Annotated in this window: 56 protein-coding genes, 4 tRNA genes and 1 riboswitch (2 of these 61 running past the window's edge); of the genes, 38 read left to right on the top strand and 22 right to left on the bottom strand. The window is 57.7% G+C overall.

The features are described 5' to 3' along the window. Positions 1–279 carry the end of a DNA repair protein gene (locus G5229_RS11680; protein ID WP_216953387.1) on the top strand. It extends 486 nt beyond the left edge of the window, so only the last 279 of its 765 coding nucleotides appear in the window; the start codon falls outside the window, past its left edge; it ends in the stop codon at positions 277–279. Continuing rightward, positions 273–827, top strand: coding sequence for a VOC family protein (locus G5229_RS11685; RefSeq protein WP_031227877.1), 555 nt, complete (start codon positions 273–275; stop codon positions 825–827). Before G5229_RS11680 ends, G5229_RS11685 begins: the two co-directional genes overlap by 7 nt. Positions 828–972: 145 nt before the next feature. On the opposite strand, the gene G5229_RS11690 is transcribed toward G5229_RS11685, so the two are convergent. Then, complete coding sequence (locus G5229_RS11690) at positions 973–2,196, bottom strand: MFS transporter (RefSeq protein WP_421209161.1); 1,224 nt, start codon at positions 2,194–2,196, stop codon at positions 973–975. Between the two features lie 95 nt (positions 2,197–2,291). On the opposite strand from G5229_RS11690, the gene G5229_RS11695 reads away from it, so the two are divergent. Continuing rightward, positions 2,292–3,167: a LysR family transcriptional regulator gene (locus G5229_RS11695; RefSeq protein ID WP_421209162.1), complete on the top strand. Its 876-nt coding sequence runs from the start codon at positions 2,292–2,294 to the stop codon at positions 3,165–3,167. 63 nt (positions 3,168–3,230) lie between these two features. Further along, a complete protein-coding gene (locus G5229_RS11700; RefSeq protein ID WP_421206544.1) occupies positions 3,231–4,187 on the top strand; it encodes a LysR substrate-binding domain-containing protein in 957 nt (318 codons plus the stop codon). 70 nt (positions 4,188–4,257) lie between these two features. Here G5229_RS11700 and ribA read toward each other — a convergent pair whose 3' ends face one another. Continuing rightward, the gene (gene ribA / locus G5229_RS11705) at positions 4,258–4,851 is read right to left on the bottom strand and encodes a GTP cyclohydrolase II (protein ID WP_421209163.1); all 594 of its coding nucleotides are present in this window, start codon (positions 4,849–4,851) and stop codon (positions 4,258–4,260) included. Positions 4,852–5,100: 249 nt separating this feature from the next. On the opposite strand from ribA, the gene cmk reads away from it, so the two are divergent. The 6 genes from cmk to pyrF all read left to right on the top strand — a co-directional run bounded on the left by cmk (position 5,101) and on the right by pyrF (position 10,274). After that, positions 5,101–5,793, top strand: a complete 693-nt coding sequence (cmk, locus tag G5229_RS11710) for a (d)CMP kinase (RefSeq protein WP_019444698.1) — start codon at positions 5,101–5,103, stop codon at positions 5,791–5,793. A 94-nt stretch (positions 5,794–5,887) separates the two neighbouring features. Beyond that, a complete protein-coding gene (gene rpsA, locus G5229_RS11715) occupies positions 5,888–7,558 on the top strand; it encodes a 30S ribosomal protein S1 (RefSeq protein WP_005337148.1) in 1,671 nt (556 codons plus the stop codon). 92 nt (positions 7,559–7,650) lie between these two features. Beyond that, complete coding sequence (gene ihfB, locus G5229_RS11720; RefSeq protein ID WP_005299934.1) at positions 7,651–7,935, top strand: integration host factor subunit beta; 285 nt, start codon at positions 7,651–7,653, stop codon at positions 7,933–7,935. Between the two features lie 158 nt (positions 7,936–8,093). Further along, the gene (locus tag G5229_RS11725) at positions 8,094–8,378 is read left to right on the top strand and encodes a LapA family protein (RefSeq protein WP_005337143.1); all 285 of its coding nucleotides are present in this window, start codon (positions 8,094–8,096) and stop codon (positions 8,376–8,378) included. Positions 8,379–8,387: 9 nt separating this feature from the next. Continuing rightward, a complete protein-coding gene (gene lapB / locus G5229_RS11730; protein WP_005346478.1) occupies positions 8,388–9,554 on the top strand; it encodes a lipopolysaccharide assembly protein LapB in 1,167 nt (388 codons plus the stop codon). Between the two features lie 18 nt (positions 9,555–9,572). Further along, positions 9,573–10,274, top strand: coding sequence for an orotidine-5'-phosphate decarboxylase (gene pyrF / locus G5229_RS11735; RefSeq protein ID WP_042083286.1), 702 nt, complete (start codon positions 9,573–9,575; stop codon positions 10,272–10,274). On the opposite strand, the gene rrtA is transcribed toward pyrF, so the two are convergent. Further along, a complete protein-coding gene (rrtA, locus tag G5229_RS11740; protein WP_270657478.1) occupies positions 10,249–10,842 on the bottom strand; it encodes a rhombosortase in 594 nt (197 codons plus the stop codon). The two genes, pyrF and rrtA, sit on opposite strands and share 26 nt — an antisense overlap. Between rrtA and G5229_RS11745 the strand changes: the two genes are divergently transcribed. The 5 genes from G5229_RS11745 to G5229_RS11765 all read left to right on the top strand — a co-directional run bounded on the left by G5229_RS11745 (position 10,841) and on the right by G5229_RS11765 (position 13,729). After that, positions 10,841–11,464, top strand: coding sequence for a tRNA-uridine aminocarboxypropyltransferase (locus tag G5229_RS11745; protein WP_421206541.1), 624 nt, complete (start codon positions 10,841–10,843; stop codon positions 11,462–11,464). The two genes, rrtA and G5229_RS11745, sit on opposite strands and share 2 nt — an antisense overlap. A gap of 20 nt (positions 11,465–11,484) precedes the next feature. Beyond that, the gene (gene queC / locus G5229_RS11750) at positions 11,485–12,192 is read left to right on the top strand and encodes a 7-cyano-7-deazaguanine synthase QueC (protein ID WP_421209164.1); all 708 of its coding nucleotides are present in this window, start codon (positions 11,485–11,487) and stop codon (positions 12,190–12,192) included. Between the two features lie 61 nt (positions 12,193–12,253). Continuing rightward, a complete protein-coding gene (gene queE / locus G5229_RS11755; protein WP_421206539.1) occupies positions 12,254–12,925 on the top strand; it encodes a 7-carboxy-7-deazaguanine synthase QueE in 672 nt (223 codons plus the stop codon). A 1-nt stretch (position 12,926) separates the two neighbouring features. Continuing rightward, positions 12,927–13,157, top strand: coding sequence for a DUF3820 family protein (locus G5229_RS11760; RefSeq protein WP_005337126.1), 231 nt, complete (start codon positions 12,927–12,929; stop codon positions 13,155–13,157). Beyond that, positions 13,154–13,729: a cob(I)yrinic acid a,c-diamide adenosyltransferase gene (locus G5229_RS11765; protein WP_106844486.1), complete on the top strand. Its 576-nt coding sequence runs from the start codon at positions 13,154–13,156 to the stop codon at positions 13,727–13,729. The genes G5229_RS11760 and G5229_RS11765 overlap by 4 nt, the downstream gene beginning before the upstream one ends. A 69-nt stretch (positions 13,730–13,798) precedes the next feature. Here G5229_RS11765 and G5229_RS11770 read toward each other — a convergent pair whose 3' ends face one another. Then, on the bottom strand, positions 13,799–14,203 hold the full coding sequence (locus tag G5229_RS11770) for an H-NS family nucleoid-associated regulatory protein (protein ID WP_279490670.1): 405 nt from the start codon (positions 14,201–14,203) through the stop codon (positions 13,799–13,801). 302 nt (positions 14,204–14,505) lie between these two features. Continuing rightward, positions 14,506–14,677, top strand: a riboswitch (Lysine riboswitch). A gap of 88 nt (positions 14,678–14,765) precedes the next feature. On the opposite strand from G5229_RS11770, the gene G5229_RS11775 reads away from it, so the two are divergent. Both G5229_RS11775 and G5229_RS11780 read left to right on the top strand, forming a co-directional pair. Then, positions 14,766–16,346, top strand: a complete 1,581-nt coding sequence (locus tag G5229_RS11775) for a Na+/H+ antiporter NhaC family protein (RefSeq protein ID WP_421206536.1) — start codon at positions 14,766–14,768, stop codon at positions 16,344–16,346. Between the two features lie 91 nt (positions 16,347–16,437). Beyond that, the gene (locus tag G5229_RS11780) at positions 16,438–17,019 is read left to right on the top strand and encodes a thymidine kinase (protein WP_005337121.1); all 582 of its coding nucleotides are present in this window, start codon (positions 16,438–16,440) and stop codon (positions 17,017–17,019) included. 80 nt (positions 17,020–17,099) lie between these two features. Here the strand turns inward: G5229_RS11780 and G5229_RS11785 are convergent, their stop codons facing one another. Continuing rightward, the gene (locus G5229_RS11785) at positions 17,100–18,437 is read right to left on the bottom strand and encodes a flavohemoglobin expression-modulating QEGLA motif protein (protein WP_216953395.1); all 1,338 of its coding nucleotides are present in this window, start codon (positions 18,435–18,437) and stop codon (positions 17,100–17,102) included. 158 nt (positions 18,438–18,595) lie between these two features. Here G5229_RS11785 and G5229_RS11790 point away from each other — a divergent pair, with 158 nt between their 5' ends. Then, positions 18,596–19,051 (top strand): YbjN domain-containing protein, encoded by a 456-nt coding sequence (locus tag G5229_RS11790; protein WP_005337119.1) that lies wholly within the window; start codon positions 18,596–18,598, stop codon positions 19,049–19,051. Positions 19,052–19,185: 134 nt separating this feature from the next. Continuing rightward, positions 19,186–19,273, top strand: a tRNA-Ser gene (locus G5229_RS11795). Between the two features lie 294 nt (positions 19,274–19,567). Here G5229_RS11795 and G5229_RS11800 read toward each other — a convergent pair. The 8 genes from G5229_RS11800 to G5229_RS11835 form a co-directional block, all read right to left on the bottom strand. Further along, a complete protein-coding gene (locus G5229_RS11800) occupies positions 19,568–20,290 on the bottom strand; it encodes an AcvB/VirJ family lysyl-phosphatidylglycerol hydrolase (RefSeq protein ID WP_421209165.1) in 723 nt (240 codons plus the stop codon). 11 nt (positions 20,291–20,301) lie between these two features. Further along, positions 20,302–22,851, bottom strand: a complete 2,550-nt coding sequence (gene mprF, locus G5229_RS11805) for a bifunctional lysylphosphatidylglycerol flippase/synthetase MprF (protein ID WP_421209166.1) — start codon at positions 22,849–22,851, stop codon at positions 20,302–20,304. A 153-nt stretch (positions 22,852–23,004) separates the two neighbouring features. Next, entirely contained in the window at positions 23,005–23,187 is a 183-nt protein-coding gene (locus G5229_RS11810; protein WP_076494658.1) for a hypothetical protein, read from the bottom strand. Positions 23,188–23,241: 54 nt separating this feature from the next. Beyond that, positions 23,242–24,567 carry a two-component system sensor histidine kinase RstB gene (rstB, locus tag G5229_RS11815; protein ID WP_421172596.1) on the bottom strand — a complete coding sequence of 442 codons (1,326 nt, stop codon included), beginning with the start codon at positions 24,565–24,567 and terminating at the stop codon, positions 23,242–23,244. Between the two features lie 21 nt (positions 24,568–24,588). After that, positions 24,589–25,299 (bottom strand): two-component system response regulator RstA, encoded by a 711-nt coding sequence (gene rstA / locus G5229_RS11820; RefSeq protein WP_421209167.1) that lies wholly within the window; start codon positions 25,297–25,299, stop codon positions 24,589–24,591. A 308-nt stretch (positions 25,300–25,607) separates the two neighbouring features. Beyond that, a tRNA-His gene (locus G5229_RS11825) sits at positions 25,608–25,683 on the bottom strand. 52 nt (positions 25,684–25,735) lie between these two features. Then, positions 25,736–25,812 (bottom strand) — tRNA-Arg (locus G5229_RS11830). A gap of 37 nt (positions 25,813–25,849) precedes the next feature. Further along, positions 25,850–25,926: transfer RNA gene (locus G5229_RS11835), tRNA-Pro, on the bottom strand. A gap of 213 nt (positions 25,927–26,139) precedes the next feature. Between G5229_RS11835 and folD the strand changes: the two genes are divergently transcribed. Next, entirely contained in the window at positions 26,140–26,994 is an 855-nt protein-coding gene (gene folD, locus G5229_RS11840; RefSeq protein WP_108613922.1) for a bifunctional methylenetetrahydrofolate dehydrogenase/methenyltetrahydrofolate cyclohydrolase FolD, read from the top strand. Positions 26,995–27,111: 117 nt separating this feature from the next. On the opposite strand, the gene cspD is transcribed toward folD, so the two are convergent. Beyond that, on the bottom strand, positions 27,112–27,330 hold the full coding sequence (gene cspD / locus G5229_RS11845) for a cold shock-like protein CspD (protein WP_005300025.1): 219 nt from the start codon (positions 27,328–27,330) through the stop codon (positions 27,112–27,114). A gap of 229 nt (positions 27,331–27,559) precedes the next feature. Between cspD and clpS the strand changes: the two genes are divergently transcribed. Together clpS and clpA are read left to right on the top strand one after the other, a co-directional pair. Continuing rightward, the gene (gene clpS / locus G5229_RS11850; protein WP_005337111.1) at positions 27,560–27,877 is read left to right on the top strand and encodes an ATP-dependent Clp protease adapter ClpS; all 318 of its coding nucleotides are present in this window, start codon (positions 27,560–27,562) and stop codon (positions 27,875–27,877) included. A gap of 59 nt (positions 27,878–27,936) precedes the next feature. Further along, complete coding sequence (clpA, locus tag G5229_RS11855) at positions 27,937–30,192, top strand: ATP-dependent Clp protease ATP-binding subunit ClpA (protein ID WP_005337110.1); 2,256 nt, start codon at positions 27,937–27,939, stop codon at positions 30,190–30,192. 68 nt (positions 30,193–30,260) lie between these two features. On the opposite strand, the gene infA is transcribed toward clpA, so the two are convergent. The 3 genes from infA to aat form a co-directional block, all read right to left on the bottom strand. Further along, the gene (gene infA, locus G5229_RS11860; RefSeq protein ID WP_005300033.1) at positions 30,261–30,479 is read right to left on the bottom strand and encodes a translation initiation factor IF-1; all 219 of its coding nucleotides are present in this window, start codon (positions 30,477–30,479) and stop codon (positions 30,261–30,263) included. 68 nt (positions 30,480–30,547) lie between these two features. Then, complete coding sequence (locus tag G5229_RS11865; protein WP_227342588.1) at positions 30,548–31,264, bottom strand: arginyltransferase; 717 nt, start codon at positions 31,262–31,264, stop codon at positions 30,548–30,550. Further along, entirely contained in the window at positions 31,261–31,968 is a 708-nt protein-coding gene (aat, locus tag G5229_RS11870) for a leucyl/phenylalanyl-tRNA--protein transferase (protein WP_042080501.1), read from the bottom strand. Before aat ends, G5229_RS11865 begins: the two co-directional genes overlap by 4 nt. A 19-nt stretch (positions 31,969–31,987) precedes the next feature. Here aat and G5229_RS11875 point away from each other — a divergent pair, with 19 nt between their 5' ends. Next, positions 31,988–32,458, top strand: coding sequence for a glycine zipper 2TM domain-containing protein (locus tag G5229_RS11875; protein WP_064338141.1), 471 nt, complete (start codon positions 31,988–31,990; stop codon positions 32,456–32,458). Positions 32,459–32,566: 108 nt separating this feature from the next. On the opposite strand, the gene G5229_RS11880 is transcribed toward G5229_RS11875, so the two are convergent. The 3 genes from G5229_RS11880 to ald all read right to left on the bottom strand — a co-directional run bounded on the left by G5229_RS11880 (position 32,567) and on the right by ald (position 36,139). After that, entirely contained in the window at positions 32,567–33,814 is a 1,248-nt protein-coding gene (locus tag G5229_RS11880; RefSeq protein WP_005351207.1) for a diguanylate cyclase, read from the bottom strand. Positions 33,815–33,876: 62 nt separating this feature from the next. Further along, entirely contained in the window at positions 33,877–34,827 is a 951-nt protein-coding gene (gene trxB, locus G5229_RS11885) for a thioredoxin-disulfide reductase (RefSeq protein WP_421209168.1), read from the bottom strand. 196 nt (positions 34,828–35,023) lie between these two features. Then, on the bottom strand, positions 35,024–36,139 hold the full coding sequence (gene ald / locus G5229_RS11890) for an alanine dehydrogenase (protein ID WP_005351212.1): 1,116 nt from the start codon (positions 36,137–36,139) through the stop codon (positions 35,024–35,026). 150 nt (positions 36,140–36,289) lie between these two features. On the opposite strand from ald, the gene lrp reads away from it, so the two are divergent. The 14 genes from lrp (at position 36,290) to G5229_RS11960 (ending at position 51,441) form a co-directional block, all read left to right on the top strand. Next, positions 36,290–36,781, top strand: coding sequence for a leucine-responsive transcriptional regulator Lrp (gene lrp / locus G5229_RS11895; protein ID WP_005300047.1), 492 nt, complete (start codon positions 36,290–36,292; stop codon positions 36,779–36,781). Positions 36,782–36,983: 202 nt separating this feature from the next. Further along, positions 36,984–39,500, top strand: a complete 2,517-nt coding sequence (locus G5229_RS11900) for a DNA translocase FtsK 4TM domain-containing protein (protein ID WP_421209169.1) — start codon at positions 36,984–36,986, stop codon at positions 39,498–39,500. A gap of 80 nt (positions 39,501–39,580) precedes the next feature. Beyond that, positions 39,581–40,189 carry an outer membrane lipoprotein chaperone LolA gene (lolA, locus tag G5229_RS11905; protein WP_421209180.1) on the top strand — a complete coding sequence of 203 codons (609 nt, stop codon included), beginning with the start codon at positions 39,581–39,583 and terminating at the stop codon, positions 40,187–40,189. Then, a complete protein-coding gene (locus tag G5229_RS11910) occupies positions 40,189–41,526 on the top strand; it encodes a replication-associated recombination protein A (RefSeq protein ID WP_421209170.1) in 1,338 nt (445 codons plus the stop codon). Before lolA ends, G5229_RS11910 begins: the two co-directional genes overlap by 1 nt. 287 nt (positions 41,527–41,813) lie before the next feature. Continuing rightward, positions 41,814–43,109 (top strand): serine--tRNA ligase, encoded by a 1,296-nt coding sequence (serS, locus tag G5229_RS11915; protein WP_421209171.1) that lies wholly within the window; start codon positions 41,814–41,816, stop codon positions 43,107–43,109. A 188-nt stretch (positions 43,110–43,297) separates the two neighbouring features. Then, positions 43,298–43,786, top strand: coding sequence for a CvpA family protein (locus G5229_RS11920; RefSeq protein WP_005337086.1), 489 nt, complete (start codon positions 43,298–43,300; stop codon positions 43,784–43,786). Between the two features lie 21 nt (positions 43,787–43,807). Then, positions 43,808–45,328 carry an amidophosphoribosyltransferase gene (gene purF / locus G5229_RS11925; protein WP_005351229.1) on the top strand — a complete coding sequence of 507 codons (1,521 nt, stop codon included), beginning with the start codon at positions 43,808–43,810 and terminating at the stop codon, positions 45,326–45,328. A gap of 205 nt (positions 45,329–45,533) precedes the next feature. Continuing rightward, a complete protein-coding gene (miaE, locus tag G5229_RS11930; RefSeq protein ID WP_005346385.1) occupies positions 45,534–46,292 on the top strand; it encodes a tRNA isopentenyl-2-thiomethyl-A-37 hydroxylase MiaE in 759 nt (252 codons plus the stop codon). Positions 46,293–46,595: 303 nt separating this feature from the next. Further along, positions 46,596–47,240 (top strand): adenylate kinase, encoded by a 645-nt coding sequence (gene adk / locus G5229_RS11935; RefSeq protein ID WP_005337083.1) that lies wholly within the window; start codon positions 46,596–46,598, stop codon positions 47,238–47,240. A 98-nt stretch (positions 47,241–47,338) separates the two neighbouring features. Continuing rightward, positions 47,339–48,313 carry a ferrochelatase gene (gene hemH / locus G5229_RS11940; protein ID WP_421209172.1) on the top strand — a complete coding sequence of 325 codons (975 nt, stop codon included), beginning with the start codon at positions 47,339–47,341 and terminating at the stop codon, positions 48,311–48,313. A 34-nt stretch (positions 48,314–48,347) separates the two neighbouring features. Beyond that, on the top strand, positions 48,348–48,740 hold the full coding sequence (locus tag G5229_RS11945; RefSeq protein WP_421209173.1) for an MAPEG family protein: 393 nt from the start codon (positions 48,348–48,350) through the stop codon (positions 48,738–48,740). Between the two features lie 184 nt (positions 48,741–48,924). Next, positions 48,925–50,229, top strand: coding sequence for an inosine/guanosine kinase (locus tag G5229_RS11950; protein ID WP_216953402.1), 1,305 nt, complete (start codon positions 48,925–48,927; stop codon positions 50,227–50,229). Between the two features lie 179 nt (positions 50,230–50,408). Further along, positions 50,409–50,771, top strand: a complete 363-nt coding sequence (locus tag G5229_RS11955) for a DUF2750 domain-containing protein (protein WP_005337077.1) — start codon at positions 50,409–50,411, stop codon at positions 50,769–50,771. 175 nt (positions 50,772–50,946) lie between these two features. Beyond that, complete coding sequence (locus tag G5229_RS11960; protein ID WP_069553886.1) at positions 50,947–51,441, top strand: hypothetical protein; 495 nt, start codon at positions 50,947–50,949, stop codon at positions 51,439–51,441. Here the strand turns inward: G5229_RS11960 and G5229_RS11965 are convergent. Then, entirely contained in the window at positions 51,404–53,044 is a 1,641-nt protein-coding gene (locus tag G5229_RS11965) for an EAL domain-containing protein (RefSeq protein WP_421209174.1), read from the bottom strand. The two genes, G5229_RS11960 and G5229_RS11965, sit on opposite strands and share 38 nt — an antisense overlap. 189 nt (positions 53,045–53,233) lie before the next feature. Here G5229_RS11965 and glgC point away from each other — a divergent pair, with 189 nt between their 5' ends. Next, positions 53,234–54,508, top strand: coding sequence for a glucose-1-phosphate adenylyltransferase (glgC, locus tag G5229_RS11970; protein ID WP_005337070.1), 1,275 nt, complete (start codon positions 53,234–53,236; stop codon positions 54,506–54,508). An 84-nt stretch (positions 54,509–54,592) separates the two neighbouring features. Here the strand turns inward: glgC and G5229_RS11975 are convergent, their stop codons facing one another. Next, positions 54,593–55,911, bottom strand: the 3' portion of a protein-coding gene (locus G5229_RS11975) for a hypothetical protein (RefSeq protein WP_421209175.1). The gene runs 679 nt beyond the window's last position; 1,319 of the gene's 1,998 nt are visible here — the last part of the coding sequence; its start codon lies beyond the right edge, outside the window — the gene reads right to left on this strand; its stop codon occupies positions 54,593–54,595.

The raw sequence follows: 55,911 nt of genomic DNA on the forward strand, positions 1-55,911 counted from the left end.
CTCAAAATCAACATCTCGAATCTGGTCAAGCGGGCGATGGATGCCCGCATTCAGGGCCAATATGGTACTTGCCGCCAGCTCTATACCAAGGGGTTGTCGGCAATGGCCAGCATTGGCGACAAGGATCCCTATCTGTTGGCTCGTGAAGAGGATATGCGTCAGGGGCTCAAGGAGCTTGAAGAGCTGCAGCAGCAAAACAGCGCGCAGGATCTGCAAAACATCAAGGACAAGGAAGCCGACGAGCTCGATGTCCTGTTTCAACCCAAGAAGAAATGGTAAGCATGTCCCACCCACTCGATTCCACACTGGGGCCAATGGCCCCATTTGTTTCTCAGCTGTTGACCGAACTGGCCGCTGCTGGCGTCACATTTTCCCAGCCAACGGTCGATCACCTCTGTTATCGGGCGGCGACCTTGCAGGAGTACCGCGCGCTGTGTGCTGTATTGGCTGAAGCGGGCTCCTTGCTGGTGGAGGGGATGATCGGCGGTCGCCCGATTGCCACTTATCAGTTGCATCAGCCACTGCTGGCTGGTGAGGTGCAGGTACCCTGTATCGAGCTGGCGGCGCCGAAACCGGGGCGCATCCATCAGGCAGGACTGGAACATATCGAGCTGGTGGTTACTTCACTGCAGGATCTGGTAGCGCGCTATCCCGAGCAGCCATTCAAAACCGGCAATATGCAGGATACCCGCAACCCCGATATCGGCCTGATGTTGCCCTCCGGTCAGATCAAGTTTCACTTACGCTCGCTGGCTGAGGTGATCGCCGAAGAGGTGGCGACCGGTGCTGTGGTCGCGGTGCCTGCGGATTATTTCGATCAGGAGTGATCCTGCGCTCAATGCGGTGCGAGCCTGACAGGCTCTTGAATAACGCAGCAAAAGGGGTCACCGGTGTGACCCCTTTTGCTATCTGGCGGTGCTGGGTTGCGAGAGCGCTATCTGCTCGTGGGTGACCCTGTTTGCGCTGAGCCCGTTACCCGTGTCGGTGGGGTTGCTGGGCGGGCAGTGGCGATTGGCTTCGCTGCTTGAGACGGCCGAGCCAGAGGCTCAAGCCTGCCGTCAGGATGAGGACCAGTTCAATTCCCATGACCAGACCGCCCAGCTCGCCTTGCTCCCAGAAGGGGTGCAGGTAAAGTCCCCCCAGACTCGCCCCCAGATAGTAGGCCACCAGATAGAGGGAGGAGGCGAGGGCCCGGTTGTGTTCGACATGATGACCCACCCAGGCACTGGCACAGGCGTGAGCCAGGAAAAAACCGAAGCTGGAGACCAGCAAGCCGCTCAGGATCCCGAGCAGGCTAGCCTGCAGCAGCCACAGACTGCCGATAGCCATCAGCGCGATCCCGACCAGCAGCATGCGTTGTGCCCCCCAGCGATTGGCAAATCGGCCGCTCAGAGAGGAGGCCACCGTCCCCGAGATATAGGTGAGAAACAGCATGCCGAGCCACTGGGTGGGCAAGGAGAAAGGGGGCTTGGCCAGCAGGAAGGTGAGATAACTGAACTGGTTCAGAAACACCATAAAGTTGAGCCCGCCGATAAGGTAAGCCCCTACCAGCAAGGGATTGGTCAGGTGTTGCTGCAAGGCGCGGGCAAATTGGCCGCGAACGGGGGCGCTCGCCACAAAGCGGGTCTGATGGGGCAGCAGCCAGAAGACCAGCGGCAGCAGTGACAGGCTGATCACTCCGATCCCCAGAAAGGTATGCTGCCAGTCGCCAAACCAGCCCGCCAACAGACCGCCGACCACCCGACCGGCAATGCCACCGAGGGAGTTGGCGGCAATATAAACCCCCACCGCCGAGAGCAGCGCCCGTTTACTGAACTCTTCCCCCATATAGGCAATCGCAGTGGCTGGTAACCCGGCCAGCAGCGCACCCTGCAGGATACGCAGCAGCAGCAGGGAGACAAACTGCTCAACCAGCGGGATTAACAGTGAGAGCAAGATCGCCAGGGTGAGGGTTCCCAGCATGACCTGCCGACGGCCATGGCGATCCGCCAGTCTGGCGCAGATCAGCAGGGAGGCGGCGAGGCCAGCAGTGCATCCTGCCAGGGTCCAGCTGGCCGAGAGGGAGTTGACCGAGAAGACCTCTGCGATCAGGGGTAACAGGGGATGGGTCTGGTAGAGGTTCAGAAACACCAGAAAAGAGCCCAGGCTGAGGGCCAGGGTTGCACGTATCCACTCGCGACTGCCAACTTCAATCATTGCGTATTGTCCTGACTGCTTTTGGTCAGGGTAGAGGCCTTGCGGTTATAAATATAATATATTTAAGTTATCTATCTCATAAGATGAATTGATACATGGATCTGAAACAGCTCACCTATCTGCTGGCGGTCAGGGATGCCGGCTCATTTACCAAGGCAGCCAACAGTCTGCATGTGGCACAGCCGGCCATCAGCATGGCCATCGCCAAGCTGGAGCAGCAGCTCGAATTGCGGCTGTTTGATCGACAGGACCGGGCGGTACGGCTCACACCGGAGGGAGAGGTGCTCTGTCGCCATGCAGAGCGTCTGTTGCTGCAGATGCATCAGGCCGAGGCCGAGATGGCCGAGCTCAAGGGGCTGGAGCGGGGGGAAGTGCGGATCGGGATCCCCTACATGATGGGCTCCTACTATTTCCCCCCTCGTCTGATGGCCTTCAAGCACCGCTACCCCGGCCTCAAGATCCGTGTTGAGGAGGCCGGTACCCGCGAGCTGCTCAGCCGGATGGTGGATGGCTCCCTCGATCTGGCCATTCTCATCACCAGTGATCTCCCCCCCGCCATCGAGGGGGCACATCTGCTGAGCGAAGAGATGTTGATGGTGGTGGGGGACGATCACCCCTTGCGTGGCGCATCGGCCGTCACCCTCTCGCAGTTTTTCGCTCAGGAGCTGGCGCTGTTTCGCCGTGGCTTTTATCACCGGGAGCATATGGAGGCGCTGGCCCAGAGCCTGGGCGTTGAACCCGATATCGCCTTCGAGAGCAATCTGATCCCTCTGCTCAAGGCGGTGGTGCGGCAAGGCTTTGCGGTGACCACCTTCTTGCGGATGGTGCTGGAAGAGGAGCCGGATCTGAGTGGCGTACCCTTCGACCCGCCCATCTACCTCGACCTCTGTGTGGCGTGGCGGTGTGGTGATCCGCTATCCATGGCCAACCGTGCCTTGCGTGATTTTCTACTCAAGGAGCGCCCGGCCTGATGGCGGCGGGCCATAGCTGAAAGTTTGTTACTATTAACGGTGGGTTCGCTTGAGGGCTACACCATGAAACTGCAGCAATTGCGCTATATCGTCGAGGTGGCCAACCACAGGCTGAATCTGTCGGCCACCGCCGAGAGCCTCTTTACCTCCCAGCCCGGGATCAGCAAACAGGTGCGGATGCTGGAGGATGAGCTGGGGATCCAGATCTTCGAGCGCAGCGGTAAACACCTGACCCAAATCACCCCCATAGGTCGGGATGTGATCAAAGTGGCCGCGGAGGTGCTGGACAAGGTCGCCACCATCAAGGTAATGGCCAGGCAGCATGTGCATCCGGAGCAGGGAACTCTCACCATTGCCGCCACTCATCTGCAAGCTCGCTATATTCTGCCCACCATCCTCAAGGGTTTTATGGCCCGCTTTCCCAAAGTTGCCGTAACTGTGATGCAAGGGAGTGCGGCGCAGTGCCGCGCAGCCGTGCATGATGGCGCTGCCGATCTGCTGCTGGCGGATGAACCGGAGGAGGGGAGCGATCTGCTCATGCTCCCCTCTTTTCAGTGGCAACGGGGCTTGGTGCTGCCCAAGGATCATCCGTTGGCCAAAGCAACATCGCTGACTCCGGCTGAGCTGGTGGAGTTTGCATTGGTGACCGATGGAAGGGCTTTCTCCACAGTTCATGGCACTGATTGCGCTCATGCCGAGAGCCGGATCTCCTGCTGTGCGAGCGACAGCGATGTGCTCAAGACCTATGTCAGACAAGGAATGGGCATCGGGGTGATGGCAACTTTTGCTTGGGAGCCCCAGCGCGATGGCGATCTGGTGCTCAAAACGGCGCCCTCGCTACCAGGCGGTGTGGCCGCTATCGGGTTGCGCAGAGGGGCATTTTTATGCGGCTATCTCTACGATCTGATTGAACGTCTCGCGCCGCAATTGACCCGCGAGCGGGTCGAACAATACTGTGCTGCCCGCACTGGCGAAGAGCTTGAAGCTCTGCTGGCCAATCTGACCGTACCACAGCGATAGCTAGGGTCGTCCCAAGAAAAACGCCTCCGTTCGGGAGGCGTTTGACTATCTGACATTCGTCAATGCAGGCTCACTTCTTCAGCATATGATCCAGCTTGTTGGCCTTGGTCGACAGATAGAACTCGTTGTGGGGATTGCGTCCTTCCTGCAACGGAACCCGTTCGGCCACCGGAATACCGAAGGATTCCATCGCTTTCATCTTGCGCGGGTTGTTGGTCATCAGTTTGAGAGACTTGACTTCAAGCTGCTTGAGCATGTCGGCGCAGATGGTGTAGTCGCGCATATCGGCGGCGAAACCAAGGGCCACGTTGGCTTCCACGGTATCGGCCCCCTGATCCTGCAGGTGATAGGCGCGGATCTTGTTGAGCAGACCGATGCCACGCCCCTCCTGACGTACATATAGCAATACGCCACGGCCAGCTTTGGCAATCTTCTCTAGGGCAGCCTGCAACTGAAACCCGCAGTCACAGCGCAGACTGAACAGGGCGTCACCGGTCAGGCACTCCGAGTGGATCCGGCCCAGCACCGGCTCTTCACCGGTTATGTCGCCCATCACCAGTGCTGCGTGATCCTTGCCTGTACCGGTTTCCTGAAAACCTACCAGCGTGAAGGTGCCCCAAGGGGTTGGCAATTTCGATTTCGCCACTAGGGTAACGCTGCTCATAGGTTGCTCCTTACTACTAACGGCTCAAAAAAGGGGGGCCAGTTTAGCGCGCCTTGTCAGGAACGACCATAAGAACAAGTCCCTGCATTGCTTAATGAAATCTCCAAATGAGATACAAGCACAGTCGCCTGCCGGGGTTTTGGCCCTTTGTGCGGATTGATGACTGCCAGGCTCACCACATTCGGGTATAATCGGCGCCCATTAACCCACCCCTTCGGGATGGGAGCAACACAGTGCAGGAGAGAAGTTATGCCTCAGATGGCCCCCGTAATGACAATTGATGGCCCCAGTGGTGCAGGTAAAGGCACCTTGTGTCAGCTGCTTGCTGAGAAGCTGGGTTGGCACTTGCTGGACTCGGGCGCCATCTATCGGGTGTTGTCCCTGGCCGCCCTGCATCACGATGTAGAGCTGGACAGTGAAGCCTCACTGGTGCCGCTGGCCGCCAATCTGGATGTGCAATTTCAGGTTGAGGGCGATCTGGTCAAGGTGATCCTGGAAGGGGAAGATGTCTCCCGCACCATCCGCACCGAAGAAGTGGGTAATGCTGCCAGTAAAATCGCCGCCTTCCCCCGTGTGCGCGAAGCCTTGCTGCGCCGTCAGCGTGCATTTCGTCAGGCCCCGGGTCTGATTGCCGATGGTCGTGACATGGGTACAGTTGTTTTCCCCGAGGCCGAGGTGAAGATTTTCCTCGACGCCAGTGCCGAAGAACGGGCCCAGCGTCGCTATAAGCAGTTGCAAGATAAGGGCTTTGATGTTAACTTTGAGCGTCTTTTAACCGAGATTCGGGAACGTGACGATCGCGACAGAAATCGCGCTACTGCACCCCTGAAACCGGCAGAAGATGCTCTGGTGGTAGACTCTACCGCCATGACCATAGATGAAGTGCTGGCAACAGTACTCGCCTATGCAGAGCAACAACTTGGTGATGCCAGCGCAAGCTGACATCCGGTCGTCTGCACCAAGGATGGCGCAGATTATTTAAAACAGCCCCGCTTGTGCAGGATTGCAAGTGGATGTTTCATTTGTGACATAAACAATGATCGAATCTTTTGCTCAACTCTTTGAAGAGTCCCTGAACGCCGTTGAAACCCGTCAAGGTTCCATCGTCAAGGGTACTGTCGTTGCTATCGAGAACGGTTTCGTACTGGTTGACGCCGGTCTGAAATCCGAGTCCGCTATCCCGGCTGAAGAATTCAAGAACGCCATGGGCGAGCTGGAAATCAACGTCGGCGACACCGTTGACGTGGCTCTGGACTCTATCGAAGATGGTTTCGGCGAAACCAAGCTGTCCCGCGAAAAAGCCAAGCGCCACGAAGCCTGGCTGCAGCTTGAGAAGGCTTACGAAGAGCAAGCTACCGTTATCGGTATCATCAACGGCAAGGTCAAGGGTGGTTTCACCGTTGAACTGAACGGCATCCGTGCCTTCCTGCCGGGTTCTCTGGTTGACGTGCGTCCGATCCGTGACACCGCTCACCTGGAAAACAAAGAACTCGAGTTCAAAGTCATCAAGCTGGACCAGAAGCGCAACAACGTTGTTGTTTCCCGTCGTGCCGTGATCGAGACCGAGAACACCTCCGAGCGCGAAAGCCTGCTGGCTAACCTGCAAGAAGGTCAAGAAGTTAAGGGTATCGTCAAGAACCTGACCGACTACGGTGCATTCGTAGATCTGGGCGGTGTTGACGGCCTGCTGCACATCACCGACATGGCGTGGAAGCGCGTTAAGCATCCTTCCGAAATCGTCAACGTTGGCGACGAGATCGCTGTCAAGGTTCTGAAGTTCGACCGCGAGCGTACCCGTGTATCCCTGGGTCTGAAGCAGCTGGGCGAAGATCCCTGGGTTGCTATCGCCAAGCGTTACCCGGAGACCACCCGTCTGTCTGGCCGCGTGACCAACCTGACCGACTACGGCTGCTTCGTTGAAATCGAAGAAGGCGTTGAAGGCTTGGTACACGTATCCGAGATGGATTGGACCAACAAGAACATCCACCCGTCCAAAGTTGTTAACGTTGGCGACGTGGTTGACGTGATGGTTCTGGACATCGACGAAGAGCGTCGTCGTATCTCCCTGGGTCTGAAGCAGTGCAAATCCAACCCGTGGCAGCTGTTTGCCGAAACTCACGCCAAAGGCGACCGTGTTTCCGGCAAGATCAAGTCCATCACTGACTTCGGTATCTTCATCGGTCTGGATGGCGGCATCGACGGCCTGGTTCACCTGTCTGACATCTCCTGGAACAACCAGGGCGAAGAAGCCGTGCGTGAATTCAAGAAAGGCGACGAGATCGAAGCCGTTGTTCTGCAAGTGGATCCGGAGCGTGAGCGCATCTCCCTGGGTGTCAAGCAGATCGAAGAAGACCCGTTCAACAAGTACCTGGCTGACAACAAGAAAGGTGCTATCGTGAAGGGTAAGGTTACCGAGGTTGATGCCAAAGGTGCCGTTATCGAACTGGCTGATGGCGTAGAAGGCTACCTGCGTGCCTCCGACGCTGCTCGTGACCGTGTAGAAGACGCCACTCTGGTGCTGTCTGTTGGTGACGAAGTTGAAGCTAAATTCATGGGCGTTGATCGTAAGAACCGCACCGTAAGCCTGTCTGTCCGTGCCAAGGACGAGGCTGATGAGCGTGTTGCTATCGATAACCTGAACCAGCAAGAAGAAGTTGTGTTCAGCAATGCTATGATGGAAGCGTTCAAAGCCGCCAAGGGTGAGTAATCCTTGATGCAAGAAAAGGGCGGCATTGCGCCGCCCTTTTTTATCCTGGCAAAATGAATATTGCATGTGATCGGGGAAGGAGATTTAACGTTATGACCAAATCAGATCTCATCGAACAACTGGCAGCCAGCCGCATGCATATGCCGGCCAAGGATGTCGAAGCCGCCATCAAGGAGATCCTTGAGCAGATGGCGTCGACCTTGCAAAACGGCGACCGGATTGAAATCCGCGGATTTGGCAGTTTTTCACTGCACTATCGTGCGCCCCGTGTGGGCCGCAACCCCAAGACTGGGGACAAGGTTGAACTGACCGGGAAATATGTCCCGCACTTCAAACCTGGTAAAGAGTTGCGCGAGCGCGTCAACATCATTGAATAATGCAGAAATGGGCATACCTCGGGTATGCCTTTTTTCTTTTTGGCACCGATTCCTGTGCCAATCATCTTGTTTCTTAAACTCTTTTCCCATTCACTCTAGAGTCTGCCTGCGATTTTAAGGATAATCAGCCTCTCATTAGATACTGACAGGGAGCTCTTATGAAGCGTATTTTGGCCCTCATTCCGCTGGTGTTGGTGTTTGTTCTGACCCTGGCGCTGGGCTCACAAAATGGCCAGCTGGTTCAGTTCAATTACCTGATCGCTCAGGGTGAGTTTTCGCTTGCCATGCTGTTGGGCTTCTTTTTCGCTGGCGGTTTTTTGCTGGGCTGGCTGGTATTCGGCCTGCTGTTCCTGCGCCTGAAAATGCAAAACCGCACTCTCAACCGTACCATGCGTCGTCAATCCCGCGAGTTGGAGCTGGCCCGGTCACCGGGTAAGGAATAATGTTCCTCAATGCTTGAACTGCTTTTCCTGCTGTTGCCCATCGCCGCCGGTTATGGCTGGTACATGGGTCGCAGGAGTGTTCGCCAGGACACCCAAAAACAGAGTAACCAGTTTTCCCGCCAGTATGTGGCGGGCCTCAACTATTTGCTGTCCGATGAATCCGACAAGGCGGTGGATCTCTTTATCCAGCTGCTTGAGGTGGACAGTGAAACCATCGAAACACACCTCTCCCTCGGCAACCTGTTTCGCCAGCGTGGGGAGGTAGATCGTGCCATCAAGATCCACCAGAACCTGGTAACCCGCCAGCTGACCCGGGAGCAGCGCCAGCTTGCTCTGCAGGAGCTTGCGCGCGACTTTTTGGCTGCTGGTCTGCTGGACCGGGCGGAAGCGCTCTGGAATGAGCTGTGTGATGACAGCGACTATGAAGAGACGGCGCTGGCACAGCTGTTGATCATCCATCAGCAGTTGCGGGATTGGGATAAGGCCATCGATGTGGCGGTTCGTCTGCAAAAATTCCAGGGCAAGAAGCTGGCCGACCCCATCTCCCATTTCTATTGCGAGCAAGCCGAGATCGCGCTGCGTGAGGGCAATAAAGGGGAGGGGCTAGCCAAGCTCAAACGGGCGCTCAGTATCAATCCGGCATGTGCCCGAGCCAGTTTGCGCCTCGCTGAGCTCGCCATGGCAGAGGGGGAGTATGAGCAGGCCAGCAAGGAGCTGCTGCGGGTGTTCGAGCAGGATATCGACTTTGCCTCCGAGGCAATGCCCAAATTGCTCGAGTGCTATCAGCAGTTGGGGCGCACGCCTGCGTTGATCCCGCTGCTTGAGAAGGCTGTGGAAGATCACGCCGGTGTCAGCGTGACCCTGGCCCTTGCCAAGCTGGTTGAAGAGCGTGATGGCCTGAGCCAGGCCCGTTCGCTGGTGTTGCGTCAGCTGCGTCGTCATCCGTCGATGAAAGGTTTTTACCAGCTGGTGGGTTTTCAGCTGGCCAGTGCGGAAGAGGGGCCTGCCAAGGAGAGCCTCGAACTGCTGCAACAGCTGGTCGGCGAGCAGATCAAAATCAAGTCAACCCACAAGTGTCGGCAGTGCGGCTTTGCCACTCACTCGCTGTTCTGGCAGTGCCCGTCTTGTCGCCAGTGGGGTTCCATCAAGCCGATCCGTGGTCTGGACGGTGAATAACAAGCAATAGGATGTGAGATGCAAGATCCCAAAGTACTGGTAGCGCTGGATTATCAGCACGAGGCAGATGCCTTAGCGTTCGTTGAACGTATCTCTCCGGCCCAGTGCCGTCTCAAGGTAGGCAAGGAGATGTTTACCCTGTTTGGCCCGCAATTTGTACGCCAGCTGGTGGCCAAGGGATTTGATGTCTTTCTGGATCTGAAGTTTCACGATATTCCCAATACCGTTGCCAAAGCCGTGGCAGCCAGTGCCGAGCTCGGTGTCTGGATGGTCAACGTGCATGCCAGTGGTGGTGAGCGGATGATGCGTGCCGCCAAAGAGGCGCTGCTGCCTTATGGCGACAAGGCGCCATTGTTGATCGGGGTGACCGTACTGACCAGCATGGAGCAGTCCGACATGATCCCTCTTGGTCTGGATGTGAGCCCTGCCGAGCAGGTGATCCGGCTGGCTACCTTGACCAAGACATCCGGCTTGGATGGAGTTGTCTGCTCTGCCAACGAGGCCCATGAGCTTAAAGCCTTGCTGGGCGAAGATTTCAAGCTGGTGACCCCGGGTATTCGCCCGACCGGTTCAGCGGCCGGGGATCAGCGCCGGGTGATGACACCGAAAGCGGCGGTCGAGGCGGGGTCCGATTATCTGGTTATCGGTCGCCCCATTACGCAGGCTGCCGATCCGGCCGCCATGCTGGCCAGCATCAATGCCGAGCTGGCTGGTGCGTAACAGGCTCACTCAGTGATACGCGGTGCAGGCCGAGCAACAGGCCTGCACCGGCCCCGATAAGATGAGAGCCGATGTGTACCCTGGCATTGATCAGGGTGGATATCGGGCTCTCTCCTGCGTTGTAGAAGTCCATCGCCAGCTTGAGTCCCATCCCTGCCAACAGTAGCCAGCCCGATGTGCGGCGTCCGTGGCGAATATCCTGCATTGCCCCCCAGACAAACAGGCCATGCAGCGAGCCGGATAGCCCCATGTACCATTGGGTCTGCGGGCACCACCACCAGATCCCCAAGCCCACTGCCAACCAGAGCAGCAACATCAGCAGCGGCAGGTGAGCCCCACCCAGATAGTCGCGAAACAGGCTATAGAGGATGGCGAGGCCGCCCAGATTGAGCAGCAGGTGCCACAGATTGGTATGAGCCAGATTGCCTGTTATGATCCGCCACCCTTCGCCCCCGGCGATCAAGGGCCGATCGAAGGAGAGCTGAAGATTGGGAACGGTAAAGAAGAGTAGCAAGCTGGTGAGAGAGAGCGTGATAACCCAGAGCAATCCAGATTTGTCTGACAACATGAAACAGTCCAACGACAAGAACAGTCGATACTGTACACGTTGCACCCGAGCCCTCAAAGCCTGCCTGTGCGATTATATTGTGCCGGTTGACAATCACACGCCCCTCTACATCTTGCAGCACCCCAACGAGGTGGCACATCCCAAGGGGACTGCCGCGCTGCTGGCGGCCTCTTTGCAACAGTGCGAGATCCATGTGGGGGAGGACTTTTCCCGCGATGAGTGGCTCAATGTGCTGCTGGCTGACCAATCCCGTCGTTATTATTTGCTCTGGCCGGATGAGGATGCCATTTCGCTGACCGATCTTCGCCAACAGTGGGAGAGTGAATCCTCTGGCTCCGCATCCGTCGCCTTTATCTTGCTTGACGGCACCTGGCGCAAAGCCTATCGCATGTTGCAGAGCAACCCGGCACTGGCCCGCTTGCCCCGCATCGGCATTGGTGCCATTGCCGGTCAATATGCCATTCGAAAGAAACCCTTTCCCGATGCCCTCTCTACCATAGAGGCGGGCTATCACCTCTTGTCCCGGTGGGAGGGGAGGCCGGAGCACTATGCGCCCTTGCTGACCCTGTTTAACCGGTTGAATACCCAGTGGCAGGACTTTGCCGAAGGCCGCCGCGCGTGACAATTCAAGGAGTTATCAAGATGAAAAAAGCAGTCGTGGTTTTCAGTGGCGGTCAGGACAGCACCACCTGTCTGGTACAGGCATTGGCCCGGTATGATGAAGTGCACGCCATCACCTTCGACTATGGCCAGCGCCATCGGGAAGAGATCGACACCGCGCGTCGTCTGGGCAGTGCTCTGGGGATCGCCGCCCACAAGGTGATGGATGTGACGCTGCTCAATGAGCTGGCGGTCTCTGCCCTGACCCGTGACGACATCTCGGTCAGCTGCGAGCTGCAGGATAATGGCCTACCCAACACCTTCGTGCCGGGTCGCAATATCCTGTTCCTGACCCTGGCTTCCATCTATGCCTATCAGGTGGGCGCCGAAGCGGTGATCACCGGTGTCTGCGAGACCGACTTCTCCGGCTATCCCGATTGCCGTGACGAGTTTGTCAAGGCCCTCAATCAGGCGGTGTCGCTGGGGCTGGATCGCGGCATCCGTTTTGAAACTCCCTTGATGTGGCTCGACAAGGCCGAAACCTGGGCACTGGCGGATCACTATGGTCACCTCGACACGGTGCGCCAGCAGACCCTGACCTGCTACAACGGCATTGCCGGTGACGGTTGCGGCACGTGTCCTGCGTGTGAACTGCGCAGTCGCGGTCTGAACAACTATCTGGCCGACAAGGCGGGTATCATGGCCAGACTGTTTGAGAAAACCGGGCTGGGCGAGAAAAGCGCAGAGTGAGCCTGCGTCTTGCCGTGGCTTGGGGTATAATCCGCGACTTTTGCAACAAGCCGTGATCGAGATGCACTACCCAATCAACGAGATTTTCCAGACCATCCAGGGGGAGGGCATCTTTACCGGCCTGCCCGCCATCTTTGTTCGCCTGCAGGGTTGCCCGGTGGGCTGCCCCTGGTGCGATACCCGTCATACCTGGGTTGTTGATCCGGCTCGTGAAGTGGGTAAGGCGGCGGTACTGGATGGTTCCAACGAATCCGATTGCTGGAGCCAACTCAGCACCGCGCAGATTATCAAGAGCTTTGGCGATCTGGGTTATCAGGCACGCCATGTGGTGATCACCGGTGGGGAACCCTGCCTCTACGATCTGCACGAACTCTCGTCAGCATTACTGGCGGCGGGTTATCAGGTGCAGATTGAAACCAGTGGCACCAGCGAGATCAAGACTCATGAGCAGACTTGGGTAACCGTCTCCCCCAAGATCGGTATGAAAGGGGGGCTGCCTGTGCTGGTCTCGGCGCTGGAGCGGGCCAACGAGATCAAGCATCCGGTGGCCACCGAGCACCATATTGAAGAGCTGGATGCGCTGCTCGCTACCGCTACCCTGCGCCCGGACGTGGTCATTGCCTTGCAGCCGATCAGCCAGAAACCACGGGCCACCCAATTGGCGATGGATACCTGTATCGCGCGTAACTGGCGACTCTCAATCCAGACTCATAAATATCTGGATATCGATTAATATGGATTGGCTATCCGACGAACAGGTACTGCTGACCCTGACCAACAAGATGCCTTACGGTAAATATCAGGGTCGACGTATCATCGATATTCCCGAGCCCTATCTGGTGTGGATGGCGCGCAGCGGTTTTCCGGCGGGTAAATTGGGCCAGACGCTAGCGTTGGCTTACGAAATCAAACTCAATGGACTCGAGTCCATGATTATTCCCATTATTAACAGGATGTCGGTATGAGAATATATACGAGGCAGGGCGACAAGGGCATGACCCGGCTGGCCGATGGTATCCCATTGCCCAAGGATCATTTGCGGGTCGAGACCTACGGTTATATCGATGAGCTCAACTCCCATATTGGTTTGTTGATTTGTGACGTCCCATCGCAAGAGGTCGGCTTATTGGCTGATTTACAGCTGTTGCAACAGGAGTTGTTTGATCTGGGGGGCGAGTTGGCATTCTCCAGCGACGCCCAGAATGAATCGATTTGGCAGGTTAATGCCGCTTGGACAACTCGCCTTGAACAGCAGATAGATCGTTATAGTGAGCCATTGCCACCGCTGCGCCAATTTATATTGCCCGGTGGTTCCCGTGCTGCGGCGCAAGCGCATGTGGTGCGCACTCTGGTGCGTCATTGCGAGCGCTTGCTGCTGACATTGAGCCGGGAAGAGCGGGTCAATCCCGAGGTGCTGCCCTATCTGAACCGGATGAGTGACTGGTTCTTTACCGTTGCCCGCTATCTCATCTGTGTGGCAGGGGAGCGTGAAGTGCTGTGGGTCAAGGCAGCAGATCGCCCGCAATCAGCTATCTGATATTTCACGTTTAAGCGGCAATAAAAAACCTCGCCTTGGCGAGGTTTTTTATTAGCAACGAGATTGAGATCAGATAGCAAAGTCTTCCAGTGATTTGCCTGCTGCCACTGCGCTGGCAATGACCGAAGGCATACGGCCCTGGCCGGTCCAGGTTTTCTCTACGCCATTATCCTGATAGCGATATTTGGCCGGACGTGGCGCCCGCTTGCCTTTTTCTGATTTGCCGGGGTTGGTAGCGACAGCGCTTACCAATTCTGCCGGGTCAATACCGGCGGCTTTCAGCATTTCGCTATATTCGTTAATTTTCCGCAGATGCTCTTCACGGGCCTGACGCTCGGCAGCTTCATCTTGCTGACGTTCAGCAACGATAGTAGAGAGTTTTTCCAGTGCCTCTTCCAGTTGTTCCAGAGAAAGCTCGCGGCAGGTCGCACGCAGACTGCGGATATTAAGCAGTACCTTTAAAAATTCATTCATAGGAGTTACCACGTCGAGTCAGAGAAAAATATTATGTTCCAGCTGATTCTTGCTTGGTGATTTAAATAAGTCAAGCCGGGTTAAATATTATATCCGTGGGGAACATCAATACAGATATTTAATATGGCCTGCAATAGGCTTGGTGATTGGATGCCAATGAAGCCGCAGTAGGTGAAAATAGCGTCAAAGTTGGCGTTGTTGCATCATTTGACTACCATTTTCCGACCTTGATTTGTTTATTATGATTATTTAATCAAAAAACTTGCTATAAGCTGCCATCTCGATAAAATGTGCGGCGAATACCTTTAAGTAGAGGCGCGCTGCCTATGAGTATTTGTGCGGAGGGTGATGCCTGTGATGCACAAGGAAAGGAGTCAGCGCCGAAGTGGCCAGGCCATCATACCGGGCTGCTGGTTCTGCATCTAATAGGTGCAGGACTGCCATAGTCATCCACTATGGAGCGCTACCTGAAGGGGCTGAGGAGTATAACCTCCCCATAGGTTTTGTTTCTTTAGATCCTCTCGGTAGATCTCCACCTGTAATCTTTAGGTGCAAAGAGATCATGGACATTAGTCATTTCGCCGACTCCGGTTGGTCCGTTCTTCCCCCCCTGTTGGCTGTCGCGCTGGCGATCATGACCCGCCGCGTGCTGCTGTCCCTTGGTGTGGGCATCGTCACCGGCAGTTTGCTGCTCAATCAGTTTTCACCCCTCGAATCCCTGCATTACATGTTGAATACCGTGCTCAAGATCTTCTGGGTCGATGGCGCGCTCAATCGTGACAATGTCAACATGATCCTGTTTATGCTGCTGCTGGGTGGCCTCATCAGCCTGATGAGCGTCTCCGGGGCGACCCGTGCCTTTGCCGAGTGGGCCGAGCGTCGTGCCAAGACCCGCAAGGGCGCCAAAGCCCTGACTGGCATGATGGTGTTTGCCTTCTTTATCGATGACTTCTTCCACAGCCTGTCGGTGGGGGCCATCTGCCGTCCGGTGACCGACCGCTTCCAGATCTCTCGTGCCAAACTGGCCTATCTGCTGGACTCCACCGCGGCGCCGGTCTGCGTGCTGATGCCCATCTCCTCCTGGGGGGCTTATATCATCGCCCTGGTTGGCGGCATCATGGCTGCACACGGTCTGACCGAACAGAGCCCCATCGCGGCGTTTGTCGAGATGATCCCGATGAACCTTTACGCCGTCTTCACCCTGATCATGGTGCTGGTGGTGATCGCCTGTCAGCTCGATATCGGCCCGATGCGTCAACACGAAGCGTGGGCGCTGGAAGGCAAGCTGTGGGATGAGTCCAAGGGCCGCCCCATCGGTCTGGATATGGAGAGCCCGGAAGAGAGCAACGGCGGCATGATCGACATGGTATTGCCGATCCTGACCCTGACTGCGGCCACCATCTATTTCATGATTGATTCCGGTGCTGCGGTGCTGAGCGAGAAAGGGCTGCCGTTCAGCGTGCTCGGCTCGTTCGAAAACACCAACGTCGGCTCTTCGCTGGTCTACGGTGCCCTGTGCAGTCTGGTGGTCTCCATCGGTCTGGCGATGCGTCTGAAGCTGGGTGCCAAGAACTGGATCAAGGCCGCGCCACAAGGCGTCATGGCCATGCTGCCGGCTATCAACATCCTGCTGTTCGCCTGGACCATAGGTGCCGTGGTGCGTGATGTGGAGACTGGCAAGTACCTGGCTTCGCTGGCTAACGGCAACCTGCCGATCGAAGTGCTGCCTGCCGTGGTCTTTATCCTCTCCTGTGCTATGGCGTTTGCCACCGGCACCAGCTGGGGAACCTTCGGCATCATGCTGCCACTGGCCGGCGACATGGCTGCCGCCAGCGACATCAGCCTGATGTTGCCGATGCTGGCCGCGGTACTGGCTGGCTCGGTGTTCGGGGATCATAGCTCGCCCATCTCCAGCACCAGCATCCTCTCTGCCACCGGTGCCGGTTGCCATCACATCGATCACGTGATGACCCAGCTGCCTTATGCACTGGCCATTGCCTTCGGTGCGGCCATCGGTTACCTGGCGATGGGCTTGATGCACTCCAGCCTGGCCGGTTTCAGTGTCAGTGCCCTCTGGTTTGTGCTCTTTACCAGCTATCACCTGAAAAAGGCCAAAGCGCGGCCAGCGCTGGCCACCGCGTAACATTTATAGAGCAAGGGGCCCGCGGGCCCCTTGGTTTTGTCAGGGGCTTTGGTTAGCATGCGCCCCATAAATTCAGTTTCGGAACAGTATCATGGCTTCACTGCACTACAAATTTGCCACCATGAATTCAGGCAAATCCACCCAGCTCATTCAGGCGCACTTCAACTATCTGGAGCGGGGCATGCATCCTCTGGCGATGACGCCAGCCATCGATGACCGTTTCGGGGTCGGGGTGATCAGTGCCCGGGTAGGTCTTGAACTGAAGGTGGACGTGTTCAGCGACAGCTGTGATCTGTTTGAAATGGTGAAAGAGCGTCATGCGAAGAAACATATCGATGTCTTTATCGTGGACGAGGCCCAGTTCCTGACCCGTGAGCAGGTCTACCAGCTGGCCCGCATCGTCGATGAGCAGGATATTCCGGTGATGGCCTATGGCCTCAAGACCGATTTTCGCGGCGAGCTGTTCCCGGGCTCATACCATCTGCTCTGTCTGGCCGACAAGTTTGAAGAGCTGAAGAGCATCTGCTGGTGCGGCAACAAGGCTCACATGAACTCCCGGGTCAACGAGGCGGGTCAGGTGATGCGTGATGGCGAGCAGGTGGAGATCGGTGGCAACGATCGCTATGTGTCACTGTGCCGCAAACACTATCTGGAAGGTCGGGCCTACAAGTAATTCGGCTGCGATATTTGAATCGTCGAGAAGGGCGTCCATCTGGCGCCCTTTTTATTTTCCCCAACTTGTATCGCTGTGGTTCAGTCTATCTCGATATCCACCGGCGCAATGATGGGGTCGGCCACCGGCAGGCGTTGAAATAGCTGGCGAAAATGGTGCTGTACCCGGCCGATATCCACCAGCGACATGCCGGAGGCAAAACCGAACCAGACATAGAGGCCGGTGAGATCGCGAAACATCGGCGGCAAATAGCGGGGGGCGGCAATCAGCCCCTCCAGATAGTGTTGATAGAGTACCGGAATATCATCAAGCGTCACCTTGCCGACAAACAGCATTGGCAGGATCTCGGGCACCCCTTCCAGCACGGCGCTGCGGATAAAGTTGACCGTCTCCACATAGCCACGCACGTAGGAGAGATCCTTGGTAAAACAGGCGCCGCCGCCCACCATGCCGCCACGAAAGACCCGCTGGGTGATCTTGTAGGCGTCGTGCTCGCTGGTGCCCTGCTGTACGAAGTGCTTAAACACCTCGATAAAATCGGCGCCGCGCTCGGCCATGTCGATGGCCATCACCCGATCGGAGATGCGCTTGGCCCGATCCGGAAAGGAGCTGAAGGTGAGGGTCTCTATCAGGACAGCCAGCCCCTCCTGACAGGCGGTGATCCGCGGTGAACCGGCGCTCAGCCAAGTGGCATAGGGCTGCTGGCGACCGTTGAGGGTGGTGCCGACATGGACCCACCCCTCGTGCACCTCCAGCACCTGCAAGTCCAGCTCGGAGAAACGGGCGTGGGAGTTGAGCTTGATGTAGTCGCCACCGGCAGCGGCATCGGAGACAATCCCATCGCTCAGCTTCACCTGCACAGTGCCGTCACTGAAGTAGCTCGACAGCTTGCCCTGCAGTTTGGCGACCGCGGCCTCTCCTTCGAACTCCTTGGGGTAGGGGCGCACCAGATGGCGGGCGCCGGGCAGGGAGAAGATATCGCACAGGCGGGCGCCCAGCTCCTTGAGAGTCTTGCGATCCCCGCGCAGGTGATCGCTGGCAGAGCCATAAAGCAGCTGGCTGTAACGCTGAAAATCGGGTTGGCCGCGCTGGCGCAGCATCTCGATCACCACCATGTACTGATCGACCGTCTCTTGCAGGATCCGGCCAAGATCGTCCTGTGGCCCCAGTTTTCTGCGGATCCTGTCCCGCAGCTCCTTGAGTTCCAGATACTTGTTGCGCGGATCGAAGCCGAGGGGGAGGGCATCATAGAAGTGCCTGTCGATAGCGGGCAGCTCCCTGCCACCGCTTGCCAGAAAGCGATCCTGCAGATGGCGTGGCCATTTGATGGCATCCAGAATGCGGATGGGTTTTTGCAGGGTGAGCAGCTCATCCGAGAGTGATTTCAGATGAAGGCGATACTTTTCTTGGATAGTCATGGGGCCCCCTGTGGGGCAAGCGTCGTCGTGGATTTGGCTGAGTATATGCATAGCGCTTGCCAAAAAGAAGCGAGCCGCAGGGTTATTGGGTTGGCGTGCTTTTTGTTGATAGCAAATTGGTTTAGACTGCGCCCCTTGATCCCAATCTTGTCGTGGAAATGATGAATATCCCCAGCTCCGAAATGATAATGCGTTGGTTGCAACAGGCTCGTATCGAGCACTATGTCTGCGACCAGTGTCACGGTATCCACATTGTCTCTTTGCAGTCGGTCGATGGTATTCAGGAGAGCCGGATCTTCGTGGAAGAGGAAGGCCTGCTGTTCTCCTCCGAGCTGGAAGTGCGCCCCTCCGCAATGCTGCCGCTGGTTGCCGAACTGGGCCGACTCAATATGCAGTACCCCTCCCTCAAGGTGTTCCTCGATATCATCGATGACAACCTGCCGCGGCTGGTGGTCGGGCACACCGTCTTTACCAAGGCCGGACTCAGCGTCGAGCAGTTCCTGCTGTTCGTGCAAAGCACCATCGCTGCCACCCACGAACTGGTTGCCGAATGCGAACGTTCCGGCTTCCTCAACCTGCCGGAAATCCAGGTTGCACCGGAATCTGTGCATTAAGTGTTCGAACGGTTCGCCAGGTGAAAAAAGCCGTTGACGCGGGCGGGGCTTTCCCCTAAATTACGCCCCGTTCCAGCGCAACAGCGCAGCGAACACCGTGTTGGCTGAACACGTTAAACCACAGACCAAAATTTGGTGAGGTGTCCGAGTGGCTGAAGGAGCACGCCTGGAAAGTGTGTATACGGCAACGTATCGAGGGTTCGAATCCCTCCCTCACCGCCACATTGCAAAGCCCCGATGGAAACATCAGGGCTTTTTGCTTTCTGGCGCAATCCCCGCGTGGTTGCTGGCATAGGAATGCAAATCTTCATTCTTAATAGCGCTGCATCTGGCTAAGCCGCTTGGGCAATCGCAGTGAAATGCCTCGGTGACCTTGACGCCACGGCCAACCCATTGGTCGATCCTTTTAAAGTTTCCGCCCAATTCAGTAAAAGGGCCTCTCGAAAGAGAGGCCCTTTTCATTGCTCGCTGATTTGCTCTGCTCGGCACTTGAAAGGCATACCGTGGTGATACCGGTTAATGCTCCACAGTCAGCGGATCCGGGGGCAGGTTCAGATGCTTGGTGATGGCCTGATAGAGCTGGGGGTAGTTATCGTCAAAATGGTGTCCTCCCGGCAGGGTGACGCTGGTGACGTTGGGTTGGTTGAGACGGGGGCAGAGGCGGTCGCCGTCATCATCATCGGCACCTTGCAGGCAGAGCATCGGCAGATCGCGGATGGTCTTCACCTGCGGTTCGGTCGGGTAGCTGCGGGCCTTGTGGGTCAGCATATCGCTGACGTGGATCTCGAAGTCCGAGCTGGTGGAGGGGGAGAGCATCACGGCCCCGACCAGCCCCTGACGATAGTGCTCCGGCAACCGGTTGATGACGAAGGGGACAATCTCGGCACCAAACGAGAAGCCTACCAGCAGCCAGTGAGGGCGCTGCCAGCGAGTCTGGTAATCATTGAGGATCCGCTCCAGATCGGCGGTCACCTGCTCCGGGGTTTTCTTCTTCCAGTAGTAGGTGAGGGAGCTCCAGCCCACGACCGGCATGCCGTTCAGCTGAAACTGGGCGCTCAGCCCCTTGTCGAGGGCCGCCCAGCCACCATCGCCGCTGAGAAAGATCACCATGGGGGTGTCGGATGACTGCTTGACCGGCAGCTCAATCAGGCTCAGGTCATCCTTGACCGGGGCGGCGTGCGCCGCAAAAGATGAAACGGGCAGTACGAGACTGAGTAACAGCAATATCAGGGCTCTCATTGGCCATCCTCCTATTTCTTGATCAGCCCTAGCGGGCCGCGGCTAATCAGGGTGATCAGGTGAGTCAGGGTTCTGGGCAGTACCAGCTTGCTGCTGCAGAGCAGGTAGCGGGGTTCCCAGCGGGGCGAAAATTTCTCCTTGTAGCGTCTGAGCCCCTGAAAGTTGTAAAAACGGCTGCCACGCACAAACAGGGTATTGCCAAGGCGGGCCCAGTAGCTGTTGAGCGGGTGATCGTTGAAGCCGGACATGGGGGCCATCCCCAGATTGAAGCTGGCGTACCCTTGCGCCTTGCCCCACAGCAGCAGTTCGACAAAGAGAAAATCCATGATGGGGGCGGTGCCGGTATCCAGGCTGTAGCGCATCAGATCGATGGAGAGCATCTCCTTGTTATCGCTCACCCAGAGGTTGGCAAAGCCGACGATCTGCCCCTCGTGCCACACCAGCGCAGCCGGGCTCAAGGTCAGGTAGTCAGGCTCGAAACGGCCGACCGAGAAACCCTTCTCCTTGCCCATTTTGCTCTGCAGCCAAGTATCGGAGACGGTCTGCAACCTAGGCAGCAGGGGGGCCACGGCGCTTGCCTCGACCACCTCGAAGGTCAACCCTTCCCGTTTGCCCTTGGCGTGGCTCTGGCGCAGGTTGCGCAGCCGGCTGCCAGCCAGATCGAAGGTGGCCAGATCGACCATCGCCTCTTCACCGAGCTTGAAGGGGATCAGCCCCAGCTCCAGATAGAGCGGAAGATAGCGGGCCGAGACCTGATAAAAGACCGGATTGGCGTCGTGCTCGTCGCATCGCTCGCGAAATTGCCAGAGCAGCTCTTCGATCTGCTCGGGGCGACCGACGGGATCCCCCATCACAATCCAGCTGTTGCCCTCGATGCCATACATCAGGAAGGCGTCGCCGGCGGGGTGGAATAGCAGGGACTTGTCCTGCAGCTGGGCCAGATAACCGTGGATCCCCCCTTCGCGAACCACCAGCTCGTGAGCGCGCGCCAGCGTCTCCTTGTCCGGTTTTTCACCGACCACGCGCAGCGGCGCAAGCAGCTGGGCAGCCCCGGCCACGGCCAGCACTGCCACCACGCTCCCCATGGCGCGCAGGCCGCGGGCAGCCCCGCCGTGGGGCGAGAAGTGGAACCAGAGGGCGTGGTCATACTCAACCTGACGATAGGAGAAGAGCAGCAGCCACAGTGCTCCCAGCAGCACGGCGCCGACCGAGATGAGCCAGCCCGGGGTGTACTGGGGATAGAGCAGCGATCCCTTGCGATAGAAGAGGGCGCTGCAGGGAGTCATGATGAGCAGGAAGCTGCCGAGCAGCAGGGCTGACTCCCAGTCTCCGCCCTTGAGCAGGGAGAAGGCGACACCCAGTGCCAGCAGCAGCTGGGTGATGCGAAACGCGGCGTCGTGACGGCGGTAGAGGCTGCGCGCCAGCAGGATCAGGAGGATACCGCTCACGCTGCCGAGCACGTGGGAGAGCTCCAGCAGATGGAGCGGCAGCACCTGCAACCACACTTCGATGTGGCTGCGCATGGTCGGGATCATCCCCGAGCAGAGCAGCAGGCTGCCGGCGGCAAAGGTGCCCATGCTGATAAGGGCAGGCAGAAATTCGCGCACCGCGCTCATCAGCCCCTGTAGCCGCTGCCAGCGCGCTTTTTGTTGCAGCATCGCCTGACTCGCAAAGAGCAGCAGGGCACAGAGAAAGGGAAGCAGATAATAGATGCAGCGGTAGAGTAGCAGCGAGGCGAGCAGCTTGTCGGCCGGCAGGTAGTGGGCCAGCAGCAGGCTCATACTTGCTTCGAACACGCCGATCCCGCCCGGCACGTGGGCCAGTACCCCGAGGAAGCTGGCCAGCACGAAGGCACTGAGCAGCACAGGGTAGGGGACGCTATCTGCAGGCAACAGCACAAACAGCACGGCGGCGGCGGCCATCCAGTCGGCCAGCGCGACTAGCAGTTGCAACAGACGTATCCGAAAGCCCGGCAGGGTCAGGGTGTGTTTCCGCAAAGAGAGATGTGGGGCGGGCCAGCAGAGGTAGCAGGCCACCAACAGCAGCGCCATAGCGCCAGCCAGATTGAGCAAGGTATCTGCCCATTGCGGCCAGTCAGGCAGCAACTGTGATGCATCGCAGGTCAGTAGGGCGCCACCTCCCCACGCTAGCAGGCCGAGGAAGAAGGTGATGGAGCAGAACAGCACCACGCGTGCCACTTCCCCGGTGGCGAGCCCCAGTGCGGAGTAAAGGCGATAGCGTACCGAGGTGCCGGTCAGCAGGGCAAATCCCAGGGTGTTGGAGAAGGTGTAGGCGATAAAGGAGGTAATGCTGACCTGTTGCCATGGAAGGCGCTTGCCCAGCGCATGGAGCGCCAGCATGTCATAGCTGCAGAGGCAACCATAACTGAGCAGGGTCAGCAGCAGGGCGCCCGCCAGTCGCGGCAGGGGTTGGGACCAGATGGCCACACGAATATCGTGCCAGTGCCATGCCTGAGTCAGGTGATACAGCACGGTCAGTGCGGTGCCGAGCAGCAGCAAGCTGCACAAGGGGCCGAGCCATTTAAGCAGATGACGCCACATGCCATGTTCCTGTGGTCATTGACCGTTTCCCGCAAAGGGGGAGCCGGGTCGTGGATCCGGTTTGGACGAGGGAGGCGCTCGTCAGGAAAATTTCGGGAAGAGATGGAAAGGGAGGCGTCAGCCTCCCTCTGTGATATCCAGTGACCGGTTGGATCACTTGGTTTTCGGCGCGACTTTGACGGCAGGAGTCTTGGCGTGAGTGGTTTTATGGTGTTTTTTCACCACCTTGGTCTGGGTCGCCTGCGGTGTGGCTGTCTTGGTCGGGGTGGCCGCCATGGTGAAACCGGAAGTGAGGGCGAAGACGGCTGCCAGGGTCAGAGGAATGATCTTTTTCATGTTCAATTTCCTTATTCGGGTTGATGTTATGGAGCGTTCTCCATGACAGTCATCCTATGACGGTAGCAGCGGCCCTTCAGTGAGCGGTTGGTGACGGTTTGTATCCAAATGTACAGGCAGGGTGAGGCAGAAGCGGGCTCCCTTGGCGGCGGGAAGCAATGCCACATCACCACCATGGTGGAGCGCTATGCTGCGCACAATGGCGAGCCCCAGCCCGGTGCCGCCGGTGCGGCGATCCCGACTCTGATCAAGACGCACGAACGGCTCGAAGATCTGGGGCGCCAGCGCCGGATCGATCCCCGGCCCATCGTCGCTCACCTCCAGCAAATAGTTCTCCTGCAGCCGCGAGATGGAGAGGGTAACCTCCCTCTCGGCGTAGCGCAGGGCATTGCCGATGAGGTTCTCCACCGCGCGCGTCAGCAGACGCTGATCGCCGCACCAGGGCATCTTGATGGGAGGCAGAGCGAGGGTCAGATGTTTCTCCGGCCGCAACGCTTGCCAGTCGCCGAGGTGATGCTCTGCCCAACTGCCGAGCTCCAGTTCATCCCGCTGCAGCGGAAGCTCCGGCCTGTCCAGCTTGGCGTAGGTCAGCATCTCTTCGATAAGCGAGTCCAGCGCGCCCAGATCCCGCTCCAGTGCTCGCTGCTCTTCTGCGGCAGGGGCAGGATCGAGCATGGCAAGCCGATAGCGCAATCTGACCAGCGGGGTACGCAGCTCATGGGCGATGGCATCGGTCAGCTGCTTGCGACTGGTGAGCATGGCTTGCAGCTGGGCGGTCATCTGATCGAAGGTAAGCCCCACCCGGGCCAGACTGCTGCCCGGTGGCAGATTGGTTCGGCAGGAGAGATCCCCATCGCCTACGCGACGTGCGGTTTGCTCCAACTGCTGCAAGCCGCGCCAGTGGGGACGCAACCACAGAAGGATGGGCAGGCCGAGGGATAGGCCGATCACCAGCAACAGCCCTACATCGACCCAGTGCAGCTCATGCAGGTAGGAGAGGTAGGGGACAGGGCCGACAATCAGCACCCGATCGGTATCGGGGATGCGCTGCAGGAAGGTGTCATCCTCCTCGACGATGACAATGTTGCCGGCGGCCAGAAAGGCCTGATCCTCGCTGGCCAAGGGCTGGCGTGTCAGCTCGCCGATCTTGAGGGGGAGGGTAAACTGACTGCTCTGCTCGGCCAGTCGATCGGGCCAGCGCTCGGGTGGAGTTCTTGCCAACTCGCCGGTCAACAGGCCAAGAGAGCCCTGCATCATGCGTTCGAGATAGCGATCACCCGCCCGTTCGGCGGTCACCTGATAGACCACGCCAACCAGCAGGATGGCCAGCGTGAAACAGCCGATCAACAACAGATAGAACTGGATAAAGAGGCGGCGCATGGCGGTGCTCCCGAAAGAGGGTTATGCCCAGGCGTGGGGGACGAAGAGGTAACCTTTCTGGCGCACCGTCTTGATCCGGGTCGGGTTGTCGGGGTTATCACCCAGTTTGCGGCGCAGGCGGGAGATGGCCACATCCATGCTGCGATCCTGGCCGTCGTACTCCCGGCCGCGCAAGCTGCGAAAGAGGGCTTCCCGACTCAAGATTTGGCCCGCGTGGCAGGCGAGCTCCCACAGCAGATCAAAGTCGGCGGTCGAGAGAGCAATGCTCTCGCCATCGAGGCGCACATCTCGCCCCGGGCCATCCACCCGCAGCAGACCAAATTGCAGTTGCTGGGGAACGCTGCTGGTGGCTGCCGGTTGGGTTGATGCTTGCTGGTGCTGGCGAAATTGCACCCTCAGTCTGGCCAGTAGCACGGGGGGCGGGGTGGTTTTAAGGATGTAGTCGTTGGCGCCCAGCTCCAGACTCAGGATCTGGTTCATGTCGCTATCCAGCGAGGTGAGCATTACGATGGGGCCGTCGAAGCGCGGCCGCAGATCCCGACAGAGGGACATGCCATCCTGCCCCGGCAACATGATATCGAGCAGCACCAGATCGGGCTGTTCGGCCTCGACCCGAGCCAGCGCCATATCCCCTCTGGGCTCGAGGATCACGTCCATATCGTGGCGACCGAGCCAACTGCTGATGAGCTGGCCAATCTCGGGATCATCTTCGACAAAAAGAATGCGTTGCATAGAAAAGCTCCAACGGAAAGCAGGAGAGAGGAAGAGCGATCAGCATATCAATGGCGCTTGGGAAATACAGAAAAAGAACCGAGCAGACTGATGTGCGGGGGAGTGTGGCTGTGTATCGACGGGGAGCGCGAATCGTGACAAATGGGCAGAGCCGCGTTTATCGAGCTGGAGGATGCCTTGCCGACAAGGCATGGCGCTGTCGAGTGCAAAACAAAAAACCGGCCTTGGCCGGTTTTTCGCGGAGCAGACCAGAAGGTCACTGCACCAAGTCGATGGACATCACCTTGCGGCGATTATCGACAGAATAATGGGGTGGCTGATGGGGCTCGAACCCACGACAACCGGAATCACAATCCGGGACTCTACCAACTGAGCTACAGCCACCACTAAAATCTTCATCAACACTCGCCAATCTAGAAGAAAAGGAGAGTATCAATGGCGCGCCCTGCAGGATTCGAACCTGCGACCCACGGCTTAGAAGGCCGTTGCTCTATCCAACTGAGCTAAGGGCGCTTTGTATCAACACGTCTTAAGGACGAATCGATGAACATGGTCGGTGATAAAGGATTCGAACCTTTGACCCTCTGGTCCCAAACCAGATGCGCTACCGGACTGCGCTAATCACCGAAAATCCCTGACCAGCATATCGACATGAGTCGTACTGGGCAACGGGCGGGCATCATAGCCAAGCGTAAGGGCCAGCGTCAACGACTTTTTCCCCCAGTAAATTCAAGTGCCTACTTATTGCCCGCTACAGGTATGGCGTGCGTCTGCCGCTAACATCCCGGCTAAAAAAATGCGACAATGCGCGGCAGTTGAACGCATGGTGAGTGGAGAACGATGTCTGCCAAAATCATAGATGGAAAACAGGTTGCGCAAACGATTCGCAGCCAGGTCGCGGCGCAAGTCCAACAGCGGTTGGCGGCAGGGAAACGGGCTCCAGGGCTGGCAGTCATTCTGGTGGGGGCGGATCCCGCCTCTCAGGTCTATGTCGGCAGCAAACGCCGGGCATGTGAGGAGGTGGGGTTTCTCTCCCGCTCCTATGACCTGAGTGCCACTGCCAGTCAGGAAGAGCTGCTGGCGCTGATCGACCAGCTGAATTCGGATAGCCACGTAGATGGCATTCTGGTTCAGCTGCCGTTGCCGGATCACTTTGATACAACTCAGGTGCTGGAGCGGATCCAGCCTGACAAGGATGTAGATGGATTTCACCCGTATAACGTCGGCCGTCTGGCCCAACGTATTCCGGCGCTGCGCCCCTGCACTCCGAAAGGGATCATGACACTGATCGAGACCACCGGCGTGAAGACACATGGTCTGCATGCGGTCGTGGTGGGAGCGTCCAACATCGTCGGGCGTCCCATGACCCTCGAATTGTTGCTGGCTGGCTGCACAACCACGACCTGTCACCGCTTTACCCGGGATCTGGAAGAGCAGGTTCGCCGTGCCGATCTGCTGGTTGTTGCAGTCGGCAAGCCCAATTTCATCCCTGGGGAGTGGATCAAACCGGGGGCACTGGTGATCGATGTGGGCATCAATCGCCTAGCTGATGGCTCGCTGGTCGGGGATGTAGAGTTTGAAACGGCGCGCAGCCATGCCTCCTTCATTACTCCGGTACCCGGTGGTGTGGGCCCGATGACGGTCGCCAGCCTGATGGAAAATACCCTGATCGCCTGCAGTGAATATCACGACTGATCATGGCTGGTGATAACCCTGTGATCCCGTGAGGAGGCAGGATTCGCCAGAAATCTGACAATAAAAAACCGGTTGCTCAGAGAGGAACCGGTTTTTTATTTATCCAACGGGTGTTATTTACATATTTTGTGCTTCGTTTGGCACAATCACAGAGGCGTGATTTCCTTTCGGCCCCTGTTGCAGTTCAAAATTGACAGCCTGACCCGCTTTCAGGGTCTTGTAGCCCTCCATTTGAATCGTGGAGTAGTGAGCGAAGATATCCTCACCGCCCCCTTCCGGACAGATAAACCCAAATCCTTTTGCGTTGTTAAACCACTTAACTGTGCCGGTTGCCATACTTCTACATCCTTTTATTGATTACCCAGAAGTCGTTGAGTAACCTGCGCCAGCCCTTTATAACTAGGGACATGGGCCCATAGCAGACGGGCACAGATTAGCAAGTAACCAATCTAGTCTAACTTTTGAGCGAGTCAAGAAGTTGTTAACAGCTGATGTGATCTGGTTAACAAGTCTATTGACAACCTTGTGTTAGACGGTAGTAATCTAGAGGTACCAAAGCGCGATTATGAGCAAGCAGAAAGAACTCTTTGCTAATGAAGAGATTGCAGAAGCAGAGAAAACAAAGCTGCAGCCGCCACCCATGTATAAGGTTGTGTTGAACAACGATGACTACACGCCCATGGAGTTTGTGGTGGAGGTGCTGCAAAAGTTCTTTGGTATGGATTTGGACAAGGCGACTCAGGTCATGCTGAGTGTGCATTATAGTGGTAAGGGTGTCTGCGGCATGTTTACCGCAGAGATCGCCGAAACCAAGGTTGTCCAGGTCAACACCTATGCACGTAACAACGAACATCCACTGCTCTGTACTATGGAAAAGGCTTGAATCTGATGACTTGATGGCGAGTGTGACACCACATTGTAGCTGTACTAGGGGAGGTGCCTATGTTGAATAAAGATCTAGAAAAGACGCTGAACGAGGCTTTCAAACTGGCCCGTGACGAGCGCCACGAATTCATGACCGTCGAGCACCTGTTGTTAGCCCTTCTGGATAACAGTTCAGCCCATGAGGCGCTGAGCTCCTGTGGTGCCGATGTCGAGCAGATGCGCAAGGAGATCCGCGCATTCATCACCCAAACTACTCCGCTCATACCGCGCGACGATGAAGATCGTGAAACCCAGCCGACACTGGGCTTCCAGCGCGTGTTGCAGCGTGCCGTCTTCCATGTGCAATCCTCCGGCAATACCGAAGTCAGCGGCGCCAACGTGCTGGTCGCTATCTTCAGTGAGCAGGAGTCACAAGCTGCCTATTTCCTGAAAAAAGCCGAGATCAGCCGTCTTGACGTCGTCAATTTCCTCTCCCACGGGGTGCGCAAGGACAGCAAGCCTGATCTCGGCAGCAATAATAATCCCGAGTCTGATGATGATGTCTCGGCCGCCCAGATTGAAAGCTTTGCCACCAACCTGAACCAGCTGGTGCTGGAAGGGCGCATCGATCCGCTGATTGGCCGTGATCAGGAGCTCAACCGTACCATTCAGGTGCTCTGCCGCCGTCGCAAGAACAACCCGCTGCTGGTGGGTGAAGCGGGTGTGGGCAAAACCGCTATTGCCGAAGGCTTGGCCTATCGCATCGTCAAGGGGGATGTCCCCGAGGTGATTGCGGGCAGTACCATCTATTCGCTGGATATGGGTTCTCTGCTGGCGGGCACCAAATACCGTGGTGATTTCGAGAAGCGCCTCAAGGTACTGCTCAAGCAGATTGAGCGTCAGGAAGGGGCCATCCTCTTTATCGACGAGATCCATACCATCATCGGTGCCGGTGCGGCATCCGGTGGCCAGCTGGATGCAGCCAACCTGATCAAGCCGCTACTCTCCAATGGTTTGCTCCGCTGTGTAGGATCCACCACTTATCAGGAGTATGCCCAGATCTTCGAGAAAGACCGTGCGCTGGCTCGTCGCTTCCAGAAGATCGATATTGTCGAGCCGACTATCGATGACACCACTCGCATCCTGATGGGGCTCAAGAGTCGCTATGAAGCTCACCACGGCGTACGCTATACCGCCAAGGCGATCCGTGCAGCTGCCGAGCTCTCTGCCAAGTACATCAATGATCGTCACCTACCCGACAAGGCGATCGATGTGATCGACGAGGCGGGCGCCGGTCAACGGTTGCTGCCTGCGAGCAAGCGCAAGAAAGTGATCAATGTGCAGGAAATTGAGTCCATTGTGGCCAAGATCGCCCGCATTCCGGAAAAATCAGTCTCCTCTTCAGATAAAGAAGTACTGAAGAACCTGGAACGCAATCTGAAGATGGTGGTCTTTGGTCAGGATAAAGCCATCGAGGTGCTGACCGATGCGATTCGCCTCTCTCGTTCAGGTTTGGGTAACGAGCGTCGTCCGGTTGGTTGCTTCCTCTTTGCCGGTCCTACCGGTGTCGGTAAAACAGAGGTGACCCAGCAGTTGGGCAAGGCATTGGGTGTCGAGATGCTGCGCTTTGATATGTCCGAGTACATGGAGCGTCACACCGTCTCCCGTCTGATTGGTGCTCCTCCCGGCTATGTTGGTTTTGAGCAGGGTGGGTTGCTGACTGATGCGGTGATCAAGCATCCTCATTCCGTTGTGTTGCTTGACGAAATTGAGAAAGCTCACCCGGATGTGTTCAACCTGTTGTTGCAGGTGATGGACAACGGAACCCTGACCGATAACAACGGGCGCAAGGCAGATTTCCGTAATGTGATCCTGGTAATGACCACCAACGCCGGTGTGCAGGAGACCCAGCGCAAATCGATTGGCTTCCAGCAACAGGATTTGAGCCACGATGCCATGGCGGTGATCAACAAGACCTTCAGTCCGGAGTTTCGTAACCGGCTTGATCACACCATCTGGTTCAACCATCTCGATATGACGGTGATCCATCAGGTGGTCGACAAGTTCATTGTCGAATTGCAGGTTCAACTGGATGCGAAGGGAGTTTCTCTCGAGGTGTCCGAGCGTGCCCGCCACTGGTTGGCAGAGAAGGGATATGACAGAGCCATGGGCGCCAGACCGATGGGGCGGGTGATCCAGGAGCACCTCAAGAAACCCCTGGCCAACGAGATCCTGTTCGGTTCACTGGTTGACGGGGGAATTGTGAAGGTTGAGTTGGTAAATGACAGCCTCAGCTTTGATTTTCAGGTCAATGTTGAAGCTGTTTCCCACTAAGCGTCAGTGATCAGAAAACGACAAAAAACCCCAACCGAAAGGTTGGGGTTTTTTGCTGAATTCCTGGCTTAGCGAGAGCGGAAAACAATACGTCCCTTGGAGAGATCGTAGGGAGTCAGTGCTACCGTTACTTTGTCTCCAGTCAGGATACGAATGTAGTTTTTGCGCATCTTGCCTGAAATATGAGCGATAACCACGTGACCATTCTCCAGTTCCACACGGAACATGGTATTGGGCAGGGTTTCGAGAATAGTGCCCTGCATCTCAATACTGTCTTCTTTAGCCATTGAATCCTCTTGATAAGCCACAACAAAAAACCGCTGGATCATGCCGGATTTAAGGCTATGTGTAAAGTTTACTCGGGCTTGGTGTCGATATTTTTCCATTCCCCCTGAATTAACAGCTCGTGAGGGAGGTAATTGCGTTTGTAATTCATCTTGCGACACGCCTCTACCAGATAGCCAAGATAGAGCCAGCTTCGCCCGGTTCTCCTGGCCAGATCGAGCTGGCAGAGGATGGCAAAGGTGCCCAGGGAGCGATCGGCATAATCCGGATCGAAGAAGGTGTACATGGCACTCAAGGAGTGGGGCAGCAGGTCTGTGGTGGCGACACCGATCAGGTGGCCATCTTTGCGCATCTCCAGGTAGAGCGGCGGCATCCAGTCACAATGGAGAAACCCGCGATACTGGCTGCGGTTGGGGGGATACATGCTGCCATCGTGATGGCGTTCGCGGATATAGCGTTCGTAGAGCAGGTAATACTCGGGCTTGTCATCGTAGCTCAGGACGATCTCGATATCCCTGTTGAGCTGGCGGATCCGCTTCTGGCCGCGGCTGGGACGAAAGCGTTCGCTGTGAATACGAAGGGACTGGCAGGCATGGCACGCCGGGCAGTGGGGGCGATAGATGTCGTTGCCACTGCGGCGAAAACCGGCAGTCAACAATCGCTCGTAACCGTTGGCGTTGAGCAGATTGTGATCCATGAGCACCAGCAACTGCTCCTGTTCATGATCCAGATAACTGCAGGGATGCTTGGGAGTCAGCCCTACTTTGAGGATCACTTCTTCAGTCATAAGCTGATCTCCCCCTCTTGCCAGCAGGAAGCCAACAGTGGTTGATGGCCAAGGCGCGCCAGCTCTGCCAGAAAACGGGCCCTTGGCCACTCCTCGATACCCAGGGTCGCCAGAAACGGGTTCTGCATCTGGCAATCGATGAGGGCGCCGTGATGGCGGGCGAAGTGGCGACAGAGTGCCACCATGGCAAGTTTGGCGCCGTTATCAATCCGGCTGAACATGGATTCACCGCAAAACAGTCGGCCGATAGAGAGGCCATACAGTCCCGCTTGCAGCTCTCCCTCCTGCCAGATCTCGATAGAGTGGGCATGACCCAGCCGGTGCAACTGCTGGTAGGCCTCGATCATGGGTTGGCTGATCCAGGTGCCATCGGCAGTGCGACGAGGGGCGGCGCAGGCGGTAATGACTTCATTAAAGGCGCGATTGACGGAAATATCGAATGGGGTACGGCGGATAATCTTCTGCAGTGTCCGTCCCACATGGAGTTGGTCTGGGCGGATCACTCCGCGGGGGTCCGGTGACCACCACAGGGTCGGCTGGTGGGGTTCATTCCACGGGAAGATCCCCTTGTGGTAAGCTGCCAGCAATCTGGCAGGGGAGAGATCTCCGCCGATCGCCAGCAAGCCGTTGGGCTCTTCCAGCGCATGGCTGGGGTCGGGAAACCAGCAAAGCTCATCATCCAGTTGGGTAAGATAGCGAGACATAAGGCAACGAGGTTCATAGATGAAGGCCATTATCCTGATAGTATCCAGCTTGCTCTGCTTTGTCACGGCGCCCGCCGGGGCGGAGGTCTACCAGCGCAATACCGCGCGGCCGGTCAATCAGGTGGTGTTTGGTCAGGTCGAAACGGTGCGCAATATTACCCAGCGCCAGATCCTGGAGTCAGAGCACTCTGGCTGGAAGACGCTGGGGGGGGCTGTGTTGGGCGGCCTGCTGGGGAACCAGTTTGGTGGCGGTCATGGCCGTGAAATCGCCACCGCCGTCGGCGCGCTCGCAGGTGCTGCGGCTGCGCAGCAATACCAGTCCGAGGGAACCGTGGTGGAAAACAAGTTGGTGGAGCTGCTGATCCGCAACGAGCAAAATGCCCTTATCAACGTGATCCAGGATTATGATCCCGCCATGGTCTTTGCCAATGGGGACAAGGTGCGCATTCTCTACTTCGATGATGGGGTGCGAGTCGACAAGACTTACTGACTTTCGATAGTCATGGTGATGGGGAGACTGTGGCAGGGAAGGAACCCGCAGACTCTCCTGTCGGAAAGTCTGTCGGGCGGTAATACACGGGACTGATGCCCTGAGGATTCAGATAGCTGTCTCTTGAGAGACTATCTTATCGCGACCGGTGTTCTTTGCCTGATAGAGCAGCCGATCCGCTACGCTCAGCGCCTCGTCCATGGATATCCGCCCGACGCTGATCACGCCGTAACTGGCGCGAACAAAGAGCGGGGTTTCCGGTGACAAGGGTTGCTGGCGCAGCTGCTGACGCAGCCCTTCAAGACGCTTGATCAACACGGGGACGGTACAGTGAGGCACCATCATGGCAAACTCCTCTCCGCCAAACCGGGCGATCATGGCATCGGGGAAGAACTGGGTCAGTAGCCGGGTCAGATGGCAGAGCAGTTGATCGCCGATGGCATGGCCCCAGTGATCGTTGACCTGCTTGAAGTGATCCACATCGAGCACACAGAGTGCAAGAGGCGTCTGTTGGCGCTGATGCTCTTCAAACCATTTTTGCCCTTCGTTGAACCAGTAGCGCCGGTTGTAGAGACCGGTCAGGTAATCACGATTGGCTGACTCCTGAATGCTGTTGAACTGCTCGAGCGCTTCCAGATTGTGGCTGACCCGACACTGCAGCTCTTCCGGCTCGAACGGCTGGTTGAGAAAGTCGTTGGCGCCTTGCTTGAGGTAGCGAGCAGAGAGACCGCGCTTGTCCGAGACCGAGATCCCGATAATCGCGAGCTGCTGCTTGCTGTAACGCTCTCTCAGCATCCGCACCAGACTGATGCCATCGATATCCGGCATATAGTAGTCGACCAGTGCCAGCCGGATGTCCGGGTGTTGCTCCAGCATCGCCATCGCTTCACGGGCATGACTGGCCTCATGCACCTGCAACAACTGCTTGCGCAACTGGGCCATGGTGCGGTGACGGGAGGTGCGTGAGTCGTCGACTACCAGCACTTCGATCGACTGGTTGAGATAGAGGCGGTGCACCAGACTGACTGCATATTGCAGCGAGTGGCGGGAATCCTTCATCACATAGTCCAACACGCCGGTTTCCAGCCAGGCGGCACGTTTATCCTCGCTGATGTCGGCAGTGAGGATCACCACCGGCAAACCTCGAGCCAGCAGCTCGTTGACCGCTTCGCCACGGGGCGCATCCGGCAAGGTTAAGTCCACCAGCGCGACCACATACTCCTCGCCCCGACAGTGACGGGCGCCTTCGAGGGTATCGAAGGCATCGATCTCGAGGCCTGTCTGCTGGGCAATGGCCTGAGTCAGCATACGGCGGATGGTCAGGCTATCTTCGACAATCAATATCTTCTGTTTCATTAGACTCCTTTAAATAAAAAAGGCATACCGACTGGTATGCCTTATATCACAACTGCGCTTGTTTATTGCGCGTCGAGGTAGCGTTCGGCATCGAGGGCTGCCATGCAGCCGGTACCGGCAGAGGTGATCGCCTGACGGTAGTTGTGATCGGCCACGTCGCCGGCAGCGAAGACTCCTTCAATGCTGGTCTGGGTGGCAAAACCGTCGAGGCCGCCACGTACCTTCAGATAGCCGTTTTGCATCTCAAGCTGGTCATCGAAGATCTGGGTATTGGGCTGGTGGCCGATGGCGATGAAGACGCCCATCAGCGGTAGCTCGCTGGTGCTGTTGTCCTGAGTGTTGCGCAGGCGCACACCGGTGACCCCCATCTGATCACCCAGCACTTCGTCCAGGGTCTGGTGGGTGTGCAGCACGATGTTGCCGCTCGCAACCTTGTCGTGCAGACGCTTGATCAGGATCTTCTCGGCACGGAATTCGTCGCGGCGGTGGATCAGGTGCACCTTCTTGGCGATGTTGGCCAGATACAAGGCTTCTTCAACTGCGGTGTTGCCACCGCCGATCACCGCCACTTCCTGATTGCGGTAGAAGAAACCGTCACAGGTGGCACAGGCAGAGACGCCGCGCCCTTTGAAGGCCTCTTCGGAGGGCAGGCCCAGATACTTGGCGGAGGCGCCGGTCGCAATGATCAGGGCATCGCAGGTGTATTCGCCGTTGTCCCCTTTGAGGCGGAACGGGCGCTGAGTCAGTTCGACACTGTTGATGTGATCAAACAGGATGCGGGTATCGAACTTCTCCGCATGCTCTTTCATGCGTTCCATCAGGGCCGGGCCGGTCAGGCCTTCCGGATCACCTGGCCAGTTTTCCACTTCGGTGGTGGTGGTCAGCTGACCCCCTTGCTGCATGCCGGTGATGAGCAGGGGATTGAGGTTGGCGCGGGCGGCATAGACGGCCGCGGTGTAACCGGCCGGGCCTGACCCCAGGATCAGCAATTTGCTGTGAGTGACTTGGCTCATGATGTGATTTCCGAGACGTGATGATTTTGCGCGATTGTAGGTAATTCGTGATCCGGGGTCAAAGGCCAGTGAGTCGATTGTTTCAATCGGCTTCCTGCATCACTGCGCAGTCCGGTCGGGCATGAAAAAGAGATAAAAAAACCGCCCATCGCGGGCGGATTTTCACTCATCTCCAACTGGCGCAGGCCAGAGCAGATCAGTTCAGCAGGGTCAGGGGATCCGTGTAGGCAAGGCCATGCGCCACGGCCACTTCCTTGCAGGTGAGCTTGCCCTCCATCACGTTGAGCCCGTGCAGCAGGTTGGGATCGTTCAGCAGTGCCTGACGATACCCTTGCTGGGCCAGCTTGATAATAAAGGGGAGGGTGGCATTGTTGAGCGCCACGGTCGAGGTGCGGGCCACCGCCCCTGGCATGTTGGCGACACAGTAGTGCACCACCTCATCGACGATATAGGTCGGATCCTGGTGGGTGGTGGCGTGGGAGGTTTCCACACAGCCGCCCTGATCGATGGCCACATCGACGATGGCAGAACCCGGCTTCATGCGCGCAATGTGGTCACGGCGGACAAGTTTTGGCGCAGTGGCACCCGGCACCAGCACACCGCCGATGACCAGATCGGCCGCCAGCAGATGGCGTTCCAGGGTCTCGCTGTTGGAATAGACCACTTTGGCCGCTCCCTGGAACTCGTTATCGAGACGGCGAAGGGTATCGACGTTGTTGTCGAGGATGGTCACATCCGCGCGCAGGCCAATGGCCATGCGGGCTGCATTGGAGCCGACCACGCCGCCACCGATGATCACCACCTTGGCCGGTTCGACACCGGGTACGCCGCCGAGCAGCACACCGCTACCACCGCGCGATTTTTCCAGCGCCTGGGCACCTGCCTGAATAGACATGCGACCTGCGACTTCCGACATGGGGGCCAGCAGGGGCAGGCCGCCACGGCCGTCGGTGACGGTTTCATAGGCGATACAGATGGCGCCGCTTTTCAGCAGGGCTTCGGTCTGGGGCAAGTCTGGCGCCAGATGCAGATAGGTGAACAGGGTTTGACCCGGACGCAGCATGGCACATTCGACAGGCTGAGGTTCCTTGACCTTGACGATCATCTCGGCTTTGGCGAAAACCTCTGCTGCAGAGGCCAAAATTTCGGCTCCAACAGCGATATAATCTGCATCGCTGAAGCCAATGCCGTTTCCGGCACCGCTTTGGACGAAAACAGTATGGTTTCGTGCTGTCAGTTCACGTACACTGGCCGGAACCATGCCTACGCGGTATTCATGGTTTTTTATCTCTTTAGGTACACCGATAATCATGCTATCCCTCGTCTATAGATTGGTGTTTCATGTTGCCAAAATGTTAACCAACATTTGCGCCTAGTATATTCAGGTATTGACAGGATTTGTGACCATAATTATAAAATGACTGGTGATTCTTACCAAAAAATAGCCAAAGGATGGAATAAAATGATGGAAGCTAAGAGTCGGCTAAAGGATTTGGACAGGATTGACCGCAACATTCTTAATGAACTGCAAAAGGATGGCAGGATTTCGAATGTTGAGTTGTCCAAGCGAGTTGGCCTGAGTCCTACACCGTGTCTGGAACGGGTTCGTCGCCTCGAGCGACAAGGTTATATCGAAGGATATGCCGCTATTCTGAACCCTCATTATCTGGACGCATCTCTGCTGGTGTTTGTAGAGATAACCCTCAATCGCGGGGCGCCTGATGTGTTTGAACAGTTCAACAAGGCTGTTCAGGTGCTCGAAGAGATTCAGGAGTGTCATCTGGTTTCCGGTGACTTCGACTATCTGCTCAAGACCCGAGTCAGCGACATGTCGGCTTACCGCCGTCTGTTGGGGGAAACCCTGCTGCGTCTGCCCGGTGTCAATGACACCCGCACCTACGTGGTGATGGAAGAGGTCAAGCAGAGCAGTCGTCTGGTGATCAGCACCCGATAAAGCAGGTTATGCCGTGGTATCTTTTCCATATGAGACACCATGACAGTCAGAAACGAGCGGCCGGTCCGCTCGTTTCTTCTTGTAAAGATAATTGCAAATATGGCCCCGTCCCATCAGGCTCTGGCTGACAATCGATGGGCTTTTCGGGGATACTAGGCCCCCTTATTTCCTGCATTACATGTTTTCAGAAAGGAGCCGGAGTTTGGCCGATAAAAAGCTGTTTACTCCTTTATCAGGTACACAACGGATCTTCGAAGCCGTCTTGATCGCCATCACCCTGATGGCTGCTTATCTTCTGCTTGCCCTGTTGTCCTATCATCCCGCTGATCCCGGCTGGTCCCAGACCTCCTGGCAAGGGGAGGTAAAGAACCTCGCCGGTAGTGCCGGTGCCTGGCTCGCCGATATCACCATGTTTACCTTTGGTGCCTTCTCCTATCTGGTGCCGCCGCTGGTGGTGCTGCTGGGCTGGAGTCTGTTCTGGCGCCCGAGCCGTCTGCTTGATGTGGATTACCTCACCCTGGGGGTGCGGATCATCGGCTTTATCCTGACCGTGCTTGGCATGTCGGCCATTGCCAGCATGAACTTCAACGATATGCAGAACTTCTCCGCCGGTGGTCTGGTGGGGGATGTGATCGCCTCCGCGGTGGTGCCGCTGTTTGGCGGCGTCGGGGCCAATCTGATGCTGCTCTGCTTCGTGGCAACCGGCATCACCCTGTTTACCGGCTGGTCCTGGCTCACCATCGTCGAGCAGATCGGCGCGGCCTGCACCGGTTCGGTCAGCGCTGTTTACCACTTCCCGACTACCCTCGGCCGCTGGCTGACCGGTGGCTGGCGTCAACCCCGCAACGAGGGGCCGGATCCCTTGCTGGAAGGCGGGGTCGGGGCCATCGCGTTTGATGATGAGGAAGATGAGCCGCACACCAGCTGGACTCGCAAGCCCAAGGCCAAGAACCAGAAGGCTGCCGCCGAAGAGTGGCTGCCGGAACTCGACGACGATACCTTCGAGTTCGATCCCCAGTTTGATGATGAGGATGACGAGCCGGCTCCGGCTGCCAAGCCGAAACGTGCGGTGGCGGCTGCCAATGGGCGCCGTCAGCCGGTACTGGCTGTGGCCGATGACGATGATGAGGACGATCTGGATCTGCCCTGGGCCGAAGGGGACGACGAGGTTGCCGCGCCTGTTGCAGTCGCACCGACCAAGCCCAAGCGTCGTCCACAATCTACGCTGCCGCCGTTGCCGAGTATCGAACTGCTGGACAGACCGCCAGCCAAGACTCAGATGATGAGCAAGGATGAGCTGGAGCGCATGGGCCGTCTGGTGGAGGCCAAGCTTGCCGATTACAACGTGCAGGCCAAGGTGGTCGGTGTCTATCCGGGCCCGGTCATTACCCGTTTCGAGCTGGATCTGGCGCCGGGCATGAAGGCGAGCAAGATCACCAACCTCTCGCGCGATCTGGCCCGCTCCTTGTCTGCCAGCAGCGTGCGGGTGGTGGAAGTGATCCCGGGTAAAACCTATGTCGGTATCGAGCTGCCCAACCGGGTGCGTCAGACCGTTTACCTGCGCGAAACCCTTGACTGCGATGCTTTCCGCGATAGCCGCAACCCGCTCACCATGGGCCTGGGTCAGGACATCGCAGGGGAGCCGGTGGTGGTGAACCTGGCCAAGATGCCTCACCTGCTGGTGGCCGGTACCACAGGTTCCGGTAAGTCGGTGGGGGTCAACACCATGATCATCTCGATGCTCTACAAGTCATCCCCCGATGATCTGCGCTTTATCATGATCGATCCCAAGATGCTGGAACTCTCGGTCTACGAAGGGATCCCGCATCTGCTGACCGAGGTGGTGACCGACATGAAGGATGCCGCCAACGCCCTGCGCTGGTGTGTGGGCGAGATGGAACGCCGTTACAAGCTGATGTCGGCAGTCGGGGTGCGCAACCTCAAGGGCTACAACGACAAGGTGCTGGCTGCCATCGAGGAGGGGGAACCCCTGCTGGATCCGTTGTGGCGCCCGGGTGACTCCATGGATCAGATGCCGCCGGAGCTGGAGAAACTGCCCCACATCGTGGTGGTGGTGGACGAATTTGCCGACATGATGATGATCGTCGGCAAGAAGGTGGAAGAGCTGATTGCCCGTATCGCCCAGAAGGCACGGGCCGCCGGTATTCACCTCATTCTGGCGACCCAGCGTCCGTCGGTGGATGTCATTACCGGTCTTATCAAGGCCAACATCCCGACCCGGATTTCGTTCCAGGTGTCGAGCAAGATTGACTCCCGGACCATCATCGATCAGGGCGGCGCCGAATCTCTGCTCGGCATGGGTGACATGCTCTACATGCCGGCTGGTACTTCCAACCCGACCCGGGTGCACGGCGCCTTTGTCGATGACCACGAGGTACACAAGGTGGTGGCGGACTGGAAACTGCGCGGCGAGCCGAACTACATCGATGAGATTCTTTCGGGCGAATCTGGTGGTGAAGGTGGCAGCGGCGAATATGGCGGTAGTGACGACGAAGAGCTCGACCCCCTGTTTGACGAAGCGGTTGCCTTCGTGGTGGAGTCCCGCCGTGGCTCGACCTCCAGCGTGCAGCGCAAGTTCAAGATTGGTTACAACCGGGCTGCTCGTCTCATCGAGCAGATGGAAAATCAGGGCATTGTGAGCGCCCCGGGTGGCAACGGTCAGCGCGATGTGCTGGCTCCGCCGCCGGTGCGGGACTAAGGCCCACCCTTTTACTGTTATCCTGGCCATGCCCCTCACGGGCGTGGCCTTTTATCGAGATGGTCGTTATGAAAAGCATGATGAAAAAACAGCTGTTGATCGGATCCATGCTGCTGGTTGCCAGCAGCCAGGTGTGGGCCGACGCGGCCAGCGATCTCAAGCAGAAGCTGGCCAGTGTCAGCCTCTTCTCCGCCAAGTTCTCCCAGACTGTCTACGACAGCAAGGGCAAGGAGCTGCAGCGCGCCAGCGGCGATCTGCTGGTGCAGCGCCCAAACCATTTCAATTGGCATACCACTGCGCCTGACGAGAGCCTGATCGTGGCTGATGGCAAGGATGTCTGGGTGTATGATCCCTTCGTCGAGCAGGTCACCGCCCTTAAAATGAAGGATGCGGTGCTCAATACCCCCTTCGTGCTTATCACCGGCAATGACGAAAAACTGTGGAAGCAGTACGACGTGACTCAGCAGGGTGATGTCTACACAGTCACCAGCCGTGATCCGAGCGAGCTTATCGCCTCCTTCCGTGTAACCTTCGATCGCGACAACAACATCAGCCGCTTCGATGTGAAAGAGGCGCAGGGGCAGTGGACCGAATTTACCCTCAATAACTTCAACCGCAAGCCGGTGCTCAAGGGTAACGAATTTGTCTTCAAGATCCCGAAGGGGGTCGAGCTGGATGATCAGCGCTGATGAGCAATCTGTCGCTGGATTTCTCCTCGGACTTGCGTCCGCTGGCGGCCCGGATGCGGCCGCAAAACCTCGACCAGTATATCGGTCAGCAGCATATCCTGGGGGCTGACAAGCCCCTGCGCAAAGCGATCCTGGCGGGTCACTGCCACTCCATGATCCTGTGGGGGCCACCCGGTACCGGTAAAACCACGCTGGCGGAGCTGGTGGCTCACTACTGTCAGGCGGAAGTGGAGCGACTCTCGGCAGTGACCTCAGGCATCAAGGAGATCCGCGCCGCCATCGACAAGGCCAAAGAGAACAGCTGGCGCGGGGTGCGCACCATCCTCTTCGTGGATGAAGTGCACCGCTTCAACAAGAGTCAGCAGGATGTGTTCCTGCCTCATATCGAAGATGGCACCATCACCTTTATCGGTGCCACCACCGAAAACCCCTCGTTCGAACTCAACAACGCGCTGCTCTCCCGTGCTCGGGTCTATCTGCTCAAGCGACTTGAGGAGAGCGACATCCTCGCCATGCTCGATCAGGCGATGACCGATCCCCGTGGTCTCAATGATCCGGTGCTCACCTTTGCCCCCGGGGTGAAGGAGGCGCTGGCCAAGGCGGTGGATGGGGACGGGCGTAAATCCCTCAACTATTTGGAGCTGTTGGCCGACATGGCCGAAACCGACAGCACAGGGGCGAGGGTGATCGACAGCGCGCTGCTTGCCGCCGTAGCGGGGGAACATGTGGCCCGCTTCAACAAGGGGGGGGATCACTTCTACGACCTCATCTCGGCGGTGCATAAATCTATCCGCGGCTCGGCACCGGATGCGGCACTCTACTGGTATGCCCGCATGGTGAGTGCCGGCTGCGATCCGCTCTACATTGCCCGCCGCTTGCTGGCCATCGCCTCGGAAGATGTGGGCAATGCCGATCCCCGTGCCATGCAGGTGGCTCTATCTGCCTGGGATTGTTTCCACCGGATCGGGCCGGCGGAAGGGGAGCGGGCTATCGCCCAGGCGATCGTCTATCTCGCCTGTGCCCCCAAGAGCAATGCGGTCTACACCGCCTGGAAGGCAGCGCTCAATGATGCCAAAAACCTCCCTGACTTCGAGGTGCCGGTGCACCTGCGCAATGCGCCGACCCGGCTGATGAGCGATCTGGGCTATGGCGCCGAGTATCGCTATGCCCATGACGAGCCGGGCGCCTATGCTGCGGGGGAGGAGTATTTCCCCCCCGAGCTTGCCGGCAAGCAGTACTATCAGCCTACCGATCGTGGCCTTGAAAAGCAGATCGGCCAGAAGCTCGATTATCTCCACGAGCTGGATCGACAGAGCTCGCAAAAACGGGGCCGATAGCCCCGCTTGTTTGTCAGCAGAATGAAAATTGGTCAAGTACCGGAATAATTGGGGTGTTTGACCGCACAAGTCGGCAAAAACGACCCAAATAGTCCCTGTTCGGGCAGGGGGGCGGTCTGCTACACTGCCCCTCTGACCCCGTTGGTTTCGGCCTGATACCATCTTCTTGATTTCGAAGGCCTGACTCTCAAGGCGACGGGGGCCAACCGATGTTAACTTCCGGATCTGTTTTTTAGCCCGTCATGATGACTCAGGCCCAGATCCCTTATTAAAAAAGTAGGTAACCCATGCTGGATCCCAAATATCTGCGCAGCGACATCGATGAAGCTGCCGCTCGTCTGGCGACACGTGGCTACGTTCTGGACGTAGCGGCTGTCAATGCTCTGGAAGAGAAGCGCAAGGATCTGCAGTCCCGTACCCAGGAGCTGCAGGCCGAGCGCAATGCCCGCTCCAAGTCCATCGGTGAGGCTGCCCGTCGCGGTGAAGATGTTGGCCCGCTCAAGGCCGAGGTGACCAAGATCAATGACGAGCTGGAAACCAGCAAAGTCGAGCTGGATGCGCTGCTGACCGAGCTGAAAACCATTGCCGACGCCATCCCCAACCTGCCGAGCGAAACCACCCCGGTGGGTCGTGACGAGAACGACAACGTGGAAGTGCGCCGTTGGGGTACCCCGCGTCACTTCGACTTCCCGGTACGGGATCACATCGATCTGGGCGAAGCGGCCAAGGGCGTTGATTTCAAGAACGGCGTCAAGCTCTCCGGTTCCCGTTTCGTGGTGATGAAGGGCCAGATTGCCCGTCTGCACCGCGCCCTGGCCCAGTTCATGCTGGATCTGCACACTCTGCAGCACGGTTACACCGAGTGCTACGTGCCCTATCTGGTCAACCCGGACAGCCTGTACGGTACCGGCCAGCTGCCGAAGTTCTCCCAGGATCTGTTCAATACCGGTATTGACGGCGAAGGGGAAGAAGAGGGCAAGGTGCGCAAGTTCTCCCTGATCCCGACTTCCGAAGTGCCGCTTACCAACATGGCGCGCGACGAGATCTTCGATGAGCAGGAGCTGCCGATCAAGATGACCGCTCACAGCCCCTGCTTCCGCTCCGAAGCGGGCTCCTACGGTCGTGATACCCGTGGTCTCATTCGTATGCACCAGTTCGACAAGGTCGAGATGGTACAGCTGGTTCACCCGGAGAAATCCTGGGAAGCGCTGGAAGAGATGGTGGGTCACGCCGAGAAGGTGCTGCAACTGCTGGAGCTGCCGTATCGCGTGATGGCGCTCTCTACCGGTGACATGGGCTTCTGCGCGGCCAAGACCTACGATCTGGAAGTGTGGCTGCCGGCCCAGAACACCTACCGCGAGATCTCCTCTGTCTCCAACTGCACCGACTTCCAGGCGCGCCGCATGCAGGCTCGCGTGCGTGTCGATGGCAAGCCGCAGCTCATTCACACCTTGAATGGCTCAGGTCTGGCTGTGGGTCGTACCTTGGTCGCTGTGCTTGAGAACTACCAGCAGGCAGATGGTCGTATCGCCATTCCGGCCGCGCTGCAATCCTACATGGGTGGCCTGACCCACATCGGGTAAGCTCACGCAGCTGACCACAACGCCATGGCATTGCCATGGCGTTGTGCATTCTGGCGCCGAACAATCGTTTTAGTGCTGAAAAAAATGCAGCTTTTCGGCGCCGCTTTGAACAGTTAACACATTTTTATCAAGCAATGCGCAATCGTTTTTGTTAGACTGCGCCGCAATTTCGCAGGACATCTTTTTCTATGGTCTGGATTGATTACGCCATCATCGGCATCGTCGGTTTCTCTGCTCTCATCAGTCTGGTGCGCGGCTTCGTCAAGGAGGCCATGTCTCTTGTCACCTGGTTCGTCGCCTTCTTTATTGCCAGCCATTTCTATCCTGATCTCGCCGTCTATTTCACCTCCTTCTCCGATGCGCTGGTTCGCAACGGTCTGGCCATCGCAGCCCTGTTTGTGGCGACCCTGATCCTCGGCAGCGTGGTCAACTATGTGGTGGGCCTGTTGGTGGACAAGACGGGTCTCTCCGGTACCGATCGGGTGCTGGGGGTCTGCTTCGGTGCAATTCGCGGGGTGCTGATCGTCAGTGCCCTGCTTTTTTTCATGGATACCTTCACCAGCCTCTCCCAGAGCGACTGGTGGGTGGCGTCCAAGCTGGTGCCGGAGTTCAAGCCGGTGATCCAGTGGTTTTTCGGGTTCATGTTGAACTCATCCAGTTTTCTTAAACAGGTATAGTGACTTCGAGGTAGCAAAGACATGTGTGGTATTGTCGGTATAGTTGGCACCACCCCCGTCAATCAGGCCCTCTACGACGCCTTGACGGTGTTGCAGCACAGGGGACAGGATGCCGCCGGGATCGTGACCATTGATAGTGGAAACTTCCGGCAACGCAAGGCCAATGGCCTGGTGAAGGACGTGTTTGAAGTGCGCCACATGCAGCGTTTGCAAGGGAACATCGGCATAGGTCATGTCAGATATCCCACCGCAGGCAGCTCAAGTGCCGCTGAAGCCCAACCTTTTTATGTGAACTCTCCCTACGGCATGGTGCTGGCCCATAACGGCAACCTCACCAACGCCAAGGAGCTCAAGGAGCAGCAGTTCAAGGTCGCCCGTCGTCACATCAACACCACCTCCGATTCGGAAGTGTTGCTGAACGTGCTGGCCCACGAGCTGGATCGCTGTGACAAGATGGCCCTGCGTCCCGAAGATATCTTCGCTGCGGTGCGCAGAACCCATCAGCAGATCCGCGGTGCTTATGCGGTGGTCTCGCTGGTGATTGGCCATGGTCTCATCGGTTTTCGCGATCCCAACGGCATTCGCCCGCTGATCCTCGGTCGTCGTCAGGACGAGCAGGGCCAGGTGGAGTACATGCTCGCCTCCGAGAGCGTGGCGCTCGACGCCATCGGTTTCGAGACGGTGCGGGATATTGCGCCGGGTGAAGCCATCTACATCACCGAGCAGGGCCAGCTCTTCTCCGAGCAGTGTGCGGAAAACCCGCAGATGAGCTCCTGCATCTTCGAATATGTCTACTTCGCTCGTCCCGATTCGTGCATCGACAAGGTCTCGGTCTACGCCGCCCGCCTCAACATGGGTCGCAAGCTGGGTCAGAAGATTGCCCGCGAGTGGGAAGATCTCGACGTCGATGTGGTTATCCCCATCCCCGAAACCTCCTGTGACGTGGCGCTGGAGATCGCTCACACCCTGGATCTGCCATACCGTCAGGGCTTCGTGAAGAACCGCTACATCGGCCGTACCTTCATCATGCCGGGCCAGACCCAGCGCAAGAAGTCAGTGCGCCGCAAACTCAACGCCATCAGCTCCGAATTCAAGGGCAAGAAGGTGTTGCTGGTGGATGATTCCATCGTGCGTGGTACCACGTCCGAGCAGATCATCCAGATGGCCCGTGAAGCGGGGGCAGCCAAGGTCTACTTCGCCTCGGCGGCGCCGGAAATTCGCTTCCCCAACGTCTATGGCATCGATATGCCCACCGCCAACGAGCTGATCGCCCACGGCCGTGAAGTGGAAGAGGTGTGCAAGCTGATTGGCGCTGACGGTCTGATTTTCCAGGATTTGGAAGATCTGGAAGCTGCCGTACGGGAGATCAACCCGGATCTGCGTCACTTCGAGACCTCGGTGTTCAATGGCCACTACGTCACCTCCGACGTGGATCAGTCCTATCTGGATCACCTCAATGCCCTGCGCAACGATGACACCAAAGCGGTGCGTGAGTGGCAGGAAGGCACCAGCAATCTGGAAATTTTTAACGAAGGAAGTTAAACGTTTGCGGTTTTGCCGGATGGGATAGCGAGATGGGGGCCTGTTGCCCCCATTGTCGTTTTTGCCTCACACAGGCAGAAGGGGGAGGAGATATCTGTTTGAAAAACATCCGCTTATCTTGCCGGATATGGGCATGGCCAGCAGGATCCGCTAGCATAGGCGGCAACATATATGACCGATACGCTTTTAAGAGACGAGAGTTCAGATGGATGATCTGCTAGCCCCAGTGCGCCAGTTTTTGCAGTGCGAGACCCCGGATGAGTGGGTGGAGATGGCGCGAGATCCGGCCCGTTTGCCGACCCTGCTCATCGATCACGCCAACTGCGAGACCAAGGCCGCACTCACTGCCCACAGTCTGGTGCGCCGCTACTGCCTGCCCAAGGGCAAGCGCCATCTGCTGCCCAAGCTGGAGTTCTATCGCGAGCTGGATGCCATTCCGGAGAAGGCCGAGATCCTGGGCAAACGCAGCATGGGGGAGTCTGATCGCACCGTCTTTGCCGAGCTGGAGCGCAATCCACTGCTGTTTCCCATGGTGCGACTCATTCAGGAGGAGCTGCACCACTTCGAGCAGGTGCTGGAGATCATGCAGGCCCGCGGCATCGAATACGGGCCGGTGACGGCCTCCCGCTATGCCCGTCAGTTGATGCAGCATGTGCGCACCCATGAACCGGCCACCATAGTCGACAAGATGATCATCGGTGCCTATATCGAGGCCCGCTCCTGCGAGCGGTTTGCCAAGCTGGCGCCCCATCTGGACGAAGAGCTGAGCCGCTTCTATGTCTCTTTGCTGCGCTCCGAAGCGCGTCACTATCAGGATTACCTGAGCCTGGCCGAACAGTACGCAGGGGAGGATATCAGCGAGCGGGTGGCCTTCTTTGGCAAGCTGGAAGCCGAGCTAATCTGCTCGCCGGATCCCCAGTTCCGGTTTCATAGCGGCCTGCCTGTCACATCTGACAGTTGTTGACGCACAGGGGGCAAACTACTATTGCCCTGTTCCTACTACGAGCGACAAGTAGTTACTTTTGAGCGCAATTCCCGGCCCTGAGCCGGGATCTTTTTTTCTGTCGTACCTCCTTCCTGCTTTTGGCGCTCTATGCTGAATCCCTGGCTATTTTTGCGTCTTCCCCTTGCGATGAAATCCTGTTCGAACAGCCGGTTATTGTGGTGATAAAGTGCTCATTCAGGTGGCTCACCCTTGTAGAAACGGGCGAAACCGTGTACTTTTTTGCCTTCGCAAGATTTGAATAACCAATCAATAGGAGCGTGTATGCGCATTGTTCTGTTGGGGGCTCCGGGCGCCGGCAAAGGTACCCAGGCTCAGTTCATCATGGAAAAACACGGTATTCCCCAGATCTCCACCGGCGACATGCTGCGTGCGGCGATCAAAGCGGGCACCGAGCTCGGTCTGAAAGCCAAAGCTGTGATGGACGCAGGTCAGCTGGTCTCTGACGACATCATCATCGGTCTGGTCAAAGAGCGCATCGCTCAGCCGGACTGCGCCAAAGGCTTCCTGTTGGACGGTTTCCCGCGCACCATTCCCCAGGCGCAAGCCATGAAGGACGCCGGTGTCGTGGTTGATTTCGTACTGGAGTTCGATGTGCCGGACGAAGAGATCGTCAAGCGCATGAGCGGCCGTCGCGTTCACTCCGGCTCCGGCCGTACCTACCACGTGGTGTTCAATCCGCCGAAAGTGGAAGGCAAGGATGACGTGACCGGTGAAGATCTGGTGATCCGCGCCGACGACGAAGAGACCACAGTACGCAAGCGTCTGGATGTATATCATCAGCAGACCGCGCCGCTGATCGGTTTCTACGGCAAAGAGGCGGAAGCGGGCCACACCCGTTACGTCAAGATCGACGGCACCCAGCCGGTTGATCTGGTCAGCAAGCAGCTTGCCACCATTCTGGGCTGATCTTTGCTGCCGGCACTGTTTCCCGTGCCATCAGATAAATAAAGAGAAGGGCCCTGTCGGGCCCTTTTTGCATAATGACAGATAGACAGGAAGCCAACGTGACCACGAAAACCGGAATATTGCTGGTCAATCTGGGTACCCCAGCCGCACCGACCACCGCTGCCGTCAAAGCGTTCCTCAGCCAGTTCCTGCACGATCCCCGTGTGGTGGACCTGCCCCGTTACCTCTGGTGTCCGCTGCTCCACTTCATCATCTTGCCGACGCGCTCGCCCAAAGTGGCCAAGCTCTATCAGCAGGTCTGGACCGAGCAGGGCTCGCCGCTGATGGTGATAAGCAAGCAGCAGCGCGCTGCGCTGGAGCAGGAGCTCAAGCGGGAGGGGGTCGATGTGCCGGTGGAGCTGGCGATGACCTATGGTTCCCCGTCAGTGAATGATGGCTGGCAGGCGCTCAAGGCCAAAGGGGTCAACCGGGTGATCCTGTTGCCGCTCTATCCGCAATATTCGGTCAGTACCACCGCCTCGGTCTTCGATGCCTGGAGCAAGGCGATGAAGAGAGAACGCAATCTGCCGGTGGTACGGCTCATTCGTGATTATCACGCCCATCCCGAATATATACAGGCGCTGGCCATGAGCGTGCGCCGTCACTGGGAGCAGCACGGTCAGGGTGATCACCTGCTGATGTCGTTCCACGGTATTCCCGAGCGCTACGAGAACGAAGGGGACCCCTATGGTCATCAGTGTCGCCACACCGCCACTCTGCTGGCTGAGGCGCTCGGGCTGGAAGCCGGGCAGTGGACAGCCAGTTTCCAGTCCCGCTTTGGCAAGGAGGAGTGGCTCAAGCCCTACACAGACGTGACCATCGCTGGCCTGCCGGTCGCCGGGGTCAAGCGGCTCGATGTAATTTGTCCTGCCTTTGCCGCCGACTGCCTCGAAACCCTTGAGGAAATTCAGGTACAGAATCGGGAGATCTTCATGGAGGCCGGTGGCGAGCGGTTTGAATATATTCCGGCCCTCAACAGCGATCAGGCCCACATCAGGATGATGGTCTCGCTCATCTGCCGCGAATTGGCATGAGTGACCGGCAGTCAGTCAAACAAGGAGTCGAGTCATGGTACATATCACGCTGATCTACGCAGGCCTGCTTGGGCTGCTGTTTCTGGGGCTCTCCTTCTGGGTGGTCAGACGCCGCGCCCAGTTCGGGGTGATGATAGGGCAGGGGGAAGTCCCCGAGCTGCTGGCGGCGATCCGGGCCCACGGTAATTTTGCCGAGTATGTGCCGCTGACCCTGCTGCTGATGGCGCTGTGCGAGCTCTCCGGTGCCGGTGCGCTCTGGCTGCATGCCGGTGGCGCCATGCTGCTGGTCGGCCGCATCCTGCATGCCATCGGCATCCAGATCCCCAAAGCCCCCAATGTGCCCCGTTTTCTGGGCACCTTGCTGTTCTGGCTCGCCCTCGGCCTCTTCTCGGTGCTGGCTCTGTTGCAGGGGATGGCGGCCGCCTGAAAACCGGCGCTTTGTATGCTATTGAACCACCTCGGGCGGGATGGTTTTTCATGGTGAAAAAGCAAACGTTTTTCCTTGCGGGCCTTGTCTATACTGACTCCATTATTTAAACAGGGCGACTTTTCGGGGCGGCGGATTGTGTTAAAATCCCGCCCCTCTTTCCCCCAGAGCACAGAACATTGCCATGAAATTTCCCGGTCAGCGCAAGTCCAAACACTACTTCCCTGTCGACAGACGCGATCCCCTGGTGCCGCAAAATCCCCTGTTAACCGAACTGGGCAAAGCCTACGTGGTCGGGATTGATCAGACCCTGGTTGATATTGAAGCCCATGTGGATGAAGACTTTCTGACCCGTTATGGTCTGAGCAAGGGGCACTCCGTCGTCATCAACGACGACGTGGCCGAACGGATTTATGACGAGCTCAAGGCCAACAACATGGTAGTGAGCGAGTTTGCCGGTGGCACCATTGGCAACACGGTACACAACTACTCGGTACTGGCCGACTCCCACTCCATCCTGCTGGGTGTGATGAGTCAGGATATTCGCATCGGCTGCTACGCCTACCGCTATCTGTGCAACACCTCTTCCCGCGTCAATCTGGACTATCTGCAGCCGGTGGATGGCCCCATCGGTCGTTGCTTCACCTTCATCACCGAGTGCGGCGAGCGCAGCTTCGGCATCAACGCCGGCAAGATGAACCAGCTGGATGTGCAGCACATCCCGGAGGATGTGATCAAAGGGGCATCTGCCCTGGTGATCACCGCCTATCTGGTGCGTGGTGACGATGGTGATCCGATGAAAGAGGCGGCCATGACCGCGGTGCGTTATGCCCGCGAGGCCGGTATTCCCGTGGTGCTGACCCTGGGCACCCGTTTCGTCATCGACGAAAACCCCCAGTGGTGGCGCGACTTCATTGCCGAGAACGTGACTGTGCTGGCGATGAACGAAGACGAAGGTGAAGCCCTGACCGGCATCGCAGATCCGCTCGGTGCGGCCGACAAGGCGCTCGATTGGGCCGACATGGTGCTCTGTACCGCAGGCCCCATCGGTCTTTACATGGCGAGCTACACCGACGAGGACTACAAGCGCGAGACCACTCATACCCTGTTGCCGGGCGTCATCCCCGAGTTCAACATGTATGAGTTCAGCCGTCCGATGGCCCGCGCCAAGTGCCGCAAACCGACCCGGATCTACTCCCACATCTCCCCGTACATGGGTGGCCCGGAGAAGATCAAGAACACCAACGGGGCAGGGGATGGCGCGCTTTCCGCCGTGCTGCACGACATGGTGGCCAACTCCTATCACCGGATGAATGTGCCCAACTCCGCCAAACACATCTCCGAGTTCCTGACTTACTCCTCACTGGCCCAGGTGTGCAAATACGCCAACCGCGTCAGCTACGAGGTGTTGGCCCAGAGCAGTCCCCGTCTCTCCCGCGGTTTGCCGGAGAAAGAGGACAGCCTGGAAGAGGTTTACTGGGAGCGTTGATCTCCTAATCTGCAAGGCGCCTCCATCGGGAGGCGTTTTTGCAGGCTAATGGGGGTTATCCCGGCTTTTTTGCCGGAATAACCCCAATATGCTTGAGTCCATGTCACTTTTGCGACACCATTTGGCCATCGTATTGTCGCCCGACAATGCCGCAGCACCCGAAAGAAAGAGAGAACCCCATGAGCATGCTTAACGACAATCTTGACGCCAATTTCCAACTGTTTATCGAACAAGTCCGCGAGTCGGGTCAGGTGTGGGGACTGCGCTATGGGGAAGACTGGGTTGTCTGCCGCTCAGCCGAATTTGAAGATGCCGACGTGATGCCGCTCTGGTCTGCCGAAGAGGACGCTCGTCTGCACTGTGTTGACGAGTGGGCCGATTACGAGCCGGAAGTGATCGATCTGGAAGAGTTTCTCGATATCTGGATCAACGATCTGGATGAAGATGATGTACTGGTTGGCCCGAACTGGAACGCCGATCTGGAAGGTCAGGAGCTCGAACCCATCGAGCTGGCCAAGGCACTGGTTGAACTGGACGCCTGAAAGCGCCTCCATTGATGGCATGAACGCACAGGCCATCGGGACAAAGACCGGCATCCGCGAAGGTGCCGGTCTTTTTTATGGTCGAATGGCCCGATTGATGAGTTAAAAGCCGATTTGCCTTTGCACCTGTCAGGGGGATGGTCCATCATCAACCTTTTGCCAAGGGAGGAGCGCCATGTTTGTATTCGACGTAACGGGAGCTGCGGGTGAGAAGGCCAGCATTCGGGTGCAGGCGCTGGATTGGGCGCAAGCCGGACCAGTGACCTTCCAGTGCGATGATGATCAGCTGGCGGTCGTGCTCCTGAGCGGTTGTCGTTGCGATGCGGTGGGCTTTTTCAACCTGTTGGCGGGGTGCAAACCGCTCTATATCGAGCAGTGGCTCAGCTATCTGCAGGAGAGTGGTCGCATTGGCAAGTGGAGCCACCAGACCGAGAGTCCCGCCGATGGGGACTATCTGGCCAGAGCCGGTCTGGAGCACGATGAGCTCAATAGCCTGCTTGGCCAGGTCTATCAGGTGGCGGGGTTCAACCGGTTGCAGATCAACCGTTACCTCAAAAACCGCCACAATCCTACTACACTGGCGACCCGTTACGATCAGAAGGAGTTGGAGCGTTACCGCCAGCTCAATGACATCATTCTGACCCTGTTGAAGCTGAAGCATCCTCAGTAAAGAGCCCCAGCTGGCTGATATCCGGTCGCAGCGGTTGCGGCCGGGCGATCAGATAGCCCTGCAAGCCATCCACATACATCCCCTGCAGCAGCTGTTTCTGGCCAAGCTGTTCTACCCCCTCAGCAATCACCTGACATCCCATCCGATGTGATACATCGACGATCATCCGCACAAACTGCTGGTTGGTCTGATCCTGCTCCAGCCCGGTAATAAGGGCAGGATCCAGCTTGATGTAGTCGGGCTTGAGCTCGCGAAACAGGGTAAAGGAGCCGATCCCCTTGCCGAAATTGGCGATCGCCGAGCGGCTGCCGTTGCGGCGCAGCAGTTCAAATACCCGCTTGGCACCGGTCAGATTGCGTTCCAGATGCTCTTCATCCAGCTCGAACACCAGATTGGCGCTGGTATTGGGATCTTTGAGCAACTGGCGGTCAAGCCAGATCAGGAAGGCGCTGTTTTGCAGCAGGTTGGGGGAGAGATTGACTCCCCAGCGACTCTGATTGGCACCAAAAGCCCGGTATTGACGCATTATATGAACAATCACCAGTTGCTCCAGCCGCATCACCATATCGAGCCGCTGGGCCATGGCAAACAGGGTGTCGGTGGGCAGGGCGGTACCATCGCTGCCGCTGAAACGGGTGTAGATTTCGTTGTAGGCCAGCATGCTGCGGTGCAGGGGCTGGATTGGCTGATAGGTGAAGCTGAGTCGCTCTTGTGCCAGCACTTCAGTCAGCACCTCGCGCCAGTGATGCTGTCCCTGCAGATCGGAGACGTTGTCATCCTGCTGGATGGCCCAGCCATTGATGGTTTCGGTCTGGGCGCGTGCCAGCGCCAAATCCGCCCTGGCCAGCACGGCTTCGATTTTCTGGCCGCTGCTGAGCTTGGTCAACCCCGAGTAACCTGTGCTCTCCAGCTCGTGTTGAGCCTGATAGTGATCGAAAGCCACTTTCAAATCCTGTCCCAGCAGATGGGGGGGAATATTGGCCACCGGTTGCACCAGCACGGCGAAATCAGCCCCCGAAATGCGATAGACCTGATTGCCCGGGAAGCGGCTCACCACCCGCTTGATAAGGGCCGCCATGTCCTTGATGTAGGCATCACCAGACTGGAAGCCGCGCTGGGCGTTGATCTTGCCAAGCTCGGTGGCGCGGATCAGCACCAGACTTGCGGTCTGGGTGTCCTGATCCCGCTGCAGCAACTCGGTCATGTCGCGGCGAAAGGCGTGGCGGTTGAGTAGTTGAGTCAGCTCGTCGGTGGTGGCCAGATTGCTCAGTTCGGTCAGCTGACGATGGGCACTCTGTTCGGCACTCTCGAACTGTTCCAGCAGCTGTTGCAGCACTTCCCGGGAGGCGGGCTCATCAAGCAGTGAGGGATCCCGGCTCCTGATGGCCTTGACCCAGGTGAGCTCCTGATGCTGGACCATGCCGTCCATGGTGCGCATGGCCAGCATTAACAACAGGATCATGCCGAGCAGTGTGGTGGCCAGAATAACTGTCAGAGTGAGCGGTGTGCTCTGAAGGGCCAACCAAACTGCTTGCAGGAGCAGCAGGGGTATGGTCACTATGGTGGCGATCATGAAGAGGGGGCGTCCAAGCTTGTGAACCATCTTTTTATCCTTGAAGTGGCTGCTTTATGAGGGAATTTTAACCAAGCTTGCGGTGCAAAGCATGCTATTCCTCGCAACTCGGTGAAAAGGGTCAATTGAAATCGGTTAAATGTGAGTGAAACCACTTTCACAGGTACCGAAACAGGCGAAGATGAGTTGAAAACAGATCAAACAAGGCAGAGGTAAATCATGTTGTTAGAGCCAGAAAATAGTGCCAAAGCACGACAATTGTTGAACCAGAGTATGGCACTGGTGCTGGCAGGTGGACGTGGCAGTCGCCTGAAGCAGTTGACTGACAACCGAGCCAAGCCTGCCGTCCATTTCGGTGGCAAATTCCGGATCATCGACTTTGTGCTCTCCAACTGTATCAACTCGGGGATCCGCCGGGTTGGTGTAGTCACCCAATACAAATCTCACAGCCTGCTGCGTCACCTGCAATCGGGCTGGTCCTTCCTGCGTTACCAGATGAACGAATTCATCGACCTGCTCCCTGCCCAGCAACGGGTGGACGAGGTGCACTGGTATCGCGGTACCGCCGATGCCATCTATCAGAACGTCGATATCATCCGTGACTATGGCCCCAAATACCTGGTGGTGCTGGCAGGGGATCACATCTACAAGATGGATTACGCCGCCATGCTGCTCGACCATGTGCGCCTTGGCGCCAAGGTGACGGTAGCCTGCATCGAAGTGCCGCGGGCCGAGGCCTCTGCTTTCGGCATCATGGATATTGACGAGCAGCGCAAGATCCGCGCCTTCGTCGAAAAACCGGCCAATCCGCCCGCCATGCCGGGTTGCGAAGATCGCTCGCTGGCCTCCATGGGGATCTATATCTTCGAGGCGGAGTACCTCTACCAACTGCTGGAGGAGGACATTCACAATCAGGACTCCAAACACGACTTCGGAATGGATGTGATCCCCCGCATTGTGGAGGAGGGGATGGCCTTTGCGCACCCCTTCAACATGTCCTGTGTCGGGGCACGCGAGGGGCAAAAGCCCTACTGGCGTGACGTGGGTACGCTGGACTCCTTCTGGGAAGCAAACATGGATCTCGCCTCCGTGCTGCCCGAGCTCGATATCTACGATCAGAACTGGCCTATCTGGACCAGCCAGACCCTGACGCCTCCGGCCAAGTTTGTGCAGGACAGAAATGGCCAGCACGGCATGACCATCAACTCCATGTTCTCGGGCGGTACCATTGTCAGCGGATCGTTTGTGCTCAATTCGGTACTCTTTACCAATGTGCGGGTGCACTCCTTCTGCACCCTGGATCAAGCCATCATCTTCCCCGGGGTCGAGATTGGCGCCGGTTGCCGTCTGCGCCGGGTGGTGGTGGATAAAGGGTGTGTGCTGCCCGATGGACTGGTGGTGGGCGAGAATGCCGATGAGGATAGCCGCCGCTTCTACCGCTCCGAGCAGGGGATTGTGCTGGTGACCAAGGAGATGCTGGACAAGCTGGTCTGAGGAAGGCCCTTGAAACTGTGTCAGACGCTGTAATGCAAAGGGAGCCAAGTTGGCTCCCTTTTTCATGCTGGTGAATGGCGAGGATTATTCGCTAACCACCGCTTTGGCGGCCATCACCATGGCGGTGCCGTGCTTGCCACCGGCCGCGGTCACTTGCGGAACGCCATCTTCATCGGTATCGCTGCCGGCACCTTCGATGATGTTCTCGCCGGAGTCGCCGATCCACTCGGCCATCTGCATGCCACCATTGACGGTGCCACGGAACCAGCTGACGTACTGACCGGTCAGTTTGGCCAGCTCCAGCTCGGGCGCCTTCTCGGCACCTTCGTTGCGCAGGTTCAGCATGGCAGAGCGCAGGGCGCCAGAGATGGCCGCCTGGGTCCAGGGAGTGTATTCACCCTGTTTACCCGCCAGCCAGGTGCCCGCCTTGGCATTGAAGTAGGCCTTGTCGGCAGCGACAAACAGCTCGCGGGCGGCGGTGCGGTACTTGGCATCGGAGGTAGCGAGGAAGGCGGCCGTCAGACCGCGGATAGCGGCGAACTGCGCATCGATGGAGTAGCCGGCATCGAGCTTGCCACCCAGGGTTATGCCGTCATGCACCAGACCATTTTTGCCCTTGAGGTTGGCAAGGATGAAATCGGCCTGCTTGCGGATCAAGTCGAGCGCCTGTTGACCCTGCTTGGTCTTGAGGTTCAGCTCGCCATTGTCACCGGCGGCGTAACCGACCGGCAGCGCGTCCTGAGCGCGCTGGAAGATCTGCAGGGCGACCAGTGCGTAAGCGGCGTCAAAGGTGGTGACGTGTTTGCCCTGTTTGCCTGCCTGCCAGCTGTCGACCAGGGTGCCAGCCTTGGCATCAAAGTGCAGGGCCGCCAGGTTCTTGAAGGTGAGGTTTGAGAGATTGATCGCCAGCGAGAAGGCATCGCTGCCCGCGACCGCTTTGCCCAGGTCATTGGTCTTGTTGGCAGCCGGTGCGGCGGCAAACGGCGCACCGTCAAACACGGCGTGGAAGGCCGGGTTCTGGTTGGTGTTGGCGCTGCGCTGATCGCTGAAGGCATAGAACTCGGAGAGCGGCCACAGCATCATCCAGGCATCGCGCAGCTGGGCGGAACCATCCACCACCTCCAGCTTGCCGATGGCGCCGGCATCGTTGTTGCTGGTTTCGGTCACTTTCACCTGATGGGGGAAGTAAATCACGCCCTTGGCCGGATCGTACTGCGGGGTGATCTTGGCGCCCAGTTGCTTGCCATCGAAGCCAAGCTGGTTCTGCATGATGGCCAGCTTGTCGATGGACTGCTCGGTCAGCATCATGCCATTGAAGCCATCGGCGGCAGAGACGCCCAGCTTGTGCTTGCCATCCTGATCCATGGTGGCGGAGGCGGCTTCAACCTCTTCATCGGTCTCGG

It is taken from the genome of Aeromonas sp. 602396, assembly GCF_049173735.1.
Classification (GTDB): domain Bacteria; phylum Pseudomonadota; class Gammaproteobacteria; order Enterobacterales; family Aeromonadaceae; genus Aeromonas; species Aeromonas veronii_A.

Excerpts from the sequence above, each read along its gene's own strand:
- G5229_RS11685 (WP_031227877.1), top strand. The coding sequence starts at position 273 with ATGGTAAGCATGTCCCACCCACTCGATTCCACACTGGGGCCAATGGCC.
- G5229_RS11690 (WP_421209161.1), bottom strand. The coding sequence starts at position 2,196 with ATGATTGAAGTTGGCAGTCGCGAGTGGATACGTGCAACCCTGGCCCTC.
- G5229_RS11695 (WP_421209162.1), top strand. The coding sequence starts at position 2,292 with ATGGATCTGAAACAGCTCACCTATCTGCTGGCGGTCAGGGATGCCGGC.
- G5229_RS11700 (WP_421206544.1), top strand. The coding sequence starts at position 3,231 with ATGAAACTGCAGCAATTGCGCTATATCGTCGAGGTGGCCAACCACAGG.
- ribA (WP_421209163.1), bottom strand. The coding sequence starts at position 4,851 with ATGAGCAGCGTTACCCTAGTGGCGAAATCGAAATTGCCAACCCCTTGG.
- cmk (WP_019444698.1), top strand. The coding sequence starts at position 5,101 with ATGCCTCAGATGGCCCCCGTAATGACAATTGATGGCCCCAGTGGTGCA.
- rpsA (WP_005337148.1), top strand. The coding sequence starts at position 5,888 with ATGATCGAATCTTTTGCTCAACTCTTTGAAGAGTCCCTGAACGCCGTT.
- ihfB (WP_005299934.1), top strand. The coding sequence starts at position 7,651 with ATGACCAAATCAGATCTCATCGAACAACTGGCAGCCAGCCGCATGCAT.
- G5229_RS11725 (WP_005337143.1), top strand. The coding sequence starts at position 8,094 with ATGAAGCGTATTTTGGCCCTCATTCCGCTGGTGTTGGTGTTTGTTCTG.
- lapB (WP_005346478.1), top strand. The coding sequence starts at position 8,388 with ATGCTTGAACTGCTTTTCCTGCTGTTGCCCATCGCCGCCGGTTATGGC.
- pyrF (WP_042083286.1), top strand. The coding sequence starts at position 9,573 with ATGCAAGATCCCAAAGTACTGGTAGCGCTGGATTATCAGCACGAGGCA.
- G5229_RS11745 (WP_421206541.1), top strand. The coding sequence starts at position 10,841 with ATGAAACAGTCCAACGACAAGAACAGTCGATACTGTACACGTTGCACC.
- rrtA (WP_270657478.1), bottom strand. The coding sequence starts at position 10,842 with ATGTTGTCAGACAAATCTGGATTGCTCTGGGTTATCACGCTCTCTCTC.
- queC (WP_421209164.1), top strand. The coding sequence starts at position 11,485 with ATGAAAAAAGCAGTCGTGGTTTTCAGTGGCGGTCAGGACAGCACCACC.
- queE (WP_421206539.1), top strand. The coding sequence starts at position 12,254 with ATGCACTACCCAATCAACGAGATTTTCCAGACCATCCAGGGGGAGGGC.
- G5229_RS11760 (WP_005337126.1), top strand. The coding sequence starts at position 12,927 with ATGGATTGGCTATCCGACGAACAGGTACTGCTGACCCTGACCAACAAG.
- G5229_RS11765 (WP_106844486.1), top strand. The coding sequence starts at position 13,154 with ATGAGAATATATACGAGGCAGGGCGACAAGGGCATGACCCGGCTGGCC.
- G5229_RS11770 (WP_279490670.1), bottom strand. The coding sequence starts at position 14,203 with ATGAATGAATTTTTAAAGGTACTGCTTAATATCCGCAGTCTGCGTGCG.
- G5229_RS11775 (WP_421206536.1), top strand. The coding sequence starts at position 14,766 with ATGGACATTAGTCATTTCGCCGACTCCGGTTGGTCCGTTCTTCCCCCC.
- G5229_RS11780 (WP_005337121.1), top strand. The coding sequence starts at position 16,438 with ATGGCTTCACTGCACTACAAATTTGCCACCATGAATTCAGGCAAATCC.
- G5229_RS11785 (WP_216953395.1), bottom strand. The coding sequence starts at position 18,437 with ATGACTATCCAAGAAAAGTATCGCCTTCATCTGAAATCACTCTCGGAT.
- G5229_RS11790 (WP_005337119.1), top strand. The coding sequence starts at position 18,596 with ATGATGAATATCCCCAGCTCCGAAATGATAATGCGTTGGTTGCAACAG.
- G5229_RS11800 (WP_421209165.1), bottom strand. The coding sequence starts at position 20,290 with ATGAGAGCCCTGATATTGCTGTTACTCAGTCTCGTACTGCCCGTTTCA.
- mprF (WP_421209166.1), bottom strand. The coding sequence starts at position 22,851 with ATGTGGCGTCATCTGCTTAAATGGCTCGGCCCCTTGTGCAGCTTGCTG.
- G5229_RS11810 (WP_076494658.1), bottom strand. The coding sequence starts at position 23,187 with ATGAAAAAGATCATTCCTCTGACCCTGGCAGCCGTCTTCGCCCTCACT.
- rstB (WP_421172596.1), bottom strand. The coding sequence starts at position 24,567 with ATGCGCCGCCTCTTTATCCAGTTCTATCTGTTGTTGATCGGCTGTTTC.
- rstA (WP_421209167.1), bottom strand. The coding sequence starts at position 25,299 with ATGCAACGCATTCTTTTTGTCGAAGATGATCCCGAGATTGGCCAGCTC.
- folD (WP_108613922.1), top strand. The coding sequence starts at position 26,140 with ATGTCTGCCAAAATCATAGATGGAAAACAGGTTGCGCAAACGATTCGC.
- cspD (WP_005300025.1), bottom strand. The coding sequence starts at position 27,330 with ATGGCAACCGGCACAGTTAAGTGGTTTAACAACGCAAAAGGATTTGGG.
- clpS (WP_005337111.1), top strand. The coding sequence starts at position 27,560 with ATGAGCAAGCAGAAAGAACTCTTTGCTAATGAAGAGATTGCAGAAGCA.
- clpA (WP_005337110.1), top strand. The coding sequence starts at position 27,937 with ATGTTGAATAAAGATCTAGAAAAGACGCTGAACGAGGCTTTCAAACTG.
- infA (WP_005300033.1), bottom strand. The coding sequence starts at position 30,479 with ATGGCTAAAGAAGACAGTATTGAGATGCAGGGCACTATTCTCGAAACC.
- G5229_RS11865 (WP_227342588.1), bottom strand. The coding sequence starts at position 31,264 with ATGACTGAAGAAGTGATCCTCAAAGTAGGGCTGACTCCCAAGCATCCC.
- aat (WP_042080501.1), bottom strand. The coding sequence starts at position 31,968 with ATGTCTCGCTATCTTACCCAACTGGATGATGAGCTTTGCTGGTTTCCC.
- G5229_RS11875 (WP_064338141.1), top strand. The coding sequence starts at position 31,988 with ATGAAGGCCATTATCCTGATAGTATCCAGCTTGCTCTGCTTTGTCACG.
- G5229_RS11880 (WP_005351207.1), bottom strand. The coding sequence starts at position 33,814 with ATGAAACAGAAGATATTGATTGTCGAAGATAGCCTGACCATCCGCCGT.
- trxB (WP_421209168.1), bottom strand. The coding sequence starts at position 34,827 with ATGAGCCAAGTCACTCACAGCAAATTGCTGATCCTGGGGTCAGGCCCG.
- ald (WP_005351212.1), bottom strand. The coding sequence starts at position 36,139 with ATGATTATCGGTGTACCTAAAGAGATAAAAAACCATGAATACCGCGTA.
- lrp (WP_005300047.1), top strand. The coding sequence starts at position 36,290 with ATGATGGAAGCTAAGAGTCGGCTAAAGGATTTGGACAGGATTGACCGC.
- lolA (WP_421209180.1), top strand. The coding sequence starts at position 39,581 with ATGAAAAAACAGCTGTTGATCGGATCCATGCTGCTGGTTGCCAGCAGC.
- G5229_RS11910 (WP_421209170.1), top strand. The coding sequence starts at position 40,189 with ATGAGCAATCTGTCGCTGGATTTCTCCTCGGACTTGCGTCCGCTGGCG.
- serS (WP_421209171.1), top strand. The coding sequence starts at position 41,814 with ATGCTGGATCCCAAATATCTGCGCAGCGACATCGATGAAGCTGCCGCT.
- G5229_RS11920 (WP_005337086.1), top strand. The coding sequence starts at position 43,298 with ATGGTCTGGATTGATTACGCCATCATCGGCATCGTCGGTTTCTCTGCT.
- purF (WP_005351229.1), top strand. The coding sequence starts at position 43,808 with ATGTGTGGTATTGTCGGTATAGTTGGCACCACCCCCGTCAATCAGGCC.
- miaE (WP_005346385.1), top strand. The coding sequence starts at position 45,534 with ATGGATGATCTGCTAGCCCCAGTGCGCCAGTTTTTGCAGTGCGAGACC.
- adk (WP_005337083.1), top strand. The coding sequence starts at position 46,596 with ATGCGCATTGTTCTGTTGGGGGCTCCGGGCGCCGGCAAAGGTACCCAG.
- G5229_RS11945 (WP_421209173.1), top strand. The coding sequence starts at position 48,348 with ATGGTACATATCACGCTGATCTACGCAGGCCTGCTTGGGCTGCTGTTT.
- G5229_RS11950 (WP_216953402.1), top strand. The coding sequence starts at position 48,925 with ATGAAATTTCCCGGTCAGCGCAAGTCCAAACACTACTTCCCTGTCGAC.
- G5229_RS11955 (WP_005337077.1), top strand. The coding sequence starts at position 50,409 with ATGAGCATGCTTAACGACAATCTTGACGCCAATTTCCAACTGTTTATC.
- G5229_RS11960 (WP_069553886.1), top strand. The coding sequence starts at position 50,947 with ATGTTTGTATTCGACGTAACGGGAGCTGCGGGTGAGAAGGCCAGCATT.
- G5229_RS11965 (WP_421209174.1), bottom strand. The coding sequence starts at position 53,044 with ATGGTTCACAAGCTTGGACGCCCCCTCTTCATGATCGCCACCATAGTG.
- glgC (WP_005337070.1), top strand. The coding sequence starts at position 53,234 with ATGTTGTTAGAGCCAGAAAATAGTGCCAAAGCACGACAATTGTTGAAC.